The following is a 57,671-nucleotide window of genomic DNA, read 5'->3' as shown; positions in this document are numbered from 1 at the left end:
CGCCGACCGCGGCGTGGTGTTCCAGAGCTACACGCTCTTTCCTTGGCTCACGGTGGCGCAGAACATTCGCTTCGGCCTGCGCGAGCGCGGCATGAGCGAGGCCGACCAGAAGGAGCGCAGCGAGTTCTTCATCGCCAAGGTGGGTCTGCGCGGTTTCGAGAACCATTTTCCCAAGCAACTCTCGGGCGGGATGCAGCAGCGCACGGCGATTGCGCGCGCGCTCGCCAACGACCCCAAGATGCTGCTGCTCGACGAGCCCTTCGGCGCCCTGGACAACCAGACGCGCGTGCTGATGCAGGAGCTGCTGCTGGGCATCTGGGAATCGGCGCAGAAGACGGTGCTCTTCGTCACGCACGACATCGACGAGGCGATCTTCATGGCCAACCGCGTGGCGGTGTTCAGCGCGCGGCCGGGCCGCATCAAGACCGAGATCGCGGTGGACTTTCCGCATCCGCGCAGCTACACGATCAAGACCTCGCCCGAGTTCATGGACATCAAGGCGCGCCTCACGGAAGAAATCCGCGCCGAATCGATGGCCGCCGCGGAGCATTGAACACAACGATGAAACGCGACCTGCCGACCCTCGCGCTCTACGCGCAAGTCAAGGACCACATCTCCCGCAAGATCCAGGACGGCACCTGGCCGCCCGGCCACCGCCTGCCCTCGGAGCACGAGCTGGTCGCGCAGTTCGGCATGGCGCGCATGACGGTGAACCGGGCGCTGCGCGAACTGGTGGAGCAGGGCCGCATCGTGCGCGTGGCCGGCGTGGGCAGCTTCGTGGCGGAGAACAAGCCGCAATCGACGCTGCTGCAGATCGCCAACATCGCCAGCGAAATTCGCCAGCGCGGCCACGACTACCGCTGCGAGATGCTGGCCGTGGAGCGCATCGCCGCCTCGCCCGACGTGGCCGCGTGGCTCGACCTGCGCGCGGGCGATTCGGTGTTCCACAGCGCCTGCCTGCACCTGGAGAACGACACGCCCGTGCAACTGGAGGAGCGCTACGTCAACCCGCAGGTCGTGCCCGACTATCTCGAGCAGGACTTCACCCTCGTGCCGCCCAGCGAATACCTGGTGCGCAACGTGCCCTTCGACCAGATCGAACACGTTGTCGATGCCGTGCTGCCCAACGCCGAACAGGCCGAGCGGCTCGCGATGGAAGTGACCGACCCGTGCCTGCTGCTCACGCGCCGCACCTGGACGCGCAACACGCCCGTGACCTGGGTGCGCTGCCTGCATCCGGCATCGCGCTACAGCCTGGGGAGCCGCTTCAAGGCCGACGGCAACCCGAGCTTCGGTTAGCTTTTTTCGTCTCGCAGAACGATCGTTATCTCTCGCAACTACTTGTATAGACAGGTTCACATGCCAAGCCACACCACTGCTGCATCCGATGCCACATTGACCCTCACGCCCGGCAAGGTCGACCTTGCGATGCTGCGACGCATCCAGGCCGGCGGCGTTCGGCTCGCGCTCGATCCGTCGGTGCTGGACGGCATGCAGAAGGCCGAGGCGGCCGTGCGCCACATCGTCGAGAACGACCAGGTGGTCTACGGCATCAACACCGGCTTCGGCAAGCTTGCGAGCACGCGCATCGGCAACGACCACCTGGCCGAACTGCAGCGCAACCTCGTCGTCTCGCACAGCGTGGGCACGGGCGAGCCGCTGGCCGCGCCGGTCGTGCGCATGGTGCTCGCGACCAAGGCGGTGAGCCTCGCGCGCGGGCACTCGGGCGTGCGGCCCGCGCTGGTCGATGCGCTGCTGGCGCTGTTCAACGCGGGCGTCACGCCGAGCATTCCGTGCAAGGGCTCGGTCGGTGCCTCGGGCGACCTCGCGCCGCTCGCGCACATGGCCTGCGTGCTGATCGGCGAGGGCGAAGCGACGCTGGCGGACGGCAGGAAGGTCAGCGGCGCCGAGGCGATGCGCAGCATCGGCCTCGAACCCTTCGTGCTCGGTCCAAAGGAAGGCCTCGCGCTGCTCAACGGCACGCAGGTGTCGACCGCGCTGGCGCTCGCCGGCCTCTTCGGCGCGGAAGACGTGTTCGCCGCCGCGCTGATGTCGGGCGCGCTGTCGCTCGAAGCCATTCAAGGTTCGATCAAGCCCTTCGACGCGCGCATCCACGCCGCGCGCGGCCAGCCTGGCCAGATCGCCGTCGCAGGCGCCGTGCGCACGCTGCTCGAAGGCAGCGAGATCGTCCCCTCGCACGCCGACTGCGGTCGCGTGCAAGACCCGTACTCCGTGCGCTGCATCCCGCAGGTGATGGGCGCGTGCCTGGACAACCTCGCGCACGCCTCGCGCGTGCTGGTCATCGAAGCCAACGCCGCATCGGACAACCCGCTTGTCTTCTGCGACACGGGCGAGGTGATCTCGGGCGGCAACTTCCACGCGGAGCCGGTCGCGTTCGCGGCCGACATCATTGCGCTGGCCGTGAGCGAAGTCGGCGCCATCGCCGAGCGCCGCATCGCGCTGCTGCTGGACACCGGCCTCTCGGGCCTGCCGCCGTTCCTGGTGCGCGATGGGGGCCTGAACTCCGGCTTCATGATCGCGCAGGTCACGGCTGCCGCACTCGCCTCCGAGAACAAGTCGCTCGCGCACCCCGCCAGCGTCGACAGCCTGCCCACCTCGGCCAACCAGGAAGACCACGTCTCGATGGCCACCTTCGCCGCGCGGCGCCTGGGCGACATGGTCAACAACACGGCTGTCGTCGTCGGCATCGAAGCGATGGCCGCCGCGCAAGGCATCGAGCTCAAGCGAAAGCTCAAGAGCTCGCCGCTGGTGGAGGCGGAATTCGCCCGCATCCGCCAGAGCGTCGCCTTCCTCGAACGCGACCGCTACCTCGCCCCCGACATCGAAGCCATGCGCCAGTGGGCGCTGAAGGCCGAGCTGCCGGCCGCGCTGCTGAACATCCTGCCCAGTCACTCGTCAAACATCACTCGATAGGAGAACCACGCCATGAACGCTCCCGAAAAATTCGCCCTCAACAATCCCGATGCCACCGACCCGCGCCATGACCCGACGCGCGTGATCCGCGCCCCGCGCGGCAGCGAGCTCAACTGCAAGAGCTGGCTCACCGAAGCGCCTTACCGCATGCTGCAGAACAACCTCGATGCCGAGGTGGCCGAGCGTCCGCAGGACCTCGTGGTGTACGGCGGCATCGGCCGCGCCGCGCGCAACTGGGCCTGCTACGACCAGATCCTCGCGTCGCTGAAAGAGTTGAACGACGACGAGACGCTGCTCATCCAGTCGGGCAAGCCGGTCGGTGTGTTCAAGACGCACGAGAACGCACCGCGCGTGCTGCTGGCCAACTCCAACCTCGTGCCCAAGTGGGCCAACTGGGAGCACTTCAACGAGCTCGATCGCCAGGGCCTCTTCATGTACGGCCAGATGACCGCGGGCAGCTGGATCTACATCGGCAGCCAGGGCATCGTGCAGGGCACCTTCGAGACCTTCGTCGAAGCCGGCCGCCAGCACTACGACAACAGCCTCGCGGGCAAGTGGATCCTGACGGCCGGCCTGGGCGGCATGGGCGGCGCGCAGCCGCTCGCGGCCACGCTCGCGGGCGCGGTGTCGCTCAACATCGAGTGCCAGCAGACGAGCATCGACTTTCGCCTGCGCACGCGCTATGTCGACAAGCAGGCGCGCGACATCGACCATGCGTTCGAGCTCATCAAGCAGCACTGCGATGCGAAGGAAGCGGTGTCGATCGCGCTGCTGGGCAATGCGGCCGACATCCTTCCCGAGCTCGTGAAGCGCGCGAAGGCCGGCGGCATCAAGCCAGACTTGGTGACCGACCAGACCTCCGCGCACGACCTCATCAACGGCTACCTGCCCTCGGGCTGGACCGTGCCGCAATGGCAGGCCGCGATGAAGGATGTGTCGCAGCACGATGCGCTCAAGAAGGCGGCCGCGAAATCGTGCGCCGTGCACGTGCAGGCCATGCTCGACTTCCAGGCCATGGGCATCCCCACGGTCGACTACGGCAACAACATCCGCCAGGTCGCGTTCGACGAGGGCGTGAAGAACGCCTTCGACTTCCCCGGCTTCGTGCCCGCCTACATCCGCCCGCTCTTTTGCGAAGGCAAGGGCCCGTTCCGCTGGGTCGCGCTCTCGGGCGATCCGGAAGACATCTACAAGACCGACGCCAAGATCAAGGAGCTGTTCCCCGAGAACACCCACACCCACCGCTGGCTCGACATGGCGCGCGAGCGCATCGCCTTCCAGGGCCTGCCCGCGCGCATCTGCTGGCTGGGCCTGGGCGAGCGCCACATCGCGGGCCTGGCCTTCAACGAGATGGTCAAGAACGGCGAGCTGAAGGCGCCTATCGTCATCGGCCGCGACCACCTGGACACCGGCTCGGTCGCGAGCCCGAACCGCGAGACCGAGGCGATGAAGGACGGCACCGATGCGGTGAGCGACTGGCCGCTGCTCAACGCGCTGCTCAACACCGCGGGCGGCGCGACCTGGGTCAGCCTGCACCACGGCGGCGGCGTGGGCATGGGCTACTCGCAGCACTCGGGCGTGGTGATCGTGTGCGACGGCACCGACGCGGCCGCCAAGCGCATCGAGCGCGTGCTCTGGAACGACCCGGCCACCGGCGTCATGCGCCATGCGGATGCGGGCTACGACATCGCCGTCGCCACCGCCAAGAAGCAGGGCCTGAAGCTGCCGATGGTGCGTTGAGCGGGCCCCTGGCGCGCCAATCGGTAAGACAAAGGTAGAAGTAAAAATCCGGCCCATTCCCACCCGGTGGGAATCAGGGCTTGGAAGTGAGAACGGCCAGCAAGATACTGCCTGCGATGACGCCCCCGACCGATGCTTCCGCCCACAACGACCGCGCGCTGTTCGTGCTGTCGGTGCTGGCACAGAGCAAGGTCGCGATGACGGCCGCCGAACTGGCGCAGGCCACCGGCCTCGTCAAGAGCACGCTGTACCGCCAGATCGCCACGCTGCGCCGCTGGGGCTTCGTGATGGAGTCCGACGGGCGCTACTCGCCGGGCCCGGTGAGCGTGCAACTGGCGAGCGGCTTCGACGGCAACTCCGACCTCGTGATGGCCGCGCGCGCCGACATGCGCGCGCTGGTGCAGCAGAGCCACGAGAGCGTGGCGCTGGTCACCGCGGTGAACGACCGCGTGGTGTGCCTGGAGATGATCGACAGCGAACATTCGCTGCGCTGCTCGTTCGACCGGGGCCGCAGCGTCCCGGCCAGCGACGGCGCGAGTGCCAAGTGCCTGCTCGCGCACATGCCGCTCGACCAGCGCGATGCATTGCTCGACGGCCTCGGCGAAAGCGCACAGCGTCGCGCAGAGCGCACCACTGAACTCGATGCGATCCGCGAAGCGGGCCATGCCGTCACGCAGGGCGAGGTCGATGCCGGCGTCTGGGGCGTGAGCGCGCCGGTGCTGGCCTCGGGCCGGCGGCTGCGCGGCGCCATCACGCTCATGGCGCCGATCACGCGCGTGCAGGGCATGGAAGCTGCATTGCTCCACATGACCGTCGTCACAGCGGCGCGCATCTCGCGCGCGCTCCAGTAGCCAGTCGCTTCTACTTTTTTCAAACCCCATGAAAGCCTTCACCATGAACACCCGTCGCACCCTCGCCGCCGCCGCAGTCTCCGGCCTCGCTCTCTTCGCTCTCCTCGGTGTCGCCGGCGCCGCGCACGCGCAGGGCGAGCCGCTGCGCGTGGCCACCGATGCCACCTTCCCGCCGATGGAGTTCGTGGAGAACGGCAAGCGCACCGGCTTCGACGTGGAGCTGGTCGAAGCCGTCGGCAAGGCGATGGGCCGCAAGATCGAGTGGATCGACATCGACTTCAAGGGGCTCGTTCCGGGCCTCATTTCCAAGCGCTTCGACATGGCCGTCTCGGCCATCTACATCACCGACGAGCGCAAGAAGGTGGTCGACTTCACCGTGCCCTACTACGCGGGCGGCCTCGTGGTGATGGTGAAGGACGGCAACACGGCGATCAAGGCGCCGGCCGACATCAACGGCAAGAAGGTCAGCGTGCAGGTGGGCACCAAGTCGGTCGCCTTCACGAAGGAAAAGTACCCGCAGGTGCAGCTGATGGAGGTCGAGAAGAACCAGGAGATGTTCAATCTCGTGGACATCGGCCGCGCCGACGCGGCCGTCACCGGCAAGCCCGCCGCCTACCAGTACGTGCGCACGCGCGGCGGCCTGAAGGTGCTGCCCGAGCAGATCACCACCGAGGAGTACGGCATGGCCATCCGCAAGGACACGCCCGAACTCACCAAGGCGGTGAACGGCGCGATCGAGAAGCTGAAAGCCGACGGCACCTACGCGCAGATCGAGAAGAAGTGGTTCAGCACCACGGCCAAGTAAAAAAAGAAAAGTAACGCGCGATGGATTTCGATTTCTCGCCCGTCTGGCAGGGCTGGCCCGACCTGCTGCGCGGCGCGCTCGTCACGGTGGAGATCACCGCGTGCGCGCTCGCGCTAGGCTGCGTGCTGGGGCTCATCGTCGGCATCGGCCGGCTGAACCCGAAGCGGCGCTGGCTCTACGGCGTGTGCACCGCCTACGTGGCCGTCATCCGCGGCACGCCGCTGCTGGTGCAACTCTTCATCCTGTTCTTCGGCCTGCCGCACTTCGGCATCCTGCTGCCCGCGTTCCTTTGCGGCGTGCTGGGGCTCGGCGTGTACTCGGGCGCGTACGTGTCGGAGATCGTGCGCGGCGCGATCCAGTCGATCGACAAGGGCCAGACGATGGCCGCGCAATCGCTCGGCATGACGCCCGGCGTGGCGATGCGCCAGATCGTGCTGCCGCAGGCGGTGGTGCGGATGATTCCGCCGCTGGGCAACGAGTTCATCGCCCTCATCAAGAACTCGGCGCTGGTGTCGCTCTTGACGATTCATGACGTGATGCATGAGGGGCAGAAGATCATCAGCGTGTCGTACCGGTCGCTGGAGGTGTACCTGGCCATCGCGCTCGTGTACTTCGTGCTGACCGGCACGATGACGCTGGTGCTGCGGCACTTCGAGCAGAAGCTGCGCCAGGGCGGGTTGATGCGATGAGCGTGCAACGTTTTTCGCGCGCCACGCTGCCCGCCATGCCGTGGAAGAACGGCGGCGGCACCACGCAGGAGATCGCGAGCTGGCCGCAGGGCGCGGGGCTCGAGCGCTTCGGCTGGCGCGTGAGCATCGCGACCATCGCGGCCGCGGGGCCGTTCTCGGTGTTCGCGGGCATCGACCGCAGCATCATGCTGCTGGAGGGCGATGGGGTGCGGCTCTTCACGCATGACGGGCGCGTGGAGCACAGGCTGGACGTGCCGCACCGGCCGTTCGCGTTCAGCGGCGACGATGCGATCGACTGCACGCTGCTGGGCAGTGCGTCGAACGACTTCAACGTGATGACGCGCCACGGCCAGTGGCGCGCCGACGTGCAGGTGCTGGACCACGCATCGGCCATCGAGGCCGCACCGCATGGCGTGCTGCTGGCCCTGCGCGGCGCATGGCGTGTGAACGACCAGGCGTGCACCGAGGGCGAGGGCCTGCACTGGGCCGACGCGCCGCTGGCGTGGCAAGCGGTGCCAGAGAGCGACGACGCGCGGCTGGTGGCGGTCCGCATCGTGCCGGCGTAATCTGCAGAAAGAGAACAAGACGATGAAACCCGCCAACGAATACCCATCGGCCGACGGCCTCTGGACCGGCCTGCGCCTGGCGACCGATGCAGGCACCGAAGCCGCCATCGTGGTTGCGGAAGGCACGATCCGCTGGGTCGGCGCACGCAGCGCACTGCCCGCCGAGTTCGCGGAGCTTTCTGCGCACGACGGCGGCGATGCGCTCGTCACGCCCGGCCTCGTCGATTGCCACACGCACCTGGTCTACGGCGGCCAGCGCGCCAACGAATTCGCGATGCGGCTCGCGGGCGCGACCTACGAAGAAGTGGCGAAGGCGGGCGGCGGCATCGTCTCGTCGGTGCGCGCCACGCGCGAGGCCGATGAAGACACGCTCTTCGCGCAGGCCGCACCGCGCCTCGAACAGCTGCTGGCCGATGGCGTCTGCGCCATCGAGATCAAGTCGGGCTACGGCCTCTCGCTCGAACATGAGCGAAAGCAACTGCGCGTGGCGCGGCGCCTCGGCGACGCGTATGGCGTCACCGTGCGCACCACCTTTCTCGGCGCGCACGCACTGCCGCCCGAATACGCGAACCGCAGCGGCGAGTACATCGACCTCGTGTGCCGCGAGATGCTGCCCGCGCTCGCCGCCGAAGGCCTCGTCGATGCGGTGGACGTGTTCTGCGAGCGAATCGCCTTTTCGCTTGCGGAAACCGAACAGGTCTTCCAGGCCGCGAAGGCGCTGGGCCTGCCGGTGAAGCTGCATGCGGAGCAGCTCTCGGACATGGGCGGCGCCGCGCTCGCCGCGCGCTACGGGGCGCTCTCGTGCGATCACATCGAGCACCTGTCGGCCGACGGCATCGAGGCGATGCGCCAGTCGGGCACCGTGGCCGTGCTGCTGCCGGGCGCCTACTACACGCTGCGCGACACGCACCTGCCGCCCATCGAGGCGCTGCGCGCCGCGGGCGTGCCGATGGCCGTGTCCACCGACCACAACCCCGGCACCTCGCCGACGCTGAGCCTGCTGCTGATGGTGAACATGGCGTGCACGCTGTTCCGGCTGACGGTGCCCGAAGCGCTGGCCGGTGTCACGGTGCATGCGGCGCGCGCGCTGGGCCTGCAGGCCACGCACGGCGTTATCGCCGAAGGCATGCCCGCGAACTTCGTGCTGTGGAACGTGCGCGATGCGGCCGAGCTCGCGTACTGGTTCGGTCAACGTCCGTTGCGCACCGCGGTGCGCCAAGGTCGCATTGCATTGGAAAACGCAGCATGACGCGCACGCTTTTCGCGGCCGATGCGCTGCTGCCTGCGGGCTGGGCGAAGAATGTGCTGCTCACGTGGAACGACGCAGGCCAGCTCACGCAAGTGCAGTCGTCCACGCAATCGCCCGCAGGCGCGCAAGTGGCGACCGGCCCCGTGATCCCCGGCATGCCCAACCTGCACTCGCACGCCTTCCAGCGCGCCTTCGCCGGCCTCACCGAGCACCGCGCCGAGCAGCACGACAGCTTCTGGAGCTGGCGCACGTTGATGTACCGCTTCGCCGCGCGCCTGGGCCCGCATCACATGGAAGCGATCGCGACCTGGCTCTATGCCGAAATGCTCGAGGCCGGCTACACGAGCGTCTGCGAATTCCAGTACGTGCACCACGACGCCGACGGCCGCCCCTATGCCGACGACGCGACGCTGAGCCTCGCGCTGCTGCGCGCCGCGCAGAAGACCGGCATCGGCTTCACGCTGCTGCCGGTGCTCTACCAGACCAGCGGTTTCGGCGACCAGCCGCCCAACGAAGGGCAGCGCCGTTTCGTGCGCTCGACCGAATCGATGCTGCGCCTGCTCGAAGCGCTCAAGCCCGCATGCGATGCGCAGGGCGCGCGCTTGGGGCTCGCGCCGCACTCGCTGCGCGCCGTGCCGCCCGAGGCGCTGCGCGATGCGGTCGCGGGGCTCGAGGCCATCGACCGCACGGCGCCGATCCACATCCACATCGCCGAGCAGACGAAGGAAGTGGACGACTGCGTCGAATGGAGTGGCCTGCGTCCCGTCGAGTGGCTGCTCGACCATGCGCCGGTCGATGCGCGCTGGTGCCTCGTGCACGCGACGCACATGAACGACGCCGAATACGAATACGCCGCGAAGAGCGGCGCGGTCGCGGGCCTGTGCCCGACGACCGAGGCGAACCTGGGCGATGGCATCTTCGATTTCGCCAAGTGGCGCAGCCACGGCGGCGCATGGGGCGTGGGCTCCGACAGCCACGCGAACGTCAACGCGGCCGAAGAACTGCTGATGCTCGAATACAGCCAGCGCCTGGCCAAGCGCCAGCGCAACGTCGGCGCGAGCGCGGCGCAGCCGCATGTCGCCACGGCGCTCACGCTCGAAGCAGTGCAGGGCGGCGCGCAGGCCTCGGGCCGCGCGACCGGCGGGCTCGCCGCGGGGCAGCAGGCCGACTTCATCGTGCTCGATGCGGCGCACGTTGCGCTGCAAGGTCTGCCCGCGCCCGACATGCTTTCGGCGCATGTCTTCGCGAGCCACCGCACCTCTGCCATCGACACCGTGTGGGTGGCCGGCCGCGAGCGCGTCTCGGCCGGACGCCACACGCTGCACGCCGAATCCGCGTCCGCCTTCGTGGCGGCGCGCACCCAACTCCTTCAGGACTGAAACCACCATGGCCTTCACCACCGCCGAACCGGCGTTCCGTTTCCGCCAGGGCACGCGCCCTCTGCTGATCTCGATGCCGCACGTGGGCACCCACGTGCCGCCCGCGCTGGCCGCGCGCCTCACCGACGAGGCGCGCCATGTGCCCGACACCGACTGGCACCTCGAGAGGCTCTACGACTTCGCCGACGAACTCGGCGCCTCGGTGCTCGTGGCCACGCATTCGCGCTACGTGATCGACCTGAACCGTCCGCCGGATGGCGCGAGCCTCTACCCGGGCCAGAGCGTCACCGGCTTGTGCCCGGTCGACACCTTCGACGACACGCCGGTCTACGCATCGAGCGACGACCTGCCGAACGACGAAGAAGTGGCCCAGCGCCGCGACGCGATCTGGCACCCGTACCACCGCCAATTGCAAGCCGAGCTCGACCGCCTGAAGGCCGTGCACGGCACCATCGCGCTGTGGGACGCGCACTCGATCCGTTCGGTGCTGCCGCGCTTCTTCGAAGGCAAGCTGCCCGACCTGAACCTGGGCACCGGCAACGGCACGAGCTGCGACCCGGCGCTGGCCGCCACGGTGCTCGGCATCGCCGAATCGGCCACGGGCTACACGGGCGTCCTCAACGGCCGCTTCAAGGGCGGCCACATCACGCGCCAGTACGGCAACCCGGCCGGCGGCGTGCACGCGGTGCAGCTGGAGATGACGCAGTCGAGCTACATGCAGGAGAAGCTGCCCTTCGACTATCTGCCCAAGGTGGCGGCCGGCGTGCAGCCGCATGTGCGGCGGATGATCGAGGCGGTGCTGGCCTTCGTCGAGGGGCCGGCAAAGCACTGACGGGCGGCAGGGCAAGCCTCCTTTTCTACAATCGGAGGTTATGAAGCCCGTCATCTACACCCGCGGCCAGGCATTGGCCGGCATCCTCGAAAAGCGCATTGCCATCCTCGATGGCGCCATGGGCACGATGATCCAGCGCTTCAAGCTCACCGAGGAACAGTACCGCGGCGAGCGCTTCAAGGACTTCGAGCGCGACGTGAAGGGCAACAACGAGCTGCTCTCGCTCACCCGGCCCGACGTGATCTCCGACATCCACGAGGGCTACCTCGCGGCGGGCGCCGACCTCATCGAGACCAACACCTTCGGCGCGACCACCATCGCGCAGGAGGACTACAAGATGGCGCACCTGGCGCGCGAGATGAACCTCCAATCGGCCAAGCTCGCGCGCGCGGCCTGCGACAAGTTCAGCACCCCCGACAAGCCGCGCTTCGTGGCCGGCGCCCTCGGCCCGACGCCCAAGACCGCGAGCATCAGCCCCGACGTGAACGACCCGGGCGCACGCAACGTCGATTTCGAATCGCTGCGCGCCGCCTACTACGAGCAGACCGAAGCGCTGGTCGAAGGCGGCGCCGACGTGATCCTGGTCGAGACCATCTTCGACACGCTCAACGCCAAGGCTGCGCTCTTCGCGGTGGACGAGTATTTCGACAACAGCGGCGAGCGCCTGCCGCTGATCATCAGCGGCACGGTGACCGACGCCTCCGGCCGCATCCTGAGCGGCCAGACCGTCACCGCGTTCTGGCACAGCGTGCGGCACGCGCGGCCGCTGGCCATCGGCCTGAACTGCGCGCTCGGCGCGGCGCTGATGCGCCCCTACATCCAGGAGCTCGCGCGCGTGGCGGGCGACACCTTCATCAGCTGCTACCCGAACGCGGGCCTGCCCAACCCGATGAGCGACACCGGCTTCGACGAGACGCCCGATGTCACCTCGCGCCTCTTGCATGAGTTCGCGGCCGAGGGGCTGGTGAACATCGTGGGCGGCTGCTGCGGCACGACGCCGGACCACATCGCGGCGATCGGCCGTGCCGTGGCCCCGGTGCCCGGACGCCTTCTGAACAACGCCGCCGGCTTCTACAGCGAAGCCGCCTGAACCGGCGCACCCGATGCGCGGTGCCGCCCCCCGCTTCGCGGGATTCGCGCTCCTGGTGTCGGCGCTCGCGGGAGGCTGCGGCGACACCGGCAAGCCGCCGTCGTGGGACACGCTGCTGTCCGACCGCATCGCCGGTGCGCGCCCCGACTGCAAGGTCAGCGTGCCGACCCCCGGCAAGATCGCCGTGGCCTGCCCGGATCTGCCGCCCGCCATCTTCGACGTCGCGCCGACGGCCGCCTACTGCCTGCGTGGCACGCGCGATTGCGAGTACGCGATCACGCAAATGGTGTTGATGCTGCCGCCACCGAAGCCTGCGCCCTGAGCGTTGTGAGGTCGGGGCGCGTGGGACGGATCGTTCAGGGCAGCGATCACACCGACGGGGTGCCTTGCTCCGCGAATGTCCCCCGGCCTGCGGCCTCCTCCTTGATTTCGCTGCGCAAGGCACCCCATCGGTGCGATCGCTTCAGCGCACTCGTCGATCACCCACTCACGGCGCCGAATCCTTCGGCGCGTGCGCGGCCGCCTGCCGGTCGCGCGCGATCAGCGCCACGAAGCGCTGCGCGCCCAGCCCCAGCGGGCGCTCCCTCGACCACACCACATCGACCCACAGGTCGAGGCCGTTGCTGAGGTTCTCGAACGGAATCTCGACCAGCGCGCCCGCCGCCACGTGCGGCCGCGCGAAATTGCGCGGGAGCCACCCCCAGCCGAGACCGGCGGTGATCAGGCTCAGCGCGGCCAGCGCATTGTCGGTGCGCCAGACGTGACGCGCGAACACGAAGCGCGGATCGCTGGTGGCCAGGTCGCGGCCGGCGACGACGATCTGGCGCGTGTTCGTGAGGTGCTCTTCCCGCAGCCGTTCGCCGGCCGCCGCGACGAGCGCCGGGTGATCGGGCGCCATCACGGTCACCATCGTGTCGCTGCCCACTTCCTGGAAACCCTCGCGGCCGTCCAGGCTCGGGCGCTCGAACACCAGCGCCAGCTGTGCGCGGCCGCTGTGCAGCAGCGCCAGCGCGTCGGCCTGCGGCGCGGCCAGCACCTCGACCTGCAGCAGCGGGTATTCCTGCGCGAGTTCGGCGAGCGGGCCACTCCAGGGCGCGGCCAGGAGCTCGGGCGCAATCGCCAGCGTCAGGCGGTTTTCCAGCCCCTGGGTCAGCGCGAGCGCCTGCACCTGCAGCTGCTTCAATTGCGCCGCGAGCATCCGCGCCTGCGGCTCCAGCGAACGCGCGGCGGCGGTGGGCTGGGGCTCGCGGCCCTTGCGGTCGAACAGGGGCAGGTCAAGCTCGGCTTCCAGGCCCGCGATGGCCATGCTCACGGCCGAGGGCACCTTGTGCAGCGCCCGCGCGGCGGCCGAGAAGGAGCCGTGGTCGATCACGGCCAGGAACACCTCGACGTTGTCGCTGGAGAAGGCCATGGCGTCCGATCTATCAATTTAATTGAAATAAGATGACTATTTATATCAGTAAATAGCAAATAAAGTCCATCCATCGTATTCAAGTTCAAGAGGAAAAGTCATGCAAGGGCTCCAGCGTCGTGTCGTCTACATCTCCCTGTACGAAGGGATCGCCATCGTGTGCGCCAGCGCCGGCCTGGCCCTGATGACGGACGCGGGGCTCGGCCATTCCGGCGTGCTGGCGGTGGCGGCCTCGGTCGTCGCGGTGATCTGGAACCTGATCTTCAACGCGCTCTTCGAGCGCTGGGAATCGCGCCAGGCCGTGCGCGGGCGCAGCGTGCGCCGCCGCATCGCCCACGCCATCGGCTTCGAGGGCGGGCTGATCGCGTTCCTGGTGCCGATGTTCGCCTGGGGCCTGGGCGTTTCGCTCTGGCAGGCGCTGGTGATGGACCTGGGCCTGGTGGTGTTCTTCCTGGTCTACACCTTCGTCTTCAACTGGGGCTTCGACCGGGTGTTTGGCCTGCCGCGTTCGGCGATGGGTTCGGCCCAGACGGCGTAGACCGTGACCCCCGCAGCGCCAGCGCGCCGGCCAGGCGCAGGCGCTCGCGTTCGTTGAAGAGCGATTCGCGCAGTTGCTCCTGCTGCTCCGGCGGCGCGTTGGCGTACTGGTCGAGGCGGCTGTTCCAGTCCCGGTTTTCCTGATCGAGCGCTGCCAGCTGGCGGGCCGCGTCGTAGCCGTAGGCGGCGCTGCGTTCGGCAAAGCGCTCCTGGGCGCTCGCGCCGCGCGCGTCCATGGCGTCGGTCTGGCGCTGCACGTCGACCTGTGCGGTGAAGGCGCGGCGCTGCTCGCGCTGTTCGGGCGTGAGCAGGGCCTCCTCACGACGCTGCGCGGCGGCCGCGCGCTCTTCGGGCGTGAGGTTGGCGTCGCGGGCGAGCGCCATCTTCTCGGCCATGAGGGTGTCCTGGCGGATCTCGTCGCCGAAGAGGCCTTCGATTTCCTCGGGCGCGAAGTACCGGCGCCGCACTTCGGCGCGCGCCTCGATGGTCTTGCGCAGCGCCGCCGCGTCGCCGGCGTCGGGCGGCGGCAGGGCCTGCATGGCCTCCTGCATGTCGACGTAGCGCTCCAGCAGGCCCATCGCGCGCGCGACCAGTTCGGCCGGCAGTCGCTTGGCGAGCAGGGCGGGCGCCATCGCCATGAAGGCCGCCTTGCCGGTGGCCTGCGCCTCGGCGAGCACGCTCTCGAAGACGAGGATGAGCGAGGGGTTCAGCATGGCGTCGGGGGCGGGGCGGGCGTCGCCGATCGGCTGCGCGGCCGGCACTGCGCCGACCGTTCCACCCGGGCCGGCGGCGGCGGAAGTCGCCACCACCGTCTCGGGGGCGTCGGCCGGCGGCAGACCGTCCACCAGCCACCATCCGCCAAGGATAGCGAGCGCCGCGGCGCCCGCCATCGCGCCGAGCTGCAGCGGTCTGGCCTTTTTCACGAGGAGGCGTGCCGCATCGTCAGAGGCCCGCGCTCTTCAAGCGCGCCGCCTGCTCCTGGAAGAGCTGCACCGGCTTCTTCTCGAACAGCGTCCACAGCCCGATGTAGGTCAGGCCGAAGAGCTGGTTGACTTCGTCCAGGTGGTTCTGGCGGTAGTCGCCCAGGTGCGTGCCCAGGCGGGTGGAGCACACCGCCAGGAGGCCATCGTTGGTCTCGCCCCCGAAGGCGATGAGGCTCAGCCCGCCCATGGCCACGTCGCTCGCGTCGAACGCGTTGGTGAGCGGCTGCACGCCGGACCACGAGTAGTAGCGCACGCCGTTCGCCTCGGCCGGGCCGCTCTTCACGTCGCACGAGGCGCCGGGGGCCGGGCGGCCCTGCGGAAATTTCTTGTCGAAGGCCGCGCCGCCCGCGGTGGTGAGCGAGCTGAGCGCGTTCAACGGCACCTCGGGCAGCTCGCTCGGGTCCTTGCCCGAGAGGGCGCCCAGCAGCAGCATCGCCAGGCGCAGCGTCTCGGCGACCACCGCCTCGGAGACGCTGCCTTCGGGAATCCTGCGCAGGATGTCGGCCACCTTCGAGCCGCCATTGGCACCGCCCACGGAGGTGACCGAAGCGACCAGCCCGGGCTCCACCGCCGCCACGTAGCGCGCGGTGGGCGCGCCCTGCGAATGGCCGATGAGGTTGAACTTGAGCGACGGGTTGCCCGAGAGCGCCCGCAGGTTCTTCAGCTCCTGGATCAGCTGCTCGCCGCGGATCTCGGAGCTGTTGGCGCCCGAGACCTGGGCCACGTACACCTTGGCGCCCGCGCCGGCCAGGCTTTCGGGGATGCGATAGAAGTAGTCGATGCCCAGCACGTTGTCGAAGCCGAAGAGGCCGTGCACCAGCACGATCGGGTTCTTCGTCTTCGCTTCGCTGGACGTCACCCGGGCCTGGACCTGCGTGGGGGTGTCGGTGATGGCCGCCTGGCTCAGCGTCGTCGTCCCCAAAAGGCCGAAGAGCAGTGCGGCGCAGACCGGGCGGGCGGTGAGGCGCAGCAGCCTCGAATTCCTCTTTCTTGGCATATGTTCATTCCTTTGTTTTCAAATAAAAACACGAACGTTCGTTCTTCGACGAATTGCGCGAGCGCATTCTGTGGGGGGTGCCTGCGGGGCCTGCATAGGGCTTTCCCGCGGGAGCGGGCGAACGCCCTTAAAATCCATCCCCTCCCAAGGAGCGTTGCAGCGGTCCGCCAGGCGGGCCGTCAGGCTTGGGATTTCAAAACGACGCTCGCCTGTTTGTTCCTTTCGCAGGTGAGCCCATGGCCCAGACCCCCCAAATTGCCGTTCCCCCCATGAAGCTGTCCGGCCTCGAGCCGGTCGCCATCGGCGCGGGGACGCTGTTCGTCAACATCGGCGAGCGCACCAACGTCACCGGCTCCAAGGCCTTCGCGCGGATGATCCTGAACGGCCAGTTCGAAGAGGCCCTGGCCGTCGCGCGCCAGCAGGTGGAGAACGGCGCCCAGGTGATCGACATCAACATGGACGAGGCCATGCTGGACAGCAAGGTCGCGATGGTCCGCTTCCTGAACCTCATTGCCAGCGAGCCCGACATCGCGCGCGTGCCGGTGATGGTGGACAGCTCCAAGTGGGAGGTGATCGAGGCGGGCCTTCGCTGCATCCAGGGCAAGGGCATCGTCAACTCGATCTCCATGAAGGAGGGCGTGGACAAGTTCAAGCACGAGGCCAAGCTCGTGAAGCGCTACGGCGCCGCCGCCGTGGTCATGGCCTTCGACGAGAAGGGCCAGGCCGACACCTACGAGCGCAAGGTCGAGATCTGCGAGCGCGCCTACCGCATCCTGGTGGACGAGGTGGGCTTTGCGCCCGAGGACATCATCTTCGACCCGAACATCTTCGCCATCGCCACCGGCATCGAGGAGCACGACAACTACGCGGTCGACTTCATCAACGCGGTGCGCTGGATCAAGGAGAACCTGCCGGGCGCCAAGGTGTCGGGCGGTGTGTCGAACGTGAGCTTCAGCTTCCGCGGCAACGACCCGATGCGCGAAGCGATCCACACCGTGTTCCTGTACCACGCGATCAAGGCGGGCATGGACATGGGCATCGTCAACGCGGGCATGGTGGGCGTCTATGACGATCTCGAACCCGAACTGCGCGAGCGCGTGGAAGACGTGGTACTCAACCGCCGGCCCGACGCCGGCGAGCGCCTGGTCGAAGTCGCCGAGACCGCCAAGAGCGGCGCCAAGGACGAGAGCAAGCGCCTCGAATGGCGCGGCACGCCCGAGCACCCGGTGCACGTCAACCAGCGCCTCTCCCACGCCATGGTGCACGGCATCACCGACTTCATCGTCGAAGACACCGAAGAGGCCTACCAGCAGATACTGGCCCGGGGCGGCCGTCCGCTGCACGTGATCGAAGGCCCGCTCATGGACGGCATGAACATCGTGGGCGACCTGTTCGGCGCCGGCAAGATGTTCCTGCCGCAGGTGGTCAAGTCGGCGCGCGTGATGAAGTCCGCCGTGGCCCACCTGCTGCCCTACATCGAGGAAGAAAAGCTGCGCGACGAGGCCGCCGGCCGCGACGTGCGCACCAAGGGCAAGATCATCATCGCCACCGTGAAGGGCGACGTGCACGACATCGGCAAGAACATCGTGACCGTCGTGCTCCAGTGCAACAACTTCGAAGTGGTGAACATGGGCGTGATGGTCCCGTGCCACGAGATCCTGGCGCGCGCCAAGGTCGAGGGCGCGGACATCGTGGGCCTCTCGGGCCTCATCACGCCAAGCCTGGAAGAGATGCAGTACGTGGCCGGCGAGATGCAGCGCGACGACCATTTCCGCATCAAGAAGATCCCGCTCATGATCGGCGGCGCCACCACCAGCCGCGTGCACACGGCCGTGAAGATCGCGCCGCACTACGAAGGCCCCGTGGTCTACGTGCCCGATGCGTCGCGCAGCGTGAGCGTGGCGCAGTCGCTGCTCTCCGACCAGGCCACCGCGTACATCGACGAGATCAATGCCGACTACGAGAAGGTGCGCACGCAGCACGCCAACAAGAAGCAGGTGCCGATGTGGCCGCTGGCCAAGGCGCGCGCCAACAAGACGCCCATCGACTGGACGAACTACGTGCCGCCCGTGCCGAAGTTCATCGGCCGGCGCGTGTTCAAGAACTTCGACCTCACCGAGCTCGCCAAGTACATCGACTGGGGCCCGTTCTTCCAGACCTGGGACCTGGCCGGCCCGTTCCCCGCGATCCTGAAGGACGAAGTCGTCGGCACGGAGGCCGTGCGCGTGTATGCCGACGGCCAGCGCATGCTCAAGCGCCTGATCGAAGGCCGCTGGCTCAGCGCGAGCGGCATCGTCGGCTTCTGGCCCGCCAACACGGTGAACGACGACGACATCGAGCTCTACACCGACGAGACGCGCAGCGAAGTCGCGCTCACCTGGTACGGCATGCGCCAGCAGACCGAGAAGCAGGCGATCGACGGCGTGATGCGCCCCAGCCGGTGCCTGGCCGACTTCGTCGCGCCCAAGGACAGCGGCTTGAAGGACTACGTGGGCGTGTTCGCGGTCACCGCGGGCCTGGGCGTCGAGAAGAAAGAGAAGTACTTCATCGACGACCTGGACGACTACTCGGCCATCATGTTGAAGGCCCTGGCCGACCGGCTGGCCGAGGCCTTTGCCGAATCGCTGCACCACCGCGCGCGCACCGACCTCTGGGGCTACGCGCACGACGAGAGTCTCAGCAACGAGGAAATGATCGGCGAGAAATACCGCGGTATCCGCCCCGCGCCCGGCTACCCGGCCTGCCCGGACCACAGCGTGAAGGGCCCGATGTTCGACCTTCTGAACTGCGCGGACATTGGCATGACCCTGACGGAAAGCCTCGCTATGATGCCCGCCGCCAGCGTCAGTGGTTTCTACCTGAGCCACCCCGATGCGACGTACTTCAACGTCGGCAAGATCGGGCACGACCAGTTGCAGGACCAGGCCGCGCGGCGCAAGGAGAGCGAGTCCGTCCTGGAGCGCCTGCTGGCGCCCAACCTTTGAACCTGCCGGCCGGCGTGGCCGACCGGCACCGGGAGTTGTTATTCAGAAGCTGATGTTTGCAGCCGCGCACTACGCGGCACTCGTGGTTTTCATCGTCAGCTGCTGGGGGTGGGGGCGCGGCGTGCTGGCCCGCCTGGCACCGCCGCCGCGCCGCGATGCATGGCTCGAAGGCGCGGTGGCCGTCGCGCTCGGCGTCGGGCTCTTCATCTGCGCGTTCCAGGTGCTGGCGATCTTCGGCGTGTTCAAGCTCGGCGCCACGCTGGCGGTGGTTGCCGCGGGCGTCGTCGTCGCCGCGTTGCAGCTGCCCGCCTGGCTGCGCGAGCGGCGCGCGCTGGGCGCGAGCGCCGTCGCCGTGCCGTGGACCTACTTCGACCGCATCGCGATGGTCGCGCTGGCTTTGGTCGCGCTGCCCGCGCTGGTCGCGCCGCTCGCCCCGCCGGCCGCCTTCGACGAGCTGATGTACCACCTGCCCTATGCGCGCGAAGTCGCGCAGCAGGGCTCGCTCGGCATCCACGGGTGGCTGCGCTACCCCTGGTTTCCGTACAACTACAACCTGCTCTACGCCGCTGCGTTGCAGGTGGGCGACGACGTGCTGCCGCACTTCCTGAACGCGCTGGCGGGCGGGCTCTCGGTGGTGATGATCTATCGCCTGGGCATGCTGCACGCCAACCGGCTCACCGCCTGCATCGGCGCGGCGATCTGGCTGGGGCTGGGCGATTACTCGAACGCGCTGATCGACATGGGCGTGGCGCTCTTCGTGCTCACGGCCTGCGTGTCGCTGTGGTGGTGGCGTGAATCGCAGCCGGTACACAGCGGCATGCGCTGGCTCGGCCTGGCCGCCTTCTGCCTCGGCGTGGCGGCGGGCTCCAAGTACCAGGCGCTGGTCTTCATGCCGCTGGTGGCGCTGTTCGTGGTGTGGCACGAGCGCCGGCCCAAGGCCTGGGCGCTCGCGCTCCTGTGCTTTCTCATTCCGTGCATCTACTGGTATGCGCGCAATGCCGTCATGACCGGCGATCCGTTCAACCCGATCGGCGCGCGGGTGTTCGGCTTCAGCGAGTGGATTCCGGCCGACTACGTGCAGCAGTTGGCCGATGTGCGCGACCACGCCGAGATGCCGAACGCGCTGATCTGGTCGGTGTTCCTCGCGCCCTTCGGCGCCTTGTGGAAGCGCTCGGCCGCGGTGCGCGCCGCGGGCTGGTTCTGTTTCTATTCGCTGGCCGTGTGGGTCGTGACCTCGCGCTATCCGCGGTATCTGACGGCCTCGTTCCCGCTGCTCGCGATGACGGCCGCCATCGGCTGGCAGGTGCTGTTCGGCTGGATCGCGGCGGGCGTGCGACGCCTGTTCGGCATGAAGGCGAGCCAGGGCGAGGGCGTGCCCGAACTCACCAATCGGCGCAGCGCGGCGCGCATCGGCGACTGGGTGGTCGTGCTGCTGCTGGCCGTGCTCGCGGCGGTGTCGGTGCGGCAGACCGCGGGCAAGGTCGCGATGGTTTCGCCCACGCCCGAGACGCGCGAGGCGTTCCTGCGCCAGCACGTGCCGGGCTACGCCGTCATGGATTACCTGCGCCGCAACCCCACGGGCCGCGTCTACCAGATCGCGCTGAACGAGGCGATCTACTACGGCCCGAATCCGATCTGGGGCGACACGCTCGGCCCGTGGCGCTATGCCGACTTCCTGCTGCTGCCGCCCGCCGACATGGCGCGCAAGCTCGGCAAGCTGGGCTTCACCGCCATCGTGATGCCCGACCACCTGGCGCCGACGCTGGCGACCCGCGCCGGCTTCGACACCCACTTCGCCCCGCTGTTCGCGCAAGACGGCAGCCGGGCCTACCGTATCCTTCCGACCGCACCATGAATGACGCCGACGACACCGTGAGCCGACCCCGCGCCGCGCCGCGCATTGCCGCGGTCATTCCGTGCTTCAACGAAGCGCTGGCCATCCGCCAGGTGGTCGAGGGGTTCCGCGCGGCGCTGCCGGCCGACGCCGAGATCCACGTGTTCGACAACAACTCGACCGACGACACGGCAGCCGTCGCGCGCGCGGCCGGCGCCATCGTCACGCACGTGGCGGCGCCGGGCAAAGGCAACGTGGTGCGGCGCATGTTCGCCGACGTGGAGGCCGACATCTACGTGATGGTCGATGGCGACGCCACCTACGACACGGTCGCGGCGCCGCGCCTCATCCAGCGGCTGGTCGACGGCAACCTGGACATGGTGGTGGGCAACCGCATCGACGACGGGCAGAACGCGCTCACCTACCGCGCGGGCCACCGCCTGGGCAACCGCATGCTCACGGGCGCCGTGGTGCAGCTCTTCGGCGGGGGCCTCACGGACATGCTCTCGGGCTACCGCGTGTTCTCGCGGCGCTATGCGAAGTCGTTCCCGGCGCTCTCGCGCGGCTTCGAGATCGAGACCGAGCTCACCGTGCACGCGCTGGAGCTGCGCATGCCCTGGGCCGAGGAAAGCACCGCCTACAGCACACGCCCCGAGGGCTCGCACAGCAAGCTCTCGACCTACCGCGACGGCTGGCGCATCCTGAAGACCATCTGCAAGCTCTTCGTGAGCGAGCGGCCGCTGCAGTTCTTCTCGATCATCGCGGCGCTGCTCGCGGCGGGCGCGATCGCGCTGGTCGTGCCGCTCGTGGTCACCTACATGCACACCGGCCTGGTGCCCCGGCTCCCCACGGCGGTGCTGGCCACCGGCGCGATGCTGGGCGCGATGCTCTCGATGGTGTGCGGCGTGGTGATGCACGCCGTGACGCTCGGCCGCAGGGAGGCCAAGCGGCTGCGCTACCTGGCGATTCCGGGCGTGCGCAACTGCACCACGCGATGAAGCTGGGCCGGGAGTTCCTGTCGTTCGCCGTGGTCGGCGCGGCGGGCTTCGTGGTCGATGTGGTGGTGCTGTACCTGCTCGCGCCGCTCCTGGGCTGGTATGGCGCGCGGGTGCTGTCTTTCCTGGCAGCCGCGACGGCCACATGGGCGCTGAACCGGCGCTACACGTTCAGCGCGCGGAGCAATAACGCCTCCGTGCTGCGCGAATACGTCGGCTATCTGGTGACGATGCTGGGCGGCGCCGTCGTCAACTACGGCGCCTATGTGCTGGTGCTGCATTGGGTCACGGGCCCTTGGGCCCCGGCGGCCGGCGTGGCACTCGGGAGCTGCGCCGGGCTGGTGGTGAACTTCCTGTCTGCGCGCTATCTGGTGTTCAGGGCCAGGTAGGGTTCCCGTCTTGCTCCCTCCCCCTCTGGGGGAGGGCTGGGGTGGGGGCACGCGGCGCATCCACCGGGCGCTCTGCCTGCCCCCATCCCGACCTTCCCCCAGAGGGGGAAGGAGAAAGAAAAGAGAAGCGCCGGCGCTTCAGTGCGCGCCCGACACCACCACCGGAATCTCCGTCGCGGGCGGCGTGTTGCGGCTGCGGCCGCAGCGCACGATGCCGTCGATCATCACCATGCCCACGCCCGGAATGTCGCCCAGTTGCACGCTCTCGAGGAGACCCGGCGCGGGCGAATGCTGCGCGCGGTCCATGAAGACGAAGTCGGCATCGCGGCCCACTTCGACAAGGCCGCAGTTCAGCTTGCGGATCTTCGCGGTGTTGCCCGTCGCGAAGCAGAACACCAGCTCGGCCGGAATGTTCGCGATGGACGACAGCATCGCCACCATGCGCAGGATGCCCAGCGGCTGCACGCCCGAGCCCGCGGGCCCGTCGGTGCCCAGGATCACGCGGTGCGGGCACTTCAGTTCGAGGGCAGCCTTGGCCGCCGCGATGGCGACCTTCTCGTTGCCGTTGTGCACGATCTCGATGGCGCGCGAGCTCTTCTCGCACAGCTCGCACACATGCGCCTCGGGCAGCGAGGTGTGGCCGCCGTTGATGTGGCCGATGATGTCGGCGTCGGCTTCGAGCACCACGTCCTTGTCGATCAGGCCCGAGCCCGGGATCGACGGGCCGCCCGTGTGGATCGTGCTCTGGATGCCGTACTTGCGCGCCCACGCCACCATCTCCTTGGCCTCGTAGCCGGCCTTCACCGAGCCCAGGCCCACTTCGCCCAGGAGGCCCACGCCGGCTTCGGCGAGTTCCTTGAAGTCGCTCTCGACCATGCCCTTCTCGATGACCGGCGCGCCGGCCAGCACCTTCACGCCGCCGGGGCGGAAGTTGTCGAACGCGCGCTGCGCGGTGATGGCCAGCGCCTTCAGGCCGACGATGTCCTTGGGGCGCCCCGGCAGGTGCACTTCGCCCGCCGAGATCATGGTGGTCACGCCGCCGTGCATCGTGGAATCGATCCAGCCGATCTGGCCCTGGCGCGGCGTCCAATCGCCGAACACCGGGTGCACGTGGCTGTCGATGAGGCCGGGCGCGACGCAGGTTTTCTTCGCGTCGATGACGGTCTTTGCGCCTTCGAGGTCGCAGTCCTTTTGCTTGCCGACCGCCACAATCAGGCCGTCGTTCACCACGATGGTGTCGGCGTCCAGGATGGGCTTGTCGATGTCGCCCGAGAGCAAAAGCCCGATGTTCTTTATGACGACCTTGCCCGACTTTGCGCCGGCTGCGATTTCTGCCATTTCGTGGTGTCCTCGTCGTGGGGTGGGGTGTTGTCTTGTATGTCGTCCGCGCGCACGGTGCGCAGCACGGTCTCGATCACGAAATCTTCCCAATGCGTGACCGCCTCGGGCGACTCCAGCGGCTCGCCGAGGAAGGCGGTGAGCGTGTGCCGGTTGGAGGTGTAGAAGTAGCCGGTGGAGGCGATCAGCAGATAGATGTCGCGCGCCACCAGGTCCCGGCGGAAGAGGCCCTGCGCCGAGCCGCTCGCCAGAATTTCCTCGATGATCGCCACCGCGCGCGACGAGTATTCGCGCGCCCGCAGCGACTTGGAAATGTGCCGGCCCTTGTGCAGGTTCTCGGTGTTCAGGAGCGTCACGAACTCGGGGTTCTTGCGGTAGTAGCCGAGCACGAAGCGGATGACTTCGGTGAGCGCTTCCACGGGGCGGCTCGCATCGAGCGCGATCGCTGCCTCTGCATCGTCCATGCGCTGGTAGATGCCTTCGAGCACCGCGATGAACAGGCCCTCTTTGCTGCCGAAGTAGTAGTAGATCATCCGGTCGTACGACTTGGCGGCCTTGGAGATCTTCTCCACGCTGCCGCCGTCGTAGCCGTACTTGGCGAACACCTTGGTCGCCGACTTCAGGATGCTGTCGCGCGTGGCCTGCGCCGCGGCCTCGCGCACGCCGGTGCGGCGCTGGGGCTTGGGCTTCGATGCGGTGCGGCTGTCGGCCATCGTGCGCGCGGCGTCTTCGGCTTACTTCTCGGCGAAGGCGCGTTCGACGACGAAGTCGCCGGGCGTGCTCGTGTTGCCTTCCTTGAAGCCGCGCTTCTCCAGGATGTGCTTCAGGTCCACCAGGAGGCCCGGGCTGCCGCACAGCATGACGCGGTCTTCCTCGACGTTGAGCGGCGGCAGGCCCAGGTCGTCGGTGAGCTTGTTGCTCTCGATGAGGTCGGTGATGCGGCCCTGGTTGCGGAACTCTTCGCGCGTGACGGTCGGGTAGTAGAGCAGTTGCTTTTCGATCATCTCGCCCAGGATCTCGTGCTTGGGCAGGTGGTCGGTCACCAGGTCGTGATAGGCCAGCTCGTCGACCTGGCGCACGCCGTGCACCAGGATGACCTGCTCGAACTTCTCGTAGGTGTCCGGGTCGCGGATGATGCTCATGAACGGTGCGAGGCCGGTGCCCGTGCCGAAGAGGTACAGGCGCTTGGCGGGCAGCGTGTAGTCGATCAGCAGCGTGCCCGTGGGCTTGCGGCCCACGATGATGGTGTCGCCCACCTGGATGTGCTGCAGCTTGGAGGTGAGCGGGCCTTCTTCCACCTTGATGCTCAGGAACTCCAGGTGCTCCTCGTAGTTCGGGCTCACGATGCTGTAGGCGCGCAGCAGGGGCTTGTTGTTCACCTTCAGGCCGATCATCGTGAAATGACCGTTCGAGAAGCGCAGCGCCGGGTCGCGCGTGGTGGTGAAGGTGAACAGGCGGTCGGTCCAGTGGTGGACGCTCAGGACGCGTTCTTCGCTGAATGCACTCATACGGAACTCAAGAGTTGGTTGATGACAGAAAGAGGGGAGGCTGGCTGCGCCGAGGTGCACACCCGTGGTGCGCGAGCCGTCGGCCGGCTGCGAACCCTCCATTGTCGTTGGTCGGAAAAACCCCGATGAACACCGCGAGAAAACACCATTGCAAGCATCGGGCCTGTTTGCTACATTGATCTTCAATGTAGTGAATGCAACATGAAAGTGTAGGGAATGCTACACAAACGGAAGGCGGCGCACAAGCGGGCAGACGGCACGTTTGTTGCAAACCCCGACTGGACCGGATTGCCTCTCCCACACAACCGAACACCGCCCACGAGATCGCCCCGATGACCGAACACACCAAGACAGACGGATTGCCCGGCATGGACATGCCGGTGGTCGCCGAAGCCGGCGCGAGCGCCTTCGGCAAGGCGCCGCCGCGCAACGAGAAGATGAGCACCGCCAAGGTCGAGTGCAACGCCTGCCCGGTGCTGTGCCAGATCTCCGACGGCCGCACCGGCGCCTGCGACCGCTATGCGAACCGCGAAGGCGTGCTGGTGCGCGTGGACCCGGTCGTGCTCTTGCGCCGCGAGATCGCAAGCGATGCGCCTGCGCTCGTGCCCTTCGACCGCCCGGCCGCGGAAAAGAGCGAAGTGATCGAGGCGGGTACCCCCGACTGGAATGGCGACCTGCTGCACGCCGACGAAGTGTTCGTCACCGGCGTGGGCTCCTCCACCACCTATCCCGACTACAAGCCCGCCCCGTTCATCGTGGCCTCCAAGGCCCGTGGCGTGGACATGGTCACCGTCGTCACCGAAGGCATCTTCAGCTACTGCAGCTTCAAGGTGAAGATCGACACCGACCGGTTCCTGGGCTCCGAGCAGGCCAACGTGCGCTACCGCGGCGAGGTCGTGGGCCACGTCACCACGGCCGAATACGGCTCGCAGATGTTGTCGCTCGGCGGCGTGCACCACCTCACCGGCGGCAGCAAGAAGGAAGGCCGCATGACGGCCGAGCTCATGCAGTTCCTGGGCAACAAGAAGGCGGTGGAGTGCACCATCGATGGCGGCTCCACGCTCGTGATCCAGGCGGGCAAGGCGCCCATCGTCAACGGCGTCGAAGAGCAGCGCATGCGCGTGGGCTGCGGCTCCGCGGCGGTCGGCATCTTCGCGCGCCAGTTCGCGGGCGTGGCCGACGAGGTGGTGGTGGTGGACGACCACATCACCGGCGTGCTCACCGAGCACCAGGCCGGCCGGTGCCTGGACATGGCGCCCTCGGGCATCCAGATGCTGGGGCGCAAGTCCACGCCGGGGCGCTACTTCCAGGTGGCGAACCCGGGCAACGGCTGGGGCGGCACCGACATCGCCGATCCGCTGGCGATCATCGAAGGCTGGGAAGAGGGCGTCGCGCGCCCGGGCCTTCGGCTCTTGATGACCTCGACCACCGGCGAGCACGCGCAGTGGTACGTGCTCGACGACGCGCTGAAACCCGTCGAACAGGAGATGCCCGCCGAAGTGAAGCGCATCGTCGATCGCATCGGCGAAAACTGCGAGCCGTCGCTGTGCACCGTGCTGTTCCTCGGCGGTGCCGGCGGGAGCCTGCGCGCCGGCGTCACCGAAAACCCGGTGCTGCTGACGCGCGCCATCAAGCGCGCCTTGGTCAACGTCACCTGCGGCGGCGCGCCCGCTTATGTGTGGCCCGGCGGCGGCATCACCGTGATGGCCGACGTCATGCGCATGCCCGACAACAGCTTCGGCACCGTGCCCACGCCGGCCATCGTGGCGCCCATCGAATTCAGCATGCGGCGCGACGACTATGAAGCGCTCGGCGGCCACATGGAGCACATCTTCTCGCTCGAGCAGGCGCTCGCGCGCGGTGCGTGGCAGGAAGACGGCGCACCGCTCGCGCGCCAGTGGCTCGTCATGGACGATGCCAACCCGTGGCCCCTGGGCCACGCACCCATGCTGGGCTGAACCATGTCCGCCCAACGCAGCCCGCTCGACGGCGACCGCTGGCACTTCAACCACGGTCCGATCGACATCGTGGCCGAGGCCTACGGCGACCCGTACGCCGTCGCGGCCGCGCACGATGCCGCGTGGGCGCGCTTCGGCCATGTGCTGGACGAGTTGGTGCGCGAACTGCCGCTCTTGCGCCTGCCGGTGGTCGACAAGATGCGCCCGCGCGGCGTCGTCGGCCAGCGCATGTGGGATGCGTGCGCCGCGTTCTCGCCGATGTTCATCACGCCGATGGCGTCGGTCGCCGGCTCGGTGGCGCAGGAACTCATCGCCTTCTACGACCGCCCCGGCATCGAGCGCGCCTGGATCAACAACGGCGGCGACATCGCGCTGCACCTGGCGCCCGGCCACTCGGCGCGCGTGGGCGTGTTCGCCGACATCGCGCGCTTCGACTGGCAGGGCAGCGGCGTGCTCACCACCGACGGCCAGTTCGAACTGCATGCCGATGCGCCCGTGCGCGGCGTCGCCACCAGCGGCTGGCGCGGGCGCAGCTTCTCGCTGGGCATCGCCGACAGCGTGACGGTCCTGGCCGCCACCGCGGCGCAGGCCGACGCGGCGGCGACAGTGATCGCCAACGCCGTCGATGTGGACGACGGCCTCATCCAGCGCAAGCCCGCCAGCGTATGCAAGGACGACAGCGACCTGGGCGACACCCTGGTCACCGTCGACGTGCCGCCGCTCGCACCGTCGCAGGTCAAAAGCGCACTCGATACGGGCGCGATCTGCGCCAAGGTCCTGCAAAAAGGGGGGCTCGTCTGGGCCGTTCTACTCGTTTGTCAGGGGCAGTTCCGACTCGTCGAGCCCTTATGCTCGAAGTCGCTGCAGACCGTGCTGCCCAAAACAGTTGGTTCAGTATTTGCTTAATGAAAAAGCAAAGTTCTCAAGGTTCTTTTCCATGATCGAAATCCGCCGCGTCTTCACCCATGTCGAGCACATCCACCACGAGTTCGGACCGCGTGCCGACACCCCGTTGGTGCGCGGTGCCATCGGCGCGGTGCTGACCAATCCCTTCGCGGGCCGCTACGAGCCCGACATCCTGCCGATGATGGCGCTGCTCGACCCCGTGGGCGTGGACATGGCGCACCAGCTGCATGCCGCGATGGACGTGCCGCTCGAGCAGATCGCCACCTACGGCAAGGGCGCCATCGTCGGCGCCGACGGCGAACTGGAGCACGGTGCGCTCTGGCATGTGCCCGGCGGCTACGCGATGCGCGAACTGCTCGGCTGGAAGGGCAGCCGCGTGGCCTACACCCAGGGCGTTGCCGAAGAAAAAAGCGGCCAGCCCGCCAACGCGCTTTCCATCGTGCCCTCGACCAAGAAGGTCGGCCCGCCCGGCGCCGCGCTCGACGTGCCGCTCACCAACATCAACGCGAGCTACGTGCGCGGCCAGTTCGACGCCATCGAGGTGCGCGTGCCCGGTGCGCCGGCGGCCGACGAGATCGTCTTCATCCTCGCGATGAGCACCGGCTACCGCGTGCACGCCCGCGTCGGCGGCCTGCTCGCGAAAGACATCAGCAAGTGGGACGGCCTGCGCTGATCTCACGCACACAGAGACAAGACAAGGAACACACAGAACATGACCGCCAACATCCGCAAGCTCGTCATCCAGGTCGATGAGACCCGCAAAGAGATGGGCCAGGACGTGACGCCGCCCACGCGCCGCGCCGTCGCCATCGCCGTGATCGAGAACCCGTACGCCGGCCGCTTCAGCGAGAACCTGGACGAACTCATCGCCATCGGCGAAGAGCTCGGCGCACTGCTCGGCCAGAAGGCCGTGAAGGCGCTGGGCATCGAGCCCGGCCAGGCGCAGAGCTACGGCAAGGCGGCCATCGTCGGCGAGCGCGGCGAGCTCGAGCATGCGGCCGCGATCCTGCACCCCAAGCTCGGCGCGCCGCTGCGCGTGGCGGTCGAGAAGGGCGCGGCGCTCGTGCCTTCGGCCAAGAAGCAGGGCACGCTCGGCACCGCGATCGACGTGCCGCTCGGCCATAAAGACGCCGCCTTCGTGCGCAGCCACTTCGACGCCATCGAGGCCCGCGTGTCCGATGCGCCCCGCGCCAACGAAATCGTCGTGGCCGTGGCCGTCACCGACAGCGGCCGTCCGTTGCCGCGCATCGGCGGGCTGCAAGCCAGCGAAATCAAGGGCGAAGACGGCCTCCGCTGATCCGTCATCACCATCACCGCACACGTGTTTTCTGTTCGAACCCCTAGGAGCTTCCCGATGAATCCATTGCGCCATGTCTTCTGCGCCGCTTCCGTCGTCACGCTGGCCACCGCCGCTCTCGTCCCCGCGCATGCGCAGGGCGTGATCAAGATCGGCGAGATCAACAGCTACAAGGCGCAGCCCGCCTTCCTGGAGCCCTACAAGAAGGGCATGGAACTCGCGGTCGACGAAATCAACGCCAAGGGCGGCATCAACGGCAAGAAGATCGAGCTCATCAGCCGCGACGACAACGCCAACCCCGGCGATGCCGTGCGTGTGGCCGAAGAGCTCATCTCGCGCGAGAAGATCGACGTGCTGGCCGGCGCGTTCCTCTCGAACACGGGTCTGGCGCTCACCGACTTCGCCAAGCAAAAGAAATTCTTCTACCTGGCCGCCGAGCCGCTCACCGACAAGATCGTCTGGAGCAACGGCAACAAGTACACCTACCGCCTGCGCCCCTCGACCTACATGCAGGTGGCGATGCTGGTGCCCGAGGCCGCCAAGCTCAAGAAGAAGCGCTGGGCGATCGTGTACCCCAACTACGAATACGGCCAGTCGTCGGCCGCCACCTTCAAGACGCTTCTGAAGGCCGCGCAGCCTGACGTCGAGTTCGTGACCGAGCAGGCGCCGCCGCTGGGCAAGGTCGATTCGGGCAGCGTGGTGCAGGCGCTGGCCGATGCCAAGCCCGACGCGATCTTCAACGTGCTCTTCGGCGCCGACCTCTCCAAGTTCGTGCGCGAAGGCAACACGCGCGGCCTTTTCAAGGACCGCGAAGTGGTGAGCGTGCTGACCGGCGAGCCCGAGTACCTCGATCCGCTCAAGGACGAAGCGCCCAACGGCTGGATCGTGACCGGCTACCCGTGGAACGGCGTGAAGACGCCCGAGCACAAGGCCTTCCTCGACGCGTACCAGGCCAAGTTCAAGGACTACCCGCGCCTGGGTTCGGTGGTCGGCTACAGCGCGATCCACTCGATCGCCGCGGGCATCAAGAAGGCCGGCAGCACCGACACCGAAAAGCTCGCCGCGGCCTTCAAGGGCCTGCAGGTCGACACGCCCTTCGGCAAGATCAACTACCGCGCGCAGGACAACCAGTCCACCATGGGCGCGTATGTCGGCAAGACCAAGAACGACGGCGGCAAGGGCGTGATGGTCGACTACGTGTACCTGGACGGTGCCAAGTTCCAGCCTTCGGACGACGAAGTGAAGAAGATGCGCCCTGCGGACTGATTGTTGCTCGCCCCCAGGCTGCGCGCACTTCGTGTCGCTTCGCCAACCCCCTACCGGGGGCGGGCCGGCCGCTTCGGGCGGCCGCGCGCGGCGGCCCTCGCGAATGGATACCGCATCCACCAAGGATTTTTGAATGAGTTTCTCAGGCTTCGTTGTTCAGTTGCTCAACGGGTTGGCCGGCGCGTCCTCGCTTTTCCTCGTGGCGGCCGGTCTCTCGTTGATCTTCGGCGTGACGCGCATCGTCAACTTCGCCCATGGATCGTTTTTCATGGTCGGCATCTATGTCGCGTACACGCTCGTGGAGAAGCTGGGCTCGAGCCTGGGCTTCTGGCCCGCGCTTTTGATCGCGGCACTCGCGGTCGGCGTGCTCGGCGCGTTGATCGAGGTGCTGCTCCTGCGCCGCATCTACAAGGCGCCGGAGCTCTTCCAGTTGCTCGCCACCTTCGCGCTGGTGCTCGTCATCAAGGACGCGGTGCTGTGGCTCTGGGGGCCTGACGAGCTGCTCGGCCCGCGCGCGCCGGGCCTGAAGGGCTCGATCGAAATCCTCGGCCGCCAGTTTCCGTCCTACGACCTGTTCCTGATCGTCGTCGGCCCGCTCGTGCTCGGCCTCGTCTGGCTGCTGCTCACCCGCACGCGCTTCGGCACACTGGTGCGCGCCGCCACGCAGGACCGCGAAATGGTCAGCGCGCTCGGCGTCAACCAGGCCTGGCTCTTCACCGCGGTGTTCGCGCTCGGCGCGTTGCTCGCGGGCCTGGGCGGTGCGCTGCAGCTGCCGCGCGAACCCGCCACGCTGGAGATGGACCTCAACACCATCGGCGCCGCGTTCGTGGTGGTGGTCGTCGGCGGCATGGGCTCGCTGCCCGGTGCCTACGTGGCCGCATTGCTCATCGCCGAGATCAAGGCCGTGTGCATCTGGCTCGGCGTGGTGCAGATCTTCGGCATCGACGTGTCGTTTTCCAAGCTCACGCTGATGGTCGACTTCCTCGTGATGGCGATCGTGCTGGTGTGGCGCCCGTGGGGCCTGTTCGGCCGGCCGCAGGCGCCCAGCCGCTACGTGGGCATGCAGGAAGAGCCGCTGCGCCCGCCGAGCAACGCCTACCTCGTCGCCGCCGCGGTGCTCGGGCTGATGCTCGCGGTGCTGCCATTCCTGACGGTGAATTCGCCCTACACGATGGTGCTGATGATCGACCTGCTGATCGCCGCGCTGTTCGCCACCAGCCTGCACTTCATCATGGGCCCGGCGGGCATGCACTCCTTCGGCCACGCGGCGTACTTCGGGCTCGGTGCCTATGGCGCGGCGCTGCTGGTGCGCTCGCTGCACCTGCCGATGGAACTCGCATTGATCGTCGCGCCCGCCGTGGCCGCGCTCGGCGCGCTGGTCTATGGCTGGTTCGCGGTGCGGCTCTCGGGGGTCTACCTCGCGATGCTCACGCTGGCTTTCGCACAGATCACCTGGGCCATCACCTACCAGTGGGACAGCTTCACGGGCGGCAGCAACGGCCTGACCGGCGTGTGGCCCTCCGAGTGGCTCTCGAACAAGCAGGCCTATTACTGGCTCACGCTGGTGCTGGTCGGTGCCGGCGTGTGGTGGCTGCGCCGCGTGCTGTTCTCGCCCTTCGGCTATGCGCTGCGCGCGGGCCGCGATTCGGTGCTGCGCGCCGATGCCATCGGCATCGACGTCAAGCGCACGCAGTGGATGGCCTTCGTCATCGCGGGCACGGTGGCGGGCCTGGCCGGTGCGCTCTACGCGTTCTCCAAGGGCAGCATCTCGCCCGAGAGCCTGTCGGTCGGCAAGTCGGTCGACGGCCTCGTGATGGTGCTGCTCGGCGGCATCCAGACGCTGGCGGGCCCGGTCGTCGGCGCCGTCACCTTCACCTGGCTGCACGACACCGTCGCGCGCAACACCGACTACTGGCGCGCGATGCTCGGCGCCATCATCCTGATCCTGGTGCTGCTGTTCCCGCAGGGCATTGCAGGCTCCGTCAAGCAGCTGGCCGACCGCTGGCGCGTACCGAAGAATGAATCCGCGGATGCAGATGCCGATGCGGTCAAGCTCAAGGAGGTGAAGGCATGAGCCTCCTCAAAGTCGACAACCTCGGCAAATCCTTCGGCGGCGTGAAGGCCGTCGACGGCATCAGCTTCGAGCTGCCCGCGGGCGAACTGCTCGCGCTCATCGGTCCCAACGGCGCGGGCAAGTCCACGACCTTCAACATGGTCAACGGCCAGTTGAAGGCCGACCAGGGCTCGATCACGCTCGACGGCCACGAGCTCGTGGGCCGCAAGCCCCGCGAGATCTGGCGCAAGGGCGTGGGGCGCACCTTCCAGATCGCCGAGACCTTTGCCTCGCTCACCGTGGTCGAGAACGTGCAGATGGCCTTGCTCTCGCACGACCACAAGCTGTTCTCGATGTGGCGCCGCGCGGCCGACCACAAACGCGACGAAGCGCTCGCGCTGCTCGACCAGGTCGGCATGAAATCGCAGGCCGACCGGCCCTGCAGCGTGCTCGCGTACGGCGACGTGAAGCGCGTCGAACTTGCCATCGCGATGGCCAACAGCCCCAAGCTCCTCCTGATGGACGAGCCCACCGCCGGCATGGCGCCCAAGGAGCGCAACTCGCTCATGGCACTGACGAAAGACCTGGTGATCCAGCGCGGCATGGCCGTGCTCTTCACCGAGCACAGCATGGACGTGGTGTTCGCGTATGCCGACCGCATGATCGTGCTCGCGCGCGGCCGCCTCATCGCACAAGGAAAGCCGCTGGAGATCCGCGACCATCCGAAGGTGCAGGAGGTGTACTTCGGCAGTGGCAAGACATTCGAGAAGATCGCCGAGAAAGCCGCAGCGCTGGGAGTGACAACCGCATGAGCACGCACGAACCTCTCCTGCAAGCCAAGGCCCTGTGTGCCTGGTACGGCGCCGCGCAGATTCTTTATGACGTGGACCTCGAGGTGCGCCGCGGCGAAGTCGTCGCGCTCATGGGCCGCAACGGCGCGGGCAAATCGACCACGCTGAAGGCGCTGATCGGCATGCTCGGCAAGCGCCGCGGCGCGGTGCGCTTCCTCGGCCACGACATCTCCAAGAGCGAGCCGCACCACGCGGCGCGCCTGGGCCTGGGCTTCGTGCCGGAAGACCGTCGCGTGTTCACCGACCTCACGGTGATGGAGAACCTGGAAGTGGGCAAGCAGCCCGCGCGCCAATGGGCCGACGGCACCGAGGCGCCGCTGTGGACGCCCGAGCGTCTGTTCAAGCTCTTTCCCAATCTCGGCGAAATGCCCAACCGCCCGGGCGGCCGCATGAGCGGCGGCGAGCAGCAGATGCTCACCGTGGCGCGCACGCTGATGGGCAACCCCTACCTCGTGCTGCTCGACGAGCCCTCCGAGGGCGTCGCGCCCGTCATCGTCGAGCAGATGGCCAACATGATCCTGGAGCTCAAGGCGCAGGGCGTGAGCATCCTCTTGTCCGAGCAGAACATGCACTTCGCCGAACTCGTGTCCGACCGCGCCTATGTGCTCGAGAAGGGCCAGATCCGTTATCACGCCACGATGGCCGAGCTTTCGGCCAACGAAGAAGTGCGCCGCGCTTATCTCAGCGTCTGATCGTTGCTTTCCTTCAACCCACCGGAGTCCACACCATGCATCGCAGAACCGTATTGAAGTCCGCCGCTGCCCTCGGGCTCATGAGCGGCCTCGGGGGCTTCGGCCTCTCGGCCTTCGCGGCCGGCAAGATCAAGCCCGGCACCAAGGCCGCGCTGATCGTGGTCGATGTGCAAAACTGTTTTCTCGACGGCGGCACGCTCGCGGTGAAGGGCGGCAACGAGGTCATCCCGGTCATCAACGCGCTGGCGCCCGCCTTCGAGAACATCGTCGTCACGCAGGACTGGCACACCGCGGGCCATGCCTCGTTCGCGAGCACCTACTCGGGCAAGAAGCCCTTCGAGACCACCAAGCTCAACTACGGCACGCAGGTGCTGTGGCCCGACCACTGCGTGCAGGGCACCGACGACGCCGCGCTCGGCAAGGAGCTGAAGGTGCCGACCGCGCAGCTGATCATCCGCAAGGGCTTCCACAAGGAGATGGACAGCTACTCGGCCTTCGAGGAAGCCGACCACAAGACAGCCACGGGCCTGGCGGGCTACCTGAAGGCACGCGGCATCAAGACCGTGTTCGTCACGGGTCTGGCCACCGACTTCTGCGTGGCCTGGACCGCGATGGACGCGCGCAAGGCCGGCTTCGACGCCTACGTGATCGAAGACGCCACGCGCGGCATCGACCTGAACGGCTCGCTCGCCGCGGCCTGGAAGCAGATGACCGCCAAGGGCGTCAAGCGCATCCAGTCGGCCGACATCCAGGCCGCCTGACCCGATTTTTTCCCAGACAACAACTCCGAGACAAACGACGCATGAAGCTTTCGATTTCAAGGCGCGCCCTGGTGGCGGGCGGCGCAGCCCTGGCACTGGGCCCGGGCCTTCTGCGTTCGGCACGCGCAGAGAACGGCGTGACCGACAGCACCATCCGCATCGGCCAGTCGGCCGTCTTCAGCGGGCCGGCCAAGGACTTCGGCGTCGACTACCGCGCGGGCATCAAGCTCTTCTTCGACCGCACCAACAAGTCGGGCGGCGTCAACGGCCGCAAGATCGAACTGGTCACCTACGACGATGCCTACGACCCCGCCAGGACGGCCATCAACACGGCCAAGCTGATCGACGAGGACAAGGTCTTCGCGCTCACCGGCTTCGTGGCCACCGGCAACCTCGCGGCCGCGATGCCGCTGGCCGAAAAGGCGGGCGTGCCGATGTTCGCGCCGCTGGTGGGCACCACCTCGTTCCGCACCAAGGTCAACCGCAATCTCTTTCACGTGCGCGCGGGCTACGACCTGGAGCTGCGCAAGATCATCAGCCACCTCTCGACCATCGGCATCTCCTCGATCGCGGTGGTGTTCCAGGACAGCCCCTTCGGCAAGTCGAACCTCGCCACCTGCGAGCAGCTCGCGGCCGAGTACAAGGTGCAGGTGGTCAAGACGCTGCCGCTGGCCATCACCGCGGAAGATGCGAAACAGGTCGCCACCGACATCTCCGCGGCCAAGCCCGGCGCGGTCGTGATGATCATGGCCGGGCGCATGGTCGAGACCTTCATCCGCGACTACCGCGCGGGCGGCGTGGGCGCGCCGCTGTACACGCTGTCGGTCGGCATCACCGATGCGGCCGGTTCGGCCAAGCGGCTGGACGGCAAGCTCGCGGGCCTGGTCACGGCCAGCATCGTGCCGCCGCCCACGGCGCAGCGCGTGCCCATCGTGGCCGACTACCAGCGCGACCGCGCCGAGTTCGGCGAGAAGATCGACAGCTACACCACGCTGGAGGGCTACATCGTCGCGCGCGTGATGGTCGAGGGCCTGCGCCGCGCGGGCAAGACGCTCACGCGCGACAGCTTCGTGGCGGGCCTGGAGAGCATCGGCAGCACGCGCTTCGGTGACTTCCCCGTCGACTACAGCGCGAAGAACCACAACGGCTCGACCTTCGTGGACCTGGAGATGTACACCCGTGACGGCCAGTTGCGGCGCTGAGCCGCTGCACCTGCAGGTCAACGGCCAGGCGCAGTCGCTCGCGGGCGTGCCCCGCGAGGCGTCGCTGCTGCACTACCTGCGCAACGACCTCGGCCTCAACGGGCCGAAGTACGGTTGCGGACTGGGGCAGTGCGGCGCATGCACGGTGCACGTCGACGGCGTGGCCGCGCGCGCGTGCGTGATTCCCGCGCACGGCGTGGCGGGCCGTGCGATCACTACGCTGGAAGGCCTGGCGGATGTGGCCTCCACGCTCGGCACCTTCGTGTCCTCGCTGCCCCCCGAGGGGGCTGCCGCGCCTTGGGGCGGCCCGGCGGCGCGGCGCGGTCGCTGGCACCCGGTGCAGGCCGCGTTCGAAGACGCGCAGGCCGCGCAGTGCGGCTACTGCCTCAACGGCATGGTGATGCAGGCGGCCGCGCTGCTCGCACGCGATCCCCAGGCGAGCGAGGCGCGCATCCGCAGCGAGCTCTCGGGCAACCTGTGCCGCTGCGGCACGCACATTGAAATTCTCGACGCCGTGCAGCGCGCGGCTGCGCGCTTGAGCGCATCGCACGAAGACAAGGCCGCATGACCCGCCGCGCCGATCTGCCGCAGACCCGCGCGGAGTTCCTCGCTGCCGACGGCGTGCTGCTCATCGTGCGCGAGACGCCCGCCGCACCGGCGCCCGCCAAGGGCCAGCCGATGGCGGTCGCCGGCAACCCGATCGAAGGCGACGAGATCCTGCTCGCCGTGTGGGACGACGGCAGCGTCTCCGCGCTCAACGGCCACGTCGATCTGGGCACCGGCATCCAGACCGCGCTTTCGCAGATCGTGGCCGAGGAACTCGACCTCGGCATGCCCTGCGTGCGCATGATGCTCGGCGACACCGCGCGCGTGCCGAACCAGGGCGCGACGATCGCGAGCGCGTCGATCCAGATCCACGCGCAGCCGCTGCGCCTTGCCGCCGCGCAGGCGCGCGCATGGCTGCTCGCGCGCGCGGCCGAGCATCTCGGCGTCGCGATCGATGCGCTGCAGGTGCGCAACGGCGTGGTGCGCGTCACGGAGACGCCGGACCGCCACGTCAACTACGCGGACCTCGTGGCGCACCAGCGCACGGTGCTGCGCCTCGATCCCGCCGCGAAGCCCAAGGACCCGGCCGACTATCGCATCGTCGGCACGCGGCAGGCACGCGTGGACATTCCCGCCAAGCTCGCGGGCGACGTCGTGTTCGTGCACGACATGCGCGTGCCCGGCATGCTGCACGGCCGCGTCGTGCGCCCGCCGTATGCGGGCGCGGACCATGGCGAGTTCATCGGCAACACGCTCGAATCGGTCGACGAGTCGTCGATCGCGCACATCCCCGGCATCCTCGCGGTCGTCGTGGTCCGTGATTTCGTCGGCATCGTGGCCGAGCGCGAAGAACACGCCGAGCAGGCGCTGCGTGAACTGCGCGTCACCTGGAAGCCATGGCCCGGCATGCCCGACCTCGGCGACCTCGCGCAAGCGTTGCGCGACAACCCTTCGACGCAGCGCCTGCTGGTCGATGAAGGCGACGTAGATGGTGCCATTGCATCAGCAGCGCAGCCGATGCAACGCACCTACGTCTGGCCCTACCAGATGCACGCTTCCATCGGTCCGTCGTGCGCGCTCGCCGACTGGCAGCCTGCCGACGGCAGCGGCATGCAGCTGCGCGTGTGGGCGGGCTCGCAGAATCCGCACGTGCTGCGCGCCGATCTCGCGAAGCTCATGGGTGTGGACGACGTGCAGGTCGATGTGGTCCGCATGGAAGCCGCGGGCTGCTACGGCCGCAACGGCGCCGACGACGTGGCGGCCGATGCGGCGCTGCTTGCGCGCGCTGTCGGCATGCCGGTGCGCGTGCAACTCACGCGCGAACAGGAGCATGCGTGGGAGCCCAAGGGCGCCGCGCAATTGATGGAGGTCGATGGCGGTCTCATGGCCGATGGCCGCATCGCCGCCTACGACTTCGAGACTTCTTATCCATCGAACGGCGCGCCCACGCTCGCGCTCTTGCTCACGCGCACCATCGAGCCGGTCGCGCAGGCCTACGAGATGGGCGACCGCACCGCGCGCCCGCCGTACACCTACGACAACCTGCGCGTGAAGGTCAACGACATGGCGCCGATCGTGCGCGCCTCGTGGCTGCGCGGCGTGTCGGCGCTGCCGAGTTCGTTCGCGCACGAGTCGTACATCGACGAGCTGGCGACGGCGGCGGGTGTCGATCCGGTGCAGTTCCGCTTGCGCCATCTGAACGATCCGCGCGCGGTCGAGCTCGTGCAGGCCACCGCGCAGAAGGCCGGCTGGCGCATGCGCACGGGGCCGCAGGAAGACGCGGACGGCGGGCTCGGCGAGGGCGGCGACATCCTCTTCGGCCAGGGCTTTGCGTACGCGCGCTACATCCACAGCAAGTGGCCGGGCTTCGGCGCCGCGTGGGCCGCGTGGGTGGCCGATGTCGAGGTCAACCGCAAGACCGGCGAGGTGCATGTGCGCCGCGTGGTGGTGGGGCACGACGCGGGGCTGATGGTCAACCCCGCGGGCGTCGAGCACCAGGTGCACGGCAACGTGATCCAGACCACCAGCCGCGCGCTGATGGAAGAGGTGAAGTTCGCGCCGCAGCAGGGCGCCGCGACCGGCGGTGCGCAGTTGCCGGGCGTGTTGCCGACCGGCGTGGTGGCGAGCCGCGAGTGGGGCAGCTATCCGATCATCAATTTCCGCGACGTGCCGGTGATCGAGGTGATGCACATGCCGCGGCCGGGCGAGCCGTCGCTCGGCGCGGGCGAGTCGTCGTCGGTGCCGGGAACGGCGGCGATCGCGAATGCGATCTTCGATGCGACGGGGGTGCGGTTCAGGGCGCCGCCGTTCACGCCGGAGACGGTGCTGGCGGAATTGAATCGGGGCTTGCTTCCTTCCCCTCCAGGAGACGGCGGGGGTGGAGGCGAGCGGCGTTCGAGTGGTGACGCTGCCGTGCCCCCATGCCAACCTTCCCCCAGAGGGGGAAGGAGCCATGCGGGAGCCATCTGGCCGCGGCGCAAGGGCGCGTGGGCGACGGGCGCGGCGCTCTTCATCGGTGGCATCGGCGTCATCGCCGGGCTGCTGGGCTGGCGCTCCACCATCGCACCCATTTCGCTCACCGCGCCGGTCTACAGCGAGACCACCATCGAGCGCGGTCGCGTGCTCGCCGCGCTCGGCGATTGCGCGGTGTGCCACACCGCGCCCGGCGGCGCGCCCAATGCGGGCGGCCGCGCGATGGACACGCCCTTCGGCACGCTCTACACCACCAACCTCACGCCCGATGCCGACACGGGCCTGGGCCGCTGGTCGTTCAGCGCGTTCCAGCGCGCGATGCGCGAAGGCGTCTCGCGCGACGGCCATCACCTGTACCCGGCGTTCCCCTACACCGCGTTCGCCAAGACCAGCGACGACGACCTGCAGGCGCTCTATGCGTACTTCATGTCGATGCCCGCGGTGCGCGCGGAAACGCCGAAGTCCGAACTCAAGTTTCCGTTCAGCATGCGGCCGCTGATGGCCGGATGGAACGCGCTTTTTCACGACCCCGCGCCGCTGCAGCCTGTCGCCACGCAGAGCGCGGAGTGGAATCGCGGCGCGTACCTCGTCAATGGCCTCGGCCACTGCGGCGCCTGCCACACGCCGCGGAACGCCCTCGGCGCCGAGCAGGGCGGCAGCGCGTTCCTCTCGGGTGCGATGGTCGATGGGTGGGAGGCGCCCGCGCTCACGCACCTCTCGAAGTCCGCCGTGCCGTGGGACACCGAAGAGCTCTACCGGTACCTGCGCAACGGCCACACGCAGCGCCACGGCATCGCGGGCGGGCCGATGGCCGAGGTGGTGCGTGAACTCGGCCAGGTGCCCGATGCCGACGTGCGCGCGATGGCGACTTACCTCGGCTCGTTCAACCCCGCGCCGGCCGCCGACCCGCAGGCGCTCGCGCAGCGGGCCATCGCCAATGCGGCGCGCACGCAAGGCCAGTTGCTCGGCCCCGCGCAGCGCATGTTCGACAGCGCCTGCGCCGCGTGCCACCACGACGGCAACGGCCCCACGCTGCTGGGCGTGAACACGCCGCTCGCGCTCAACAGCAGCCTCACGAGCGCACGGCCCGACAACCTGCTGCGCACCATCCTCGATGGCGTGCGCGAGCCGGCGAACCGCGACATCGGCTTCATGCCGGCCTTCCGCGAAGCGCTCGACGACCGGCAGATCGCCGAGCTGGCCGGCTACATGCGCGCGCGCTTCGCGCCGCAGGAGCCCGCGTGGAACGACCTGCCCGCCGAGGTGGCGCGCGTGCGCGCCGCAAAGGCGCACTGAGCGGGTGTACCGGTGCGCACGCGTGCGCACCACCGAGGCTACGATGCGGCGTCGCGCATCGGCCTCGTCGTTTGCCGTTCGCGCGCCGCACCGAACACCCACAACGGAGACACACAGCACCATGGCCCTGAACCTCACGCCCTCGACCAGCCTTCCCAGCGACGCCGACCGCGCCACCCTGGTCGGCCGCATCTGGCAACCCGATGTGGGCCCGGTGCTGGTGGCCGTGCACGAAGGCGGCCTGCACGACCTGTCCAAGCTCGCGCCGACCATGAGCGACCTGCTCGAAGCCAAGAGCTCGCCGTCCGCCGCCGTGCGCGATGCATTGAAGAGCGGCAAGGCACTGCGCATTGCCGCGCTCGATGCCGTGCTCGCCAACAGCGACGAAACCGCGCGCGACAACGCCAGGCCGTGGCTCCTCGCGCCGTGCGACCTGCAGGTCATCAAGGCCAGCGGCGTGACATTCGTTGCGAGCCTGCTGGAGCGCGTCATCGAAGAGCAGGCGCGCGGCGATGCCTCGCAGGCCGAGGCCACGCGCGCGGCCATCGGCAAGGTGCTGGGCGACAACCTCGCGGACATCGTGCCCGGCTCGCCCGAAGCCGCCAAGGTCAAGGAGGTGCTGATCGCGCAGGGCGTGTGGTCGCAGTACCTCGAAGTGGGCATCGGCCCCGATGTGGAGATCTTCACCAAGGCCCCGGTGCTCGCCGCGGTGGGCACCGGCGCCGACGTGGGCATCCACTCGGGCTCGGTCTGGAACAACCCCGAGCCCGAGGTCGTGCTGGCCGTGAACAGCCGCGGCCAGACGCTGGGCGCCGCGCTCGGCAACGACGTCAACCTGCGCGACTTCGAAGGCCGCAGCGCCCTGCTGCTGGGCAAGGCGAAGGACAACAACGCCTCGTGCGCGATCGGCCCGTTCATCCGCCTCTTCGACGAACACTTCGGCATCGCCGAGGTGCGCCGCATCACCGTCGCACTCGAAGTGACGGGGCCCGAAGGCTTCGTGCTCGAAGGCGCGAGTTCGCTCACCAAGATCAGCCGCGATCCGCTGGACATCGTCTCGCAGGCCGTCGGCATTCACCACGACTACCCCGACGGCTTCATGTTGTTTCTGGGCACCATGTTCGCGCCGACACAAGACCGTCACGGCCCTGGGCAAGGATTCACCCACGTCGTCGGCGACCACGTGCGCATCGGCGCACCGGAACTCGGCGCGCTGTTCAACCGCGTCGTGCATGCCGATCAGGCGCCGCGTTGGACTTTTGGCGTAAGCGCGTTGATGCGAAATCTTGGCGGGCGTGGTCTTCTGTAGTCCTTCCGTTTAACGTTGAAAAGAAGCTGTACTTCTTTGGGTTTCATTGCCCGAGCGTTGCATTCGGTTGCGGTTGACCACCGTTCCTGTTCCCCTCAAGATAACCAAACGTTGATGATGGTTAACTCAAGGGGGACCGGTTGTTGCCGAGTGAGATCGATCTGTTGCAGTCGCCTGTCGAAGGCCCGCTTCCATGCGGCGAAGATCTGGAATACGACCCCGATTTCATGGCGTTGCAGCAAGCGACGACCGGCAAGCGGGAGCAGCAATTCGGCGCGACGATCATTCCGGCCGAACCGCCCGACTGGGCGCGCGTGGAGCGCATCGCCAAGCAGTTGTGCGAACGCACGCGCGACCTGCGCGTGCTGGTTCCGCTGACCCTTGCATGGACCGAAACGCGCGGCCTCTCCGGTTATGTCGATGGCCTCCGGCTGGTCGATGCGGTGCTGCAGAAATTCTGGAACGACGTGCATCCGCGCGTCGTCGACGACGGTTTCGAAGACCCGCTGCCGCGCATGAATGCGCTGGCCGCGCTGGCCGAAGCCGAAGGCCTGGGGCGCAGCGTGCGCGATGCGCGGCTGCTCGACGACGGCGGCTCGTCGGTGAGCCTGCGGCAGGTCGAAGCCCTGCTCGATTCGAGCAAGGCCGAGCAGATCGACTACCCCGGCGGCATTGGCCGGTTGCGTGAGGCGGCGCGGCGCGCGCACGAGAAAGCCACGCCGCAGGTGGTGGCCCTGCGCGCGGCGCTGGAGCTGCTGCAGCGCATTCGCGAGACGTCCGAGCGGGCGCTCGGGCAGAGCTGGGCGCCGGATTTTTCGAGGCTCGAGCGTTCGCTTCGCACCGTGGTGCAGCTGATGCCCGAGCAGGCGCCGCCCGAGCCTGCGGCGAGCGTTTCGCATGAAGGCGATGCGCATGCGCAAGGCGCTTCGCAGAGCACTGCCGCAGGGACAAGCACCGCCGTTCCCGGTACCGCAAATGTCGGCGCAGGCCTACGCGCAATAAGTATTAAAGAGATTGAAATATCGAGCCGTGATGATGTGCAGGTGTTGTTGGAGAAGGCTTGCCAGTTCATGGAGCGCACGGAGCCCAGTCATCCGGCGCCCATGCTGATACGGCGAGCGCAAAGACTCCTGGACCTGAACTTCTTCCAGATCATCGAAGAGCTCGTGCCCGAGGGATTGCAAAAGATAGAGAGCCTGGCCGGACGGCCGTTGAACGGCGGAGCCGCCCCGGAGTAGGCGGCCTTCGCCGCCGACAACGAGGGAGTCGAATTCAGCAAACACAGGCCGCCAGGTCCGACCCACGCATTCAGTTTCAAGAGGAAGCTTATGGCAGACAACCGTGTCAGAAACAGTGGTCAGAAGTTCATCGCGCGGAACCGGGCGCCGCGCGTGCAGATCGAGTACGACGTCGAGATCTACGGCAGCGAACGCAAGATCCAGCTGCCCTTCGTGATGGGCGTGATCGCCGACCTCGCGGGCAAGCAAATGGACCCGATGCCCGACCTGGCCGAGCGCGAATTCATGGAGGTGGACATCGACAACTTCGATGACCGCATGAAGTCGATCAAGCCGCGCGTGGCGTTCCAGGTCCCCAACACGCTCACGGGCGAAGGCCAGATGAACGTGGACATCACCTTCGACACGATGGACGACTTTTCGCCCGCGCGCATCGCGGGCCAGGTGGGCGCGCTGCAGCAGCTGCTGGCGGCGCGCACGGAGCTGTCGAACCTGCTCTCGTACATGGACGGCAAGAACGGCGCCGAGCAACTGATCGCGCAGGCGCTGCAGAACCCGGCGCTTCTCAAGTCGCTCGCCGCCGCGCCGAACCCGGCGGTCGCCAAGGCGGTCGATGCGGCGAACGAGAAAGCAACGGGCGCAACGAGCACCGCACCCGGCGGTTCTTCCGAGTAAGCGCCAAGCCACGCCAAGCCGAGCAACGCACAGCAAGCCGACAGGATCTCCACCATGAGCACCGCACCGAAACAGACAGCGCGCGCACAGGCCATCACGGTCGATGCGCTCGCGCCCAACGAGTTCTCCGACCTCCTGCAGCGCGAGTTCAAGCCCAAGACCGAGCAGGCGCGCGAAGCCGTGCAGAACGCCGTCAAGACGCTCGCCGTGCAGGCGCTGGAGAGCACGGTCACCATCTCCAACGATGCCTATCGCACTGTTCAGGGCATCATCACCGAGATCGACCGCAAGCTCTCCGAGCAGATCAACCAGATCCTGCACCACGAGGACTTCCAGCAACTCGAAGGCGCATGGCGCGGCCTGCACTATCTCGTGAACAACACCGAGACCGACGAGCAACTGAAGATCCGCGTGATGTGCGCCTCCAAGCGCGAAGTGGCGCGCTCGCTCAAGCGCCACAAGGGCATCGGCTGGGACCAGAGCCCGCTGTTCAAGAAGGTCTACGAGGCCGAGTACGGCCAGTTCGGCGGCGAGCCTTTCGGCGCGCTGATCGGCGACTTCCACTTCGACCACAGCCCGCCCGACGTGGAGATGCTCGGCGAGATGGCCAAGATCGCCGCGGCCGCGCACTGCCCCTTCATCGCGGGCGCATCGCCCACGGTGATGCAGATGGATTCGTGGCAGGAGCTGTCGAACCCGCGCGACCTCACCAAGATCTTCCAGAACACCGAGCACACCGCGTGGCGCAGCTTGCGCGAATCGGAAGACGCGCGCTACATCGGCCTGGCCATGCCGCGCTTCCTCGCGCGCCTGCCGTACGGCGCGCGCACCAACCCGGTGGACGAATTCGAGTTCGAGGAAGAAACCGATTCGGCCGCGCACACCCGCTACACCTGGGCCAACTCGGCCTATGCGATGGGCGTGAACATCAATCGCTCGTTCAAGCAGTACGGCTGGTGCACCTCGATTCGCGGCGTGGAGTCGGGCGGCGCGGTGGAGAACCTGCCCACCCACACCTTCCCGACCGACGATGGCGGCGTGGACATGAAGTGCCCGACCGAGATCGCCATCAGCGACCGGCGCGAGGCCGAGCTCGCCAAGAACGGCTTCATGCCGCTGGTGCACCGCAAGAACTCCGACTTCGCGGCCTTCATCGGCGCGCAGTCGCTGCAGCAGCCGGCCGAGTACTACGACGCCGATGCCACGGCCAACGCGAACCTCGCGGCGCGCCTGCCGTACCTCTTTGCGTGCTGCCGTTTCGCGCACTATCTCAAGTGCATCGTGCGGGACAAGATCGGCTCGTTCCGCGAGCGCGAGGACATGGAGCGCTGGCTCAACGACTGGATCATGAACTACGTGGACGGCAGCCCCGGCACGTCGTCCCAGGACACGAAGGCAATGAAGCCGCTGGCGGCGGCGGAGGTCCAGGTGGAAGCCATCGAGGACAACCCCGGCTACTACGCCGCCAAGTTTTTTCTCCGGCCGCACTATCAGCTCGAAGGGCTGACGGTTTCCTTGCGGCTGGTTTCGAAGCTGCCGTCCAACAAGAAGGACAGCAGCTAAATCAACGGTGCTCCACGAGGGCGCAAATAACTTTGGGGGTTACTCATGGCAGTAGACATGTTCATGCGCGTTGAGGGCGCGAACGGCGAATCCAAGGACTCGAACCACAAGGACTGGAGCGATATCAAGTCGTTCGCGTGGGGTGCGACGCAGCCTGGAAACATGGTCAGCGGCGGTGGCGGCGGTGTGGGCAAGGCGAGTTTCAACGACCTGCAGGTGCTCGCGCGCATCGACAAGGCGGCGCCTTCCATCATGAAGAACTGCGCGAGCGGCAAGCACCTGAGCAAGGTCGAGGTGTCGGTGTGCAAGGCCGGCGGCACGCAGATCGAGTACTCGCGCGTCACGCTGGAGGAAGTGCTGGTCACCTCGGTGCAGTACACGGCCGAGCAGGGCGGCGACGCGGTGCTCGTGCAGTTCGCGTTCCAGGCGGCCAAGGTCAAGCAGCAGTACTGGGAACAGACCGACAAGGGCGGCAAGGGCGCCGAGACCGTGCTGGCCTGGAACCTCAAGGAAAACAAGGAAGCCTGAGTCTTCCGTTGCAGTCATGCCGCGGGCAGGCCGCGCGAGCAACTCGCGCGCCGATGCAAAGAAGGCCCGCCTTCCGGCCGAGGATCGATCACAACCGCACGACCCGCGCGACCCGCGCGTCGTGTGCGAGTCAGTCAATGAGGAAGCTTCATGGGCGATGGGTTTGCAGTGCTGGGCGAGCGCTCCGTGGCCGAGCACACCGAATGGGTACAGCGGCAGATCCGCGCGAGTCCCCAGAACGCCAGCCTGCGCCTCGCCTTGTGCCATTTCCTCGCGCTGCGCGGCGACTGGCAACGGGCTGAAGACCAGCTCAAGCTCGCCGCGAAGATCGATCCCTCGTTCGCGCCGGCCAGCGCCACCTGCGCGATGGCGCTGGCGGCCGAGCGGCATCGCACCGATTTCTGGAGTGGGAATGGCGGCCGCGCGCCGGCCGTCGTTGCCGGCCAGGCCGGCTGGGTCGACGGGCTGATCGCCGCCGCGGCATTGCCGCCCGAGCAGGCCGACCAAGCGGCTGCCTTGCGCGAAGCAGCGCGGCAGGACGCGCCCGCATCGCCAGGCACGCTGAGCGTGGTCGACCGTTCCGATTCGCGCGCCGTCGAAGCCATCGACGGCGAACCGGTCGAGACCGCCGATTTCGCCTGGCTCTGCGACGGCGACGTGCGCATCGGCGCCGTGCTCGAACTCCTCACGCCTTCGGGCTATGCGTGGCTGCCGCTGCATGCGGTGCGGCGCCTGAAGTTCAAACGCCCGCAGCACCTGGTCGACCTCTTGTGGGCGCCGGCCGAGATCGTGCTGCAGGACGGCCGCGGCCTCAACGGCCTGGTGCCGGTGCGCTATCCCGGCAAGCTCGACGGGCTCGACGACGAAACCACGCTGGGCCGCCGCACCGACTGGCTGCCGCTCGCGGGCGAAGAGCAGTACGCGGGCGTCGGCCAGCGCACGCTCATCAGCGAGGCCGGCGACCATTCGCTGCTCGATGTGCGGCTCGTCGAATTCGACGCGGCAACCGCGGAGGACGCCGCACCGTGAGCACCCTGCTGCCCACGAGCCGCGTGCCCATGGAGGCCGACGGCGATCCGCAGGAAAGCGTCGCGCGCGACCGCCTGCAGCCCGTGCTGTTGGACCGCCTGACCGACAAGCAGCCGCAAAGCCGCCAGGAGCGCGCGGGCAGCTTCCTCATGAGCGGCAAGCTCCTGCGCGACTCGGTGCTGCGTGACCTGCAGTGGCTGCTCAACACCACCAACTTCGGCGCGGACCACGACATCAACGCCATGCCGCGCGCGCGGCGCTCGGTCGTGAACTACGGCGTGCGCGGCTGGGCCGGCGGACGCATGTCGGAGGTGGACTTCGCGGACGTCGAGGCGGCCATCCGCGCCTCGATCATCGACTTCGAGCCGCGCATCATGAAGGACAGCATCGACGTGCGCTGCGTGACCGATGCGACCGACCTGGAACACCACAACCTGCTCGCGCTGGAGATCCGCGGCACGCTGTGGTCGGTGCCTTACCCGATCGAATTCATCCTGCGCTCGGAGCTCGACCTGGAAAGCGGCCACATGATCCTGCGGCCCACGGGGGGCCTCTGATGGACGCAAGGCTTCTCGACTACTACAACCGCGAGCTCACCTACATGCACGAGCTCGGGGCCGAGTTCGCGCAGCGCTATCCGAAGATCGCGGGGCGCCTGGGCATGCGCGGCATCGAGGTCAGCGACCCGTACGTGGAGCGCCTGCTCGAAGGCTTCAGCTTTCTCACCGCGCGCATCCAGCTCAAGATGGACGCGGAGTTCCCGCGCTTCTCGCAGCGCCTCTTGGAAGTGGTGTACCCCAACTTCCTCGCGCCGCTGCCCGCGATGGCGGTGGTGCAGATCGACGGCAACCTCAACGAAGGGTCGCTGAAGGCAGGCTACGAGCTGCCGCGCCACACCATCCTGCGCGGCCGCATGATCAAGGGCGATCAGACGGCCTGCGAGTTCCGAACCGGCCATGCCGTCACGCTGTGGCCCATCCGCATCGCCGAGGCCAGCATCGGCCCGGTGCCCGCGGAGATCGGGCATGCGATGCCGATGGTGGCGCGCCAGGCCAAGAGCGCGATCACCATCAAGCTCGAAGCGGTGGGCGGTGCGCGCTTTTCCGAGATGCCGCTCGACAGGCTCGAGTTCTTTCTCTCGGGCGCCGAGCTGCACGCGCTGCGCGTGCTCGAACTGGTGGCGCACCACAGCGTGGGCACCGTGTGCCGCAGCGGCCCGGGCGCCCAAGGCGGGTCCTCGCGCATCGTGCCGCTGGGCGACGAGGCGATCCGCCACGAAGGGTTCGACCCCGATCAGTCGCTGCTGCCCTACGACGCGCGTTCGTTCCAGGGCTACCGGCTGCTGCACGAGTACTTCGCGTTTCCCGACCGCTACCTCTTCTTCAGCGTGAAGAACCTGCGCGCCGCGGTCTCGGCCATGAGCGGCAGCACGATGGAAATCGTGATCCTGCTGGACCGCGCCGACGGCGACCTGGAGCGGCTGGTCGATGCCAAGCATTTCTCGCTCTTCTGCACGCCCATCATCAACCTCGTGCCGCGCAGGAGCGACCGCATTCCGGTCGGCCCCGGCCAGCACGAGCACCACGCGGTGATCGACCGCACGCGGCCGCGCGACTTCGAGATCTTCACCGTCGAGCGCGTCACCGGCCACATGGCCAACGGCTCGGAGGAGCGGGAGTTCCGCCCCTTCCTCGGCTCGTTCGCGACCGACGACGGCGATTTCGGCGCGTACTTCTCGCTGCGCCGCGAGCCGCGCCTGGTGTCCGACCGCGCCCGCGCGCAGGGCACGCGCACCAGCTACACCGGCAGCGAGGTGTATGTGTCGCTGGTGGACCAGCACGACGCACCGTTTCCGCACAGCCTGCGGCACATCACGCTCGATGCGCTGTGCACCAACCGCGACCTGCCGCTGTTGCTGCCCACGGGGCTCGAATCGGATTTCACGCTGCGCATCTCGGCGCCCGTGCGCGCGATCCGCATCCTGCGCGGCCCGTCGCGGCCGTACCCCGCGCTCGCGGAAGGCGCGCTCACCTGGCGGCTCATCAGCCACCTGGGCCTCAATTACCTGAGCCTCACCGACGTCGATGCCGCGCAGGGCGCCGCCGCGCTGCGCGAGATGCTCGACCTGTACGGCAACCTCGCCGACCCCGCGGTGCGCCGCCAGATCCAGGGCGTGCGCTCGATGGCGCTCGCGCCGGTGTTCCGCCGCCTGCCCGAGCCGGGGCCGATCGTCTTCGGGCGCGGCGTGGAGGTGGCGCTCAAGATCGACGAGGTCGCCTTCTCCGGCGCGAGCCCTTATCTTTTCGGCGCGGTGCTGGAGCAGTTCTTCAGCCGCCACGTGTCGCTCAACGCCTTCACCGAGTTCGCGCTCTCCAGCCTGCAGCGCGGCGAAATCGCGCGCTGGACCCCACGGGTCGGGCGCCGCCCCGCCGTATGAGCGCAGCCGGCTTCTCGGGCGGAATGCCGCACGCCGAGCAGGCGGAGGGCGAGGAGGTGTTCGAGTTGCCTTCGGCCGATGAAACCGCTCGCCACGAGATGACGGAGATCGCGACGACGCCCCGCCGCGATGCGCTGCTGGCGGACCCCGCGCTCTGGGCCGGCCTGGTCGATCAGCCCTTCGAGCACGACCTCTTCATGCTGCTGCGCCGGCTCGATGCGCAAGGCGATCACCCGTTGCTGGGCCGCGCACCGCGCCCCTCGGACGAGCCGCTGCGCCTCGGGCAGGAGCCCTCGATGGCCTTCGCGCCGTCGAACGTGTCGGGCGTTGATGTCGATGGCGACGGGCCGCCGCGCATCTCGATCTACGGCTTCGGTTTGTTCGGCCCCAACGGCCCGCTGCCGCTGCACCTGACCGAGTACGCGCGCGAACGCAAGCGCCACCACAACGACCACACGCTCAGCGCCTTCGCCGACCTGTTCCATCACCGGCTCATCCTGCTGTTCTACCGCGCGTGGGCCGACGCGCAATCGGTCAACAGCCTGGACCGCCCCGACGGCCACCGCTTCGTCGACTACGTGGCGAGCCTCATGAACATGGGGCAGCCGGGCCTGAAGGCGCGCGACCGCATCGCCGACCATGCGCGCACCTTCATGGCGGGCCACCTCGTGCGCCAGACGCGCAACCCCGAGGGGCTGATCCAGATCCTGCGCCTGTACTTCGACGTGCCCGTGCGCGTCGAGGAATTCGTGAGCGACTGGGTAATGATCGACGAGCGGCAGGTGAGCACGCTCGGCCTCTTCGGGCGCAACCATCGCCTGGGCGGCGGCGCCACCATCGGTCTGGCGGTACGCGATGCGCAGAGCAAGTTTCGCCTCGAGCTCGGGCCGCTGTCGCAGCAGCAGTTCCGCGAATTCTTGCCGGGCAGCCGCAGGTTGCAGCAGGTGGTCGACTGGGTGCGGCAGTACGTCGGCATCGAGTTCGCCTGGGAGCTGCGCCTCGTTCTGAAGAAAGAAGAGGCGCGCGGCATGCAACTGGGCGGCGACCAGCGCCTGGGCTGGGGCAGCTGGGTCGGCACGCGCCTGGCGAACACCGACGCCGGTGACATGCTGTTCGCGCCCGAGGCGCTGTATCCACGCAACGCATCGGCGGCCGACGGGCCTGCCGAGTCCGCATCTTCCATGGCCCTATGACCGACATCCGCCGCGTCTCTCTTTTCTCCAAGCTCAATCCGATGCTCTACAAGGCATTGGAGACCGCCACCGCCTTCGCCAAGCTGCGCGGCAATGCGTACGTCGAGCTCGTGCACTGGCTGCACCAGATCCTGCAGCTGCAGGACAGCGACATGCTGCGCATCGTCAAGCGCGCGGGGCTCAACCTCGATGCGGTGGAGCAAGACCTCGTGCGCGCGCTCGACCGCCTGCCGCACGGCGCGACGTCGATCAGCGACATCTCCGAGCACGTGGACAACGCCGTCGAGCGCGCATGGGTGTATGCGAGCCTGCGTTTCGAGGCCACGTCGATCCGCGGCGCGTACCTGCTCGCCGGCATCATCAAGACGCCGGGGCTGCGCCAGGTGCTCTCGGGCATCTCGCGCGAGTTCGACAAGATCGTGCCCGACGTGCTGGTGGCGCAGCTCGCCGCGTGGACCGAAGGTTCGCCCGAAGACGACTACGACGCCGCGCCAGGCACGGGCACGGGCGGCGGCGCGCCCGCGGTGCAGCACCAGGGCGATGGCGCCCCGGCCGGCGGCTCGGCGCTCGCCAAGTACGCGAGCGACCTCACCGCCAAGGCGCGCGCCGGCGAGCTCGATCCGGTGTATGGCCGCGACGACGAGATCCGCCAGATCATCGACATCCTCATGCGCCGCCGGCAGAACAACCCGCTGCTCACCGGCGAGGCCGGCGTGGGCAAGACCGCAGTGGTCGAGGGGCTCGCTTCGCGCCTCGCTTCGGGCGACGTGCCACCCTCGCTCAAGGACGTGTCGCTGTGGGTGCTCGACCCCACGCTGCTGCAGGCCGGTGCGGGCGTGAAGGGCGAGTTCGAGCAGCGGCTGCGCCAGGTGATCGACGAGGTGGAGAAGAGCCCCAAGCCCATCGTGCTGTTCGTCGATGAGGTGCACACGCTGGTCGGCGCGGGCGGCACCGCCGGCACCGGCGACGCGGCCAACCTGCTCAAGCCAGCGCTCGCGCGCGGCCGGCTGCGCACCATCGGCGCGACCACCTGGTCGGAGTACAAGAAGTACATCGAGAAAGACCCGGCGCTCACGCGGCGCTTCCAGACCATCCAGGTGCATGAGCCCACCGAGCCCAAGGCGGTGATCATGCTGCGCGGCATTTCGGCGGAGCTGGAGAAGCACCACGGCGTGCTCATCCTCGATGCCGCGCTCGAGGCGGCCGTGAGCCTCTCGCACCGCTACATTCCCGCGCGGCAGTTGCCCGACAAGGCGGTGAGCCTGCTCGACACAGCCTGCGCGCGGGTCGCGTTGAGCCAGCATGCGTTGCCGGCCGCGCTGGAAGACTTGCAACGGCGCATCGAGGTGCTGGGCATCGAATCGGGCATCGCGGGGCGCGAGGCGGCGATCGGCGTGGGCGAGCACCAGCGTGTCGAAGACATCGCGGCCCAAGTGGCGGCGGCGCAGGCCGAACTCGACCTGCTGGAGCAGCGGCGCCTGGAAGAGGCTGCGCTGGTCGAGCGCATCGTGGCGCTGCGCAAGTTGCTGTCGCCCGCTGCGGTGCCGGTGCAGGCCGAAGCCGAAGAAGAGACAGAAGAAGAACGCGCCGACATCGAGCCCTCCGAGCCCGAGCGAACGCCCGAGGAAATCCGCGCCGAGCTCGACGAGGCGCAGGACAAGCTCGTGCAGCTGCAAGGCGAATCGCCGCTCATCCTCGCGGCCGTCGATGCGCAGGCCATCGCCACCGTCGTGGCCGACTGGACCGGCATTCCCATCGGCCGGATGGTGCGCGACGATGCGCAGTCGGTGCTGCGCCTGGGCGAGATTCTCTCGGCGCGCGTGGTCGCGCAACCCGATGCGCTGGAGACCATCTCGCGGCGCATCCGCACCGCGCGCGCGCGGCTGGACAACCCCAACAAGCCCGTGGGCGTGTTCCTCCTGTGCGGCCCTTCGGGCGTCGGCAAGACCGAGACCGCGCTGGCGCTGTCGGAGGCGTTGTACGGTGGCGAGCAGAACCTCGTGACCATCAACATGAGCGAGTTCCAGGAGTCGCACACCGTCTCCACGCTGAAGGGCGCGCCGCCCGGCTACGTGGGTTATGGCGAAGGCGGCGTGCTCACCGAAGCCGTGCGCCGCCGGCCCTACAGCGTAGTGCTGCTCGACGAAATCGAGAAGGCGCACACCGACGTGCACGAGATCTTCTTCCAGGTGTTCGACAAGGGCTGGATGGAAGACGGCGAAGGCCGCCACATCGACTTTCGCAACACCGTGATCATCATGACCTCCAACGTCGGCACCGACCTGGTCATGCAGCTGTGCGAAGACCCGACCCTGCGCCCCGACCCCGAGCCGCTCGCCGCCGCGCTGCGCGAGCCGCTGCTCAAGGTGTTCGCGCCCGCGCTGCTCGGGCGGCTGGTTGTAGTGCCTTATTACCCGTTGCAGGCCGATGCGTTGCATCGCATCATCCGTCTTCAACTCGACCGCATTGCCGCGCGCCTCGCGGCGAACCATGGCATTGCCCTGGACTACAACGACAGCGCCGTGGAGCTCGTGGCGCGCCGCTGTACCGCCATCGAGTCGGGCGGCCGGATGATCGATGCGATCCTCACGCACACCATCCTGCCGCGGTTGAGCGAGGAAGTCATCGGCGCCACGGTCAGTGCGCGCAAGCTCGCAGCCGTGCAACTGAGCGCGGCGGGCGACGATTTTCACTACGAATTTTCGGAACGCTAGTTCGAGAAAGGGAGTAAGTCATGGCCAGAGTCGTCAAAGCCCATACGCCGCTTGCAGAGGACCAGTTGCTGTTTCGCTCGATGCATGGAACCGAGGGGCTGTCGCAGCTGTTCGAGTTCGAGGTGGACCTCTTGAGCCCGAGCGCCTCCATCGACCTGAAGGCCGTGCTGGGCAAGCCGCTGGCGCTGGAGATCCAGACGGCGGGCGCGCCGCGATTCCTCAACGGGCAGATCGTGCGCTTCTCGATGATCGGGCGCGAAGGCGGCACCTCGCGCCACACCGTCTATCGCGCGACCGTGAGGCCGTGGCTCTGGTATCTCACGCGAACCAGCGACAACAAGATCTTCCAGAACAAGTCGGTGGTCGATGTGCTGGACAGCGTGTTCGGCGACTACGGCTTCGCGTTCGAGAAGAAGCTCAACGGTTCTTACCGGCAGTGGGAATACTGCGTGCAGTACCAGGAGACGGACTTCGCCTTCGTGAGCCGGCTCATGGAGCTGGAAGGCATCTACTACTACTTCAAGCACGACAAGAGCAAGCACACGCTGGTGCTCACCGACGACATCGGCGCGCACGAGCCGATGCCCGACTACGAGACGATCAACTACTTCGCGGCCGATCGCGACGTGACCGAAGACACCGAGGTCATCGATCGCTGGGAGGTCGTCGAGGAGATCCGCTCGGGCGGCTACGTGGTGGACGATTTCGATTTCACCAAGCCCAAGGCCGACCTGAGCAACGTGCGCAACCAGCCGCTGTCGAACGACCACGCCGACTACGAGATGTACGAATGGCTCGGCGATTTCACCGACCCGGGACAGGGCGAGCACTACGCGCGCGTGCGGCTCGAGGAGACGCAGTCCATGGCCCAGCGCAGCGCGGGCCACGCCACCGTGCGCGGCATGGCGCCGGGCTACCGCTTCACGATGCAGAACTCGCCGCGGAGCGACGACAACCGCGAGTACCTTGTCGTGGGCGTGTCGTACGCGCTGCGCGAAGGCGGCTACGCCACCGGCGCGGCCTCCAGCGACTACGGCTTCAGCTTCGTGGTCCAGCCCGCCTCGGTGCCGTTTCGCGCGCCGCGCCTGGCGACCATGCCGCGCACCAGCGGCCCGCAGACCGCCACCGTGGTCGGCCCGCCCGGCGAGGAAATCTGGACCGACCAGTACGGCCGGGTCAAGGTGCAGTTCCACTGGGACCGCTACGGGCAGCGCAACGAAAACAGCTCGCGCTTCGTGCGCGTGTCGCACGTCATCGCGGGCGACGGCTTCGGCGCGGTCTTCACGCCGCGCATCGGGCAGGAGGTGGTGGTCGATTTCATCTCGGGCCGCCCCGACCGGCCGATCATCGTGGGCCGCGTCTACAACGCCGACCAGATGCCGCCCTTCAGCCTGCCGGGCGAGGCGAGCAAGAGCGGCTTCGTCACGCGCTCCACGCCGGGCGGCTCGCCGGCCACGGCGAACTCGCTGGTCTTCGAGGACAAGATGGGCTCGGAGTTCGTGGCGCTGCATGCCGAGCGCGAGCTCAATGTCTCGGTGGAGGCCGACGAGACGCACGACACCGGGGGGTCGAGAACGACCACCATCGAGGGGCCTGACGTCCTGACCGACAACACCCTGCGCGACGCGACCGTCAACGGGCCCGACACGCTGCTGGTCAACGGCGCGCAGATGGTCACCATCAACGGCCCCGAGACCTTCCTGGTCAACGGCATCGAGACCGCGACGATCAACGGCCCGCGCATCGACACCGTGACCGGCGGCGAGCTCAACACCGTGCTGGTCCAGCGCACGACCAACATCGTGGGTCCCGACACGGTGGACGTTGCCGGCGGGCCGCGCACCGAGAACATCCACGGCGCCCAGACCACGACCATCGACGCCCATTACAAGGAGTTCTCGGCCAGCAAGGACGTGACCGTGAACGCGGCCGAAACCTATTACGTGGGCGCCGGCAGCACGCGCACCGTGGTGGGCACCGAGGAGATCCAGGCCAGCGACCAGATGAACCTGCTCTCCAGCGGCAGCACCGCCATCACGGCCGCCGACAACATCGACATCACCGCCAAGAAGGTGACCATCAAGGGAACCGACGAGATCGTGCAGGACACGCCCAAGCTCACGCGCCTGGGCGCCAGCTTCTTCGATTTCCGCAGTTCGGTCTATGCGTTCCAGTGGTTCAGCGGCTCGACCAGCGCGCTCGCGATGTTCAACAACGGCGTGACGATGTCCAACGCGCTGGTGAAGATCGACTATTGCGCGTTCAACCTGAAGAACATCCCCGTGAAGATGGAGTTCTGCGACTACCTGTCGTACTGGACCGGTCTGGCCATGGAGGGTGCGGGCCTGAAGGTCGAATGGTAAGTACGCCCGCGATGCCATCGTTTGCGCGCTGCTTCGTCGCGCTGCTGTTGTTCGGCGGCGGCGCGCTGCTGTGGTATCTGGCCGAGACGCGGCACAACGAGCTGCTTTTCGTGCTGGGCGCGTTCGCGCTGTGCCTGGGCTTCGTGGCCGCGGCCTTCGGCGGCATGATTTCCAGCGTGGTTTCTTCGGCGCGTGCCACGCGCTTCGAGGGCATCCGCACGACGGGCCGCGTGGTGTCGTCGCGCTCGACCGGCGTCTTCGTCAACAACCATCCGATGCTCAGCATCACCATCGCCTTCCAGACGCGGGAGGGCGCGCGGCACGAGTCCGTCGCGCGCTGCGTGGTGCCGTTGCACCAGCTCGCGCGGGTCGAACCCGGGCGGGATGTGGTGCTCAAGTACAACCCGGCCGACCTCGCGCAGATCGCGCTGCTCGAAGTGGTCCGGCCCGAGGCGCGCAGCACAGCGCACTGATCCAGCGATGCGCACCGTCAAGCCATTTCGCCTGGGCTCGCTGACGCGGCCCTACAAGCACCGCGGGCAGTGCCGGCTGGGCATTGCGACGCTGGCGATGGTCTCGATGGAGGAGGCCAGCCAGCGGCTGCTGCCCGAGTCCGCGCTCTGGAAGCTGTTCGCGCAGGCAGCCGGCCCCTCGGTGATGCTGGACGCCGCCATTCCCAAGCTCGGCGGTGAGTTCCTGGTCTCGGGCATGGCGTTTCCGCGCGAGGGCTCGCAGCGCACGCAGTCGGCCGTCTCGGTGAACCTCGGGGGCAGGGAAAAGCGGCTGGGCATCTTCGGCGACCGCTACTGGATGTCGGGCAGCGCGAGCCGTCCGCTGCCTTTCGACGCGATGCCCATCGATGCGGCGCACGCCTTCGGCGGCGCGGCGGACGCGCGCAATCCGCTGGGCAAGGGGCTCGACGCGGTGCAGGTGAACGGCCTGCGCCTGGTGCCGCTGCCCAACATCGAAACGCCGGGCCGGCAGGTCGCGAAACCGGGCGATCGGCCGGAGCCGGCCGGCTTCGGGCCAGTCGACATCCTGGACCCTTCGCGCGCCCGGCGCGCCGGCACCTACGACGACCGCTGGCGCGAGTTCGACTTTCCGGGGTTCGCAGAGGACACCGACTGGCACTACTTCAACATGGCACCCGCCGATCAGTGGCTCGACGCTTTGGCCGCCGATGCGCCGTTCGAGCTGGTCGGCCTGCACCCGACCAGGCCGGTCATCCAGGGCCGCCTGCCCGGCCTGAACGCGCGCTGCTTCGTGCGCCGCGGCGGCAGCCAGGCGCTCGAAGAAGTGGCGATGCGGCTGACCACCGTGTGGTTCATCCCGCATGCCGAACGGATGATCCTGGTCTATCACGGTGCCGCCGACGTGGCCTACGACGACGCCGGCGACGTGACCGACCTGATGCACGCGATCGAGCGCAGCGACGCACCGCGCACGGCCGCCCACTATGCCGAGGTCCTGCGTCTTCGCATCGCGCCGCGCACCGGCGGCCTGGCGATGCTCAGGGAGTCGGACCTGGTGCCCGCGGGCACGTACGTGGACGAACCCGAGTGGGGTCTGTCCGCCAATCCGAAGCGCTCGCCCCAGCTGGAGGAAGCGAGGCGGCGCCATGCAACGGAGATGGCGCAGCTCGATGAGAAGCTGGGCTCCTACAAGGCCGACCCCGATACGCCCGCGTCCGCGCGCCAGCCACCCCGCCTGCCGGAAAGCTTCGACCAGCTGCACGACTTCTACATGGCGCACAAGGCGGATGCGGAACTCGGGCCGGACGGCGCGAAGAGCTCGCTGATCAAGCGCTCGCGCGAGCTGCGCGATGCGCTGTCCAAGGTCAAGCAGGCCGGCCATGTGCCGGGGCCGCGTCTGCAAGGCGGCCCGCCGAGCGTCGATCCGCCGCCGCCCGAGGCGCGGGCGCTCTATGCCGGCAGCCGGCCCGCGCCCGACATGCAGTCGCTCGCGATGAGCGGCTATCTGCAGACGGCTCACCTGCGCGCGGCGGCGCCGCGCGAGGCGAATGCCCGGCGCGCGCAGGTGCTGGAGGCGATCCGCACCGGCAGTTCGTTGGCCAATGCGGACCTGACGGGCGCGGACCTGTCCCAACTGACGCTCACCGACATCGACTTCGAAGGCGCCCAGCTCGAAGGCGCCGACTTCAGCGGCGCGACGCTCGAGGGTTGCCGTTTCAAGAACGCCGTGCTCTCTCGG

General features: G+C 68.0%; 49 protein-coding genes and 1 riboswitch (1 of these 50 running past the window's edge). Of the genes, 43 read left to right on the top strand and 6 right to left on the bottom strand.

Annotation, left to right across the window (positions count from 1 at the left end; translation table 11 throughout):
* The 13 genes from JC881_RS30050 to JC881_RS29990 all read left to right on the top strand — a co-directional run.
* Positions 1 to 553 carry the 3' portion of an ABC transporter ATP-binding protein gene (locus JC881_RS30050; protein WP_198789445.1) on the top strand. The gene continues 242 nt to the left of window position 1, outside the view, so the window shows 553 of its 795 coding nt (coding positions 243-795); its start codon lies beyond the left edge, outside the window; the stop codon is at positions 551 to 553.
* 8 nt (positions 554 to 561) lie between these two features.
* Complete coding sequence (gene hutC, locus JC881_RS30045) at positions 562 to 1,299, top strand: histidine utilization repressor (RefSeq protein ID WP_198789444.1); 738 nt, start codon at positions 562 to 564, stop codon at positions 1,297 to 1,299.
* A gap of 60 nt (positions 1,300 to 1,359) precedes the next feature.
* On the top strand, positions 1,360 to 2,934 hold the full coding sequence (gene hutH, locus JC881_RS30040; protein ID WP_198789443.1) for a histidine ammonia-lyase: 1,575 nt from the start codon (positions 1,360 to 1,362) through the stop codon (positions 2,932 to 2,934).
* Positions 2,935 to 2,946: 12 nt separating this feature from the next.
* Complete coding sequence (gene hutU / locus JC881_RS30035) at positions 2,947 to 4,674, top strand: urocanate hydratase (RefSeq protein WP_198789442.1); 1,728 nt, start codon at positions 2,947 to 2,949, stop codon at positions 4,672 to 4,674.
* Positions 4,675 to 4,790: 116 nt separating this feature from the next.
* Positions 4,791 to 5,525, top strand: coding sequence for an IclR family transcriptional regulator (locus tag JC881_RS30030; protein WP_198789441.1), 735 nt, complete (start codon positions 4,791 to 4,793; stop codon positions 5,523 to 5,525).
* 43 nt (positions 5,526 to 5,568) lie between these two features.
* Complete coding sequence (locus tag JC881_RS30025; RefSeq protein ID WP_198789440.1) at positions 5,569 to 6,330, top strand: transporter substrate-binding domain-containing protein; 762 nt, start codon at positions 5,569 to 5,571, stop codon at positions 6,328 to 6,330.
* A gap of 20 nt (positions 6,331 to 6,350) precedes the next feature.
* On the top strand, positions 6,351 to 7,019 hold the full coding sequence (locus tag JC881_RS30020) for an amino acid ABC transporter permease (protein WP_198789439.1): 669 nt from the start codon (positions 6,351 to 6,353) through the stop codon (positions 7,017 to 7,019).
* The gene (locus JC881_RS30015) at positions 7,016 to 7,585 is read left to right on the top strand and encodes a HutD/Ves family protein (RefSeq protein WP_198789438.1); all 570 of its coding nucleotides are present in this window, start codon (positions 7,016 to 7,018) and stop codon (positions 7,583 to 7,585) included. Before JC881_RS30020 ends, JC881_RS30015 begins: the two co-directional genes overlap by 4 nt.
* A gap of 22 nt (positions 7,586 to 7,607) precedes the next feature.
* A complete protein-coding gene (gene hutI / locus JC881_RS30010) occupies positions 7,608 to 8,834 on the top strand; it encodes an imidazolonepropionase (protein WP_198789437.1) in 1,227 nt (408 codons plus the stop codon).
* Entirely contained in the window at positions 8,831 to 10,213 is a 1,383-nt protein-coding gene (locus tag JC881_RS30005; RefSeq protein WP_198789436.1) for a formimidoylglutamate deiminase, read from the top strand. Before hutI ends, JC881_RS30005 begins: the two co-directional genes overlap by 4 nt.
* 7 nt (positions 10,214 to 10,220) lie before the next feature.
* Positions 10,221 to 11,045 (top strand): N-formylglutamate deformylase, encoded by an 825-nt coding sequence (gene hutG / locus JC881_RS30000; RefSeq protein ID WP_198789435.1) that lies wholly within the window; start codon positions 10,221 to 10,223, stop codon positions 11,043 to 11,045.
* Between the two features lie 40 nt (positions 11,046 to 11,085).
* The gene (locus JC881_RS29995) at positions 11,086 to 12,135 is read left to right on the top strand and encodes a homocysteine S-methyltransferase family protein (RefSeq protein ID WP_198789434.1); all 1,050 of its coding nucleotides are present in this window, start codon (positions 11,086 to 11,088) and stop codon (positions 12,133 to 12,135) included.
* 13 nt (positions 12,136 to 12,148) lie between these two features.
* Positions 12,149 to 12,457, top strand: coding sequence for a hypothetical protein (locus JC881_RS29990; protein ID WP_198789433.1), 309 nt, complete (start codon positions 12,149 to 12,151; stop codon positions 12,455 to 12,457).
* Positions 12,458 to 12,622: 165 nt separating this feature from the next.
* Here the strand turns inward: JC881_RS29990 and JC881_RS29985 are convergent, their stop codons facing one another.
* Positions 12,623 to 13,546 carry a LysR family transcriptional regulator gene (locus JC881_RS29985; RefSeq protein WP_198789432.1) on the bottom strand — a complete coding sequence of 308 codons (924 nt, stop codon included), beginning with the start codon at positions 13,544 to 13,546 and terminating at the stop codon, positions 12,623 to 12,625.
* A gap of 100 nt (positions 13,547 to 13,646) precedes the next feature.
* Here JC881_RS29985 and JC881_RS29980 point away from each other — a divergent pair, with 100 nt between their 5' ends.
* Positions 13,647 to 14,084: a PACE efflux transporter gene (locus JC881_RS29980; protein WP_198789431.1), complete on the top strand. Its 438-nt coding sequence runs from the start codon at positions 13,647 to 13,649 to the stop codon at positions 14,082 to 14,084.
* On the opposite strand, the gene JC881_RS32495 is transcribed toward JC881_RS29980, so the two are convergent.
* Positions 14,017 to 15,006 (bottom strand): lipase secretion chaperone, encoded by a 990-nt coding sequence (locus tag JC881_RS32495; protein ID WP_198789430.1) that lies wholly within the window; start codon positions 15,004 to 15,006, stop codon positions 14,017 to 14,019. The two genes, JC881_RS29980 and JC881_RS32495, sit on opposite strands and share 68 nt — an antisense overlap.
* A gap of 19 nt (positions 15,007 to 15,025) precedes the next feature.
* Positions 15,026 to 16,063, bottom strand: a complete 1,038-nt coding sequence (locus JC881_RS29970) for a lipase family alpha/beta hydrolase (RefSeq protein WP_198789429.1) — start codon at positions 16,061 to 16,063, stop codon at positions 15,026 to 15,028.
* Between the two features lie 140 nt (positions 16,064 to 16,203).
* Positions 16,204 to 16,277, top strand: a riboswitch (S-adenosyl-L-homocysteine riboswitch).
* A gap of 22 nt (positions 16,278 to 16,299) precedes the next feature.
* Here JC881_RS29970 and metH point away from each other — a divergent pair.
* From metH to JC881_RS29950, 4 genes are read left to right on the top strand one after another with little or no spacing between them, the layout of a single operon-like run.
* Positions 16,300 to 19,047 (top strand): methionine synthase, encoded by a 2,748-nt coding sequence (gene metH, locus JC881_RS29965; RefSeq protein WP_198789428.1) that lies wholly within the window; start codon positions 16,300 to 16,302, stop codon positions 19,045 to 19,047.
* 52 nt (positions 19,048 to 19,099) lie between these two features.
* Positions 19,100 to 20,902 carry an ArnT family glycosyltransferase gene (locus tag JC881_RS29960; RefSeq protein WP_198789427.1) on the top strand — a complete coding sequence of 601 codons (1,803 nt, stop codon included), beginning with the start codon at positions 19,100 to 19,102 and terminating at the stop codon, positions 20,900 to 20,902.
* Positions 20,899 to 21,879, top strand: coding sequence for a glycosyltransferase (locus JC881_RS29955; protein WP_198789426.1), 981 nt, complete (start codon positions 20,899 to 20,901; stop codon positions 21,877 to 21,879). Before JC881_RS29960 ends, JC881_RS29955 begins: the two co-directional genes overlap by 4 nt.
* Positions 21,876 to 22,265, top strand: a complete 390-nt coding sequence (locus tag JC881_RS29950) for a GtrA family protein (protein WP_198789425.1) — start codon at positions 21,876 to 21,878, stop codon at positions 22,263 to 22,265. Before JC881_RS29955 ends, JC881_RS29950 begins: the two co-directional genes overlap by 4 nt.
* Before the next feature lie 138 nt (positions 22,266 to 22,403).
* On the opposite strand, the gene JC881_RS29945 is transcribed toward JC881_RS29950, so the two are convergent.
* From JC881_RS29945 to JC881_RS29935, 3 genes are read right to left on the bottom strand one after another with little or no spacing between them, the layout of a single operon-like run.
* Positions 22,404 to 23,603 carry an amidohydrolase family protein gene (locus JC881_RS29945; RefSeq protein WP_198789424.1) on the bottom strand — a complete coding sequence of 400 codons (1,200 nt, stop codon included), beginning with the start codon at positions 23,601 to 23,603 and terminating at the stop codon, positions 22,404 to 22,406.
* On the bottom strand, positions 23,558 to 24,316 hold the full coding sequence (locus JC881_RS29940; protein ID WP_198789423.1) for a TetR family transcriptional regulator: 759 nt from the start codon (positions 24,314 to 24,316) through the stop codon (positions 23,558 to 23,560). The genes JC881_RS29945 and JC881_RS29940 overlap by 46 nt, the downstream gene beginning before the upstream one ends.
* Before the next feature lie 21 nt (positions 24,317 to 24,337).
* Complete coding sequence (locus JC881_RS29935) at positions 24,338 to 25,111, bottom strand: ferredoxin--NADP reductase (RefSeq protein WP_130426483.1); 774 nt, start codon at positions 25,109 to 25,111, stop codon at positions 24,338 to 24,340.
* A 332-nt stretch (positions 25,112 to 25,443) separates the two neighbouring features.
* On the opposite strand from JC881_RS29935, the gene JC881_RS29930 reads away from it, so the two are divergent.
* From JC881_RS29930 to JC881_RS29810, 25 genes are all read left to right on the top strand, one after another.
* Positions 25,444 to 27,069, top strand: a complete 1,626-nt coding sequence (locus JC881_RS29930) for a 6-hydroxynicotinate reductase (protein WP_198789422.1) — start codon at positions 25,444 to 25,446, stop codon at positions 27,067 to 27,069.
* Between the two features lie 3 nt (positions 27,070 to 27,072).
* Positions 27,073 to 27,975: a UPF0280 family protein gene (locus JC881_RS29925; protein ID WP_198789421.1), complete on the top strand. Its 903-nt coding sequence runs from the start codon at positions 27,073 to 27,075 to the stop codon at positions 27,973 to 27,975.
* 31 nt (positions 27,976 to 28,006) lie between these two features.
* On the top strand, positions 28,007 to 28,648 hold the full coding sequence (locus JC881_RS29920) for an amino acid synthesis family protein (RefSeq protein WP_198789420.1): 642 nt from the start codon (positions 28,007 to 28,009) through the stop codon (positions 28,646 to 28,648).
* Positions 28,649 to 28,687: 39 nt separating this feature from the next.
* Positions 28,688 to 29,272, top strand: a complete 585-nt coding sequence (locus tag JC881_RS29915) for an amino acid synthesis family protein (protein WP_198789419.1) — start codon at positions 28,688 to 28,690, stop codon at positions 29,270 to 29,272.
* A gap of 57 nt (positions 29,273 to 29,329) precedes the next feature.
* Entirely contained in the window at positions 29,330 to 30,538 is a 1,209-nt protein-coding gene (locus JC881_RS29910) for an ABC transporter substrate-binding protein (protein WP_198789418.1), read from the top strand.
* 133 nt (positions 30,539 to 30,671) lie between these two features.
* Positions 30,672 to 32,612 (top strand): ABC transporter permease, encoded by a 1,941-nt coding sequence (locus JC881_RS29905; protein WP_198789417.1) that lies wholly within the window; start codon positions 30,672 to 30,674, stop codon positions 32,610 to 32,612.
* The gene (locus JC881_RS29900; RefSeq protein WP_198789416.1) at positions 32,609 to 33,403 is read left to right on the top strand and encodes an ABC transporter ATP-binding protein; all 795 of its coding nucleotides are present in this window, start codon (positions 32,609 to 32,611) and stop codon (positions 33,401 to 33,403) included. The genes JC881_RS29905 and JC881_RS29900 overlap by 4 nt, the downstream gene beginning before the upstream one ends.
* Entirely contained in the window at positions 33,400 to 34,134 is a 735-nt protein-coding gene (locus tag JC881_RS29895) for an ABC transporter ATP-binding protein (RefSeq protein WP_198789415.1), read from the top strand. Before JC881_RS29900 ends, JC881_RS29895 begins: the two co-directional genes overlap by 4 nt.
* A gap of 35 nt (positions 34,135 to 34,169) precedes the next feature.
* Positions 34,170 to 34,895, top strand: coding sequence for a bifunctional nicotinamidase/pyrazinamidase (gene pncA / locus JC881_RS29890; RefSeq protein WP_198789414.1), 726 nt, complete (start codon positions 34,170 to 34,172; stop codon positions 34,893 to 34,895).
* A 41-nt stretch (positions 34,896 to 34,936) separates the two neighbouring features.
* Positions 34,937 to 36,097 carry an ABC transporter substrate-binding protein gene (locus tag JC881_RS29885; protein ID WP_198789413.1) on the top strand — a complete coding sequence of 387 codons (1,161 nt, stop codon included), beginning with the start codon at positions 34,937 to 34,939 and terminating at the stop codon, positions 36,095 to 36,097.
* Positions 36,075 to 36,665, top strand: coding sequence for a (2Fe-2S)-binding protein (locus JC881_RS29880; protein WP_198789412.1), 591 nt, complete (start codon positions 36,075 to 36,077; stop codon positions 36,663 to 36,665). Before JC881_RS29885 ends, JC881_RS29880 begins: the two co-directional genes overlap by 23 nt.
* On the top strand, positions 36,662 to 40,411 hold the full coding sequence (locus JC881_RS29875) for a molybdopterin cofactor-binding domain-containing protein (RefSeq protein WP_198789411.1): 3,750 nt from the start codon (positions 36,662 to 36,664) through the stop codon (positions 40,409 to 40,411). Before JC881_RS29880 ends, JC881_RS29875 begins: the two co-directional genes overlap by 4 nt.
* Positions 40,412 to 40,532: 121 nt before the next feature.
* Positions 40,533 to 41,720: a fumarylacetoacetate hydrolase family protein gene (locus tag JC881_RS29870; protein WP_198789410.1), complete on the top strand. Its 1,188-nt coding sequence runs from the start codon at positions 40,533 to 40,535 to the stop codon at positions 41,718 to 41,720.
* Between the two features lie 140 nt (positions 41,721 to 41,860).
* The gene (gene tssA, locus JC881_RS29865; RefSeq protein ID WP_198789409.1) at positions 41,861 to 42,958 is read left to right on the top strand and encodes a type VI secretion system protein TssA; all 1,098 of its coding nucleotides are present in this window, start codon (positions 41,861 to 41,863) and stop codon (positions 42,956 to 42,958) included.
* A 90-nt stretch (positions 42,959 to 43,048) separates the two neighbouring features.
* Positions 43,049 to 43,633, top strand: a complete 585-nt coding sequence (gene tssB, locus JC881_RS29860) for a type VI secretion system contractile sheath small subunit (protein WP_198789408.1) — start codon at positions 43,049 to 43,051, stop codon at positions 43,631 to 43,633.
* A gap of 54 nt (positions 43,634 to 43,687) precedes the next feature.
* On the top strand, positions 43,688 to 45,196 hold the full coding sequence (gene tssC, locus JC881_RS29855; protein WP_198789407.1) for a type VI secretion system contractile sheath large subunit: 1,509 nt from the start codon (positions 43,688 to 43,690) through the stop codon (positions 45,194 to 45,196).
* Between the two features lie 45 nt (positions 45,197 to 45,241).
* A complete protein-coding gene (locus tag JC881_RS29850; protein ID WP_198789406.1) occupies positions 45,242 to 45,724 on the top strand; it encodes an Hcp family type VI secretion system effector in 483 nt (160 codons plus the stop codon).
* Positions 45,725 to 45,874: 150 nt separating this feature from the next.
* Positions 45,875 to 46,753: a type VI secretion system accessory protein TagJ gene (locus tag JC881_RS29845; protein WP_198789405.1), complete on the top strand. Its 879-nt coding sequence runs from the start codon at positions 45,875 to 45,877 to the stop codon at positions 46,751 to 46,753.
* Between the two features lie 29 nt (positions 46,754 to 46,782).
* Complete coding sequence (gene tssE, locus JC881_RS29840) at positions 46,783 to 47,310, top strand: type VI secretion system baseplate subunit TssE (RefSeq protein WP_198789454.1); 528 nt, start codon at positions 46,783 to 46,785, stop codon at positions 47,308 to 47,310.
* On the top strand, positions 47,310 to 49,190 hold the full coding sequence (gene tssF / locus JC881_RS29835; protein ID WP_198789404.1) for a type VI secretion system baseplate subunit TssF: 1,881 nt from the start codon (positions 47,310 to 47,312) through the stop codon (positions 49,188 to 49,190). Before tssE ends, tssF begins: the two co-directional genes overlap by 1 nt.
* A gap of 98 nt (positions 49,191 to 49,288) precedes the next feature.
* Complete coding sequence (gene tssG / locus JC881_RS29830) at positions 49,289 to 50,383, top strand: type VI secretion system baseplate subunit TssG (protein WP_443083381.1); 1,095 nt, start codon at positions 49,289 to 49,291, stop codon at positions 50,381 to 50,383.
* Positions 50,380 to 53,097, top strand: a complete 2,718-nt coding sequence (gene tssH, locus JC881_RS29825) for a type VI secretion system ATPase TssH (protein ID WP_198789402.1) — start codon at positions 50,380 to 50,382, stop codon at positions 53,095 to 53,097. Before tssG ends, tssH begins: the two co-directional genes overlap by 4 nt.
* Before the next feature lie 20 nt (positions 53,098 to 53,117).
* Positions 53,118 to 55,460 (top strand): type VI secretion system Vgr family protein, encoded by a 2,343-nt coding sequence (locus tag JC881_RS29820; protein ID WP_198789401.1) that lies wholly within the window; start codon positions 53,118 to 53,120, stop codon positions 55,458 to 55,460.
* Positions 55,454 to 55,933, top strand: coding sequence for a DUF3592 domain-containing protein (locus tag JC881_RS29815; RefSeq protein ID WP_198789400.1), 480 nt, complete (start codon positions 55,454 to 55,456; stop codon positions 55,931 to 55,933). Before JC881_RS29820 ends, JC881_RS29815 begins: the two co-directional genes overlap by 7 nt.
* Before the next feature lie 7 nt (positions 55,934 to 55,940).
* On the top strand, positions 55,941 to 57,671 hold a 1,731-nt coding region (locus JC881_RS29810), incomplete at its 3' end, for a DUF2169 family type VI secretion system accessory protein (RefSeq protein WP_198789399.1).

This window comes from Variovorax sp. IB41, assembly GCF_016405905.1.
Taxonomy (GTDB): Bacteria; Pseudomonadota; Gammaproteobacteria; order Burkholderiales; family Burkholderiaceae_C; genus Variovorax.
Note: the sequence above shows the minus strand (reverse complement) of the source record. Positions and strands in the feature narration are given on the sequence as shown.

What these genes read in the sequence shown, in the direction of transcription:
- hutC (WP_198789444.1), top strand. Translation starts at nt 562, where the DNA reads ATGAAACGCGACCTGCCGACCCTCGCGCTCTACGCGCAAGTCAAGGAC.
- JC881_RS29925 (WP_198789421.1), top strand. Translation starts at nt 27,073, where the DNA reads ATGTCCGCCCAACGCAGCCCGCTCGACGGCGACCGCTGGCACTTCAAC.
- JC881_RS29820 (WP_198789401.1), top strand. Translation starts at nt 53,118, where the DNA reads ATGGCCAGAGTCGTCAAAGCCCATACGCCGCTTGCAGAGGACCAGTTG.
- JC881_RS29815 (WP_198789400.1), top strand. Translation starts at nt 55,454, where the DNA reads ATGGTAAGTACGCCCGCGATGCCATCGTTTGCGCGCTGCTTCGTCGCG.
- JC881_RS29940 (WP_198789423.1), bottom strand. Translation starts at nt 24,316, where the DNA reads ATGGCCGACAGCCGCACCGCATCGAAGCCCAAGCCCCAGCGCCGCACC.
- JC881_RS29910 (WP_198789418.1), top strand. Translation starts at nt 29,330, where the DNA reads ATGAATCCATTGCGCCATGTCTTCTGCGCCGCTTCCGTCGTCACGCTG.
- JC881_RS29915 (WP_198789419.1), top strand. Translation starts at nt 28,688, where the DNA reads ATGACCGCCAACATCCGCAAGCTCGTCATCCAGGTCGATGAGACCCGC.
- JC881_RS29930 (WP_198789422.1), top strand. Translation starts at nt 25,444, where the DNA reads ATGACCGAACACACCAAGACAGACGGATTGCCCGGCATGGACATGCCG.
- JC881_RS29950 (WP_198789425.1), top strand. Translation starts at nt 21,876, where the DNA reads ATGAAGCTGGGCCGGGAGTTCCTGTCGTTCGCCGTGGTCGGCGCGGCG.
- tssB (WP_198789408.1), top strand. Translation starts at nt 43,049, where the DNA reads ATGGCAGACAACCGTGTCAGAAACAGTGGTCAGAAGTTCATCGCGCGG.
- JC881_RS30015 (WP_198789438.1), top strand. Translation starts at nt 7,016, where the DNA reads ATGAGCGTGCAACGTTTTTCGCGCGCCACGCTGCCCGCCATGCCGTGG.
- JC881_RS29955 (WP_198789426.1), top strand. Translation starts at nt 20,899, where the DNA reads ATGAATGACGCCGACGACACCGTGAGCCGACCCCGCGCCGCGCCGCGC.
- JC881_RS30020 (WP_198789439.1), top strand. Translation starts at nt 6,351, where the DNA reads ATGGATTTCGATTTCTCGCCCGTCTGGCAGGGCTGGCCCGACCTGCTG.
- JC881_RS29920 (WP_198789420.1), top strand. Translation starts at nt 28,007, where the DNA reads ATGATCGAAATCCGCCGCGTCTTCACCCATGTCGAGCACATCCACCAC.
- JC881_RS29980 (WP_198789431.1), top strand. Translation starts at nt 13,647, where the DNA reads ATGCAAGGGCTCCAGCGTCGTGTCGTCTACATCTCCCTGTACGAAGGG.
- hutH (WP_198789443.1), top strand. Translation starts at nt 1,360, where the DNA reads ATGCCAAGCCACACCACTGCTGCATCCGATGCCACATTGACCCTCACG.
- JC881_RS29960 (WP_198789427.1), top strand. Translation starts at nt 19,100, where the DNA reads ATGTTTGCAGCCGCGCACTACGCGGCACTCGTGGTTTTCATCGTCAGC.
- JC881_RS29900 (WP_198789416.1), top strand. Translation starts at nt 32,609, where the DNA reads ATGAGCCTCCTCAAAGTCGACAACCTCGGCAAATCCTTCGGCGGCGTG.
- JC881_RS30025 (WP_198789440.1), top strand. Translation starts at nt 5,569, where the DNA reads ATGAACACCCGTCGCACCCTCGCCGCCGCCGCAGTCTCCGGCCTCGCT.
- hutI (WP_198789437.1), top strand. Translation starts at nt 7,608, where the DNA reads ATGAAACCCGCCAACGAATACCCATCGGCCGACGGCCTCTGGACCGGC.
- tssG (WP_443083381.1), top strand. Translation starts at nt 49,289, where the DNA reads ATGACGGAGATCGCGACGACGCCCCGCCGCGATGCGCTGCTGGCGGAC.
- JC881_RS30005 (WP_198789436.1), top strand. Translation starts at nt 8,831, where the DNA reads ATGACGCGCACGCTTTTCGCGGCCGATGCGCTGCTGCCTGCGGGCTGG.
- JC881_RS29945 (WP_198789424.1), bottom strand. Translation starts at nt 23,603, where the DNA reads ATGGCAGAAATCGCAGCCGGCGCAAAGTCGGGCAAGGTCGTCATAAAG.
- JC881_RS30030 (WP_198789441.1), top strand. Translation starts at nt 4,791, where the DNA reads ATGACGCCCCCGACCGATGCTTCCGCCCACAACGACCGCGCGCTGTTC.
- metH (WP_198789428.1), top strand. Translation starts at nt 16,300, where the DNA reads ATGGCCCAGACCCCCCAAATTGCCGTTCCCCCCATGAAGCTGTCCGGC.
- tssH (WP_198789402.1), top strand. Translation starts at nt 50,380, where the DNA reads ATGACCGACATCCGCCGCGTCTCTCTTTTCTCCAAGCTCAATCCGATG.
- JC881_RS29935 (WP_130426483.1), bottom strand. Translation starts at nt 25,111, where the DNA reads ATGAGTGCATTCAGCGAAGAACGCGTCCTGAGCGTCCACCACTGGACC.
- JC881_RS29875 (WP_198789411.1), top strand. Translation starts at nt 36,662, where the DNA reads ATGACCCGCCGCGCCGATCTGCCGCAGACCCGCGCGGAGTTCCTCGCT.
- JC881_RS29870 (WP_198789410.1), top strand. Translation starts at nt 40,533, where the DNA reads ATGGCCCTGAACCTCACGCCCTCGACCAGCCTTCCCAGCGACGCCGAC.
- JC881_RS29985 (WP_198789432.1), bottom strand. Translation starts at nt 13,546, where the DNA reads ATGGCCTTCTCCAGCGACAACGTCGAGGTGTTCCTGGCCGTGATCGAC.
- hutU (WP_198789442.1), top strand. Translation starts at nt 2,947, where the DNA reads ATGAACGCTCCCGAAAAATTCGCCCTCAACAATCCCGATGCCACCGAC.
- JC881_RS29895 (WP_198789415.1), top strand. Translation starts at nt 33,400, where the DNA reads ATGAGCACGCACGAACCTCTCCTGCAAGCCAAGGCCCTGTGTGCCTGG.
- pncA (WP_198789414.1), top strand. Translation starts at nt 34,170, where the DNA reads ATGCATCGCAGAACCGTATTGAAGTCCGCCGCTGCCCTCGGGCTCATG.
- tssF (WP_198789404.1), top strand. Translation starts at nt 47,310, where the DNA reads ATGGACGCAAGGCTTCTCGACTACTACAACCGCGAGCTCACCTACATG.
- JC881_RS29905 (WP_198789417.1), top strand. Translation starts at nt 30,672, where the DNA reads ATGAGTTTCTCAGGCTTCGTTGTTCAGTTGCTCAACGGGTTGGCCGGC.
- JC881_RS29995 (WP_198789434.1), top strand. Translation starts at nt 11,086, where the DNA reads ATGAAGCCCGTCATCTACACCCGCGGCCAGGCATTGGCCGGCATCCTC.
- tssE (WP_198789454.1), top strand. Translation starts at nt 46,783, where the DNA reads ATGGAGGCCGACGGCGATCCGCAGGAAAGCGTCGCGCGCGACCGCCTG.
- hutG (WP_198789435.1), top strand. Translation starts at nt 10,221, where the DNA reads ATGGCCTTCACCACCGCCGAACCGGCGTTCCGTTTCCGCCAGGGCACG.
- tssC (WP_198789407.1), top strand. Translation starts at nt 43,688, where the DNA reads ATGAGCACCGCACCGAAACAGACAGCGCGCGCACAGGCCATCACGGTC.
- JC881_RS29845 (WP_198789405.1), top strand. Translation starts at nt 45,875, where the DNA reads ATGGGCGATGGGTTTGCAGTGCTGGGCGAGCGCTCCGTGGCCGAGCAC.
- JC881_RS29970 (WP_198789429.1), bottom strand. Translation starts at nt 16,063, where the DNA reads ATGCCAAGAAAGAGGAATTCGAGGCTGCTGCGCCTCACCGCCCGCCCG.
- JC881_RS29850 (WP_198789406.1), top strand. Translation starts at nt 45,242, where the DNA reads ATGGCAGTAGACATGTTCATGCGCGTTGAGGGCGCGAACGGCGAATCC.
- JC881_RS29990 (WP_198789433.1), top strand. Translation starts at nt 12,149, where the DNA reads ATGCGCGGTGCCGCCCCCCGCTTCGCGGGATTCGCGCTCCTGGTGTCG.
- JC881_RS29885 (WP_198789413.1), top strand. Translation starts at nt 34,937, where the DNA reads ATGAAGCTTTCGATTTCAAGGCGCGCCCTGGTGGCGGGCGGCGCAGCC.